At 64.0% G+C, this 57,671-nt stretch carries 37 protein-coding genes and 1 pseudogene; 18 read left to right on the top strand and 20 right to left on the bottom strand.

Translation table 11 applies throughout. The features are described from left to right. The first annotated feature begins 81 nt into the window (after nucleotides 1-81). Nucleotides 82-864, top strand: a complete 783-nt coding sequence (locus tag JHD67_RS22875; RefSeq protein ID WP_199098680.1) for a helix-turn-helix transcriptional regulator — start codon at nucleotides 82-84, stop codon at nucleotides 862-864. Between the two features lie 190 nt (nucleotides 865-1,054). Beyond that, nucleotides 1,055-3,244 carry a polyphosphate kinase 1 gene (gene ppk1 / locus JHD67_RS08165; RefSeq protein WP_199098679.1) on the top strand — a complete coding sequence of 730 codons (2,190 nt, stop codon included), beginning with the start codon at nucleotides 1,055-1,057 and terminating at the stop codon, nucleotides 3,242-3,244. Between the two features lie 49 nt (nucleotides 3,245-3,293). On the opposite strand, the gene JHD67_RS08160 is transcribed toward ppk1, so the two are convergent. Continuing rightward, on the bottom strand, nucleotides 3,294-3,851 hold the full coding sequence (locus JHD67_RS08160) for an NAD(P)H-dependent oxidoreductase (RefSeq protein WP_199098678.1): 558 nt from the start codon (nucleotides 3,849-3,851) through the stop codon (nucleotides 3,294-3,296). Between the two features lie 330 nt (nucleotides 3,852-4,181). On the opposite strand from JHD67_RS08160, the gene JHD67_RS08155 reads away from it, so the two are divergent. The 7 genes from JHD67_RS08155 to JHD67_RS08125 all read left to right on the top strand — a co-directional run bounded on the left by JHD67_RS08155 (nucleotide 4,182) and on the right by JHD67_RS08125 (nucleotide 13,085). Further along, nucleotides 4,182-5,876 (top strand): diguanylate cyclase, encoded by a 1,695-nt coding sequence (locus JHD67_RS08155; protein WP_233171731.1) that lies wholly within the window; start codon nucleotides 4,182-4,184, stop codon nucleotides 5,874-5,876. Between the two features lie 79 nt (nucleotides 5,877-5,955). Continuing rightward, nucleotides 5,956-6,372 (top strand): VOC family protein, encoded by a 417-nt coding sequence (locus JHD67_RS08150; protein WP_199098676.1) that lies wholly within the window; start codon nucleotides 5,956-5,958, stop codon nucleotides 6,370-6,372. Between the two features lie 1,002 nt (nucleotides 6,373-7,374). Further along, complete coding sequence (locus JHD67_RS08145) at nucleotides 7,375-9,300, top strand: CocE/NonD family hydrolase (RefSeq protein WP_199098675.1); 1,926 nt, start codon at nucleotides 7,375-7,377, stop codon at nucleotides 9,298-9,300. A gap of 118 nt (nucleotides 9,301-9,418) precedes the next feature. Then, complete coding sequence (locus JHD67_RS08140) at nucleotides 9,419-10,081, top strand: TetR/AcrR family transcriptional regulator (protein WP_199098674.1); 663 nt, start codon at nucleotides 9,419-9,421, stop codon at nucleotides 10,079-10,081. After that, a complete protein-coding gene (locus tag JHD67_RS08135) occupies nucleotides 10,071-11,060 on the top strand; it encodes an HlyD family efflux transporter periplasmic adaptor subunit (protein ID WP_199098673.1) in 990 nt (329 codons plus the stop codon). Before JHD67_RS08140 ends, JHD67_RS08135 begins: the two co-directional genes overlap by 11 nt. Before the next feature lie 7 nt (nucleotides 11,061-11,067). After that, nucleotides 11,068-11,997, top strand: a complete 930-nt coding sequence (locus JHD67_RS08130) for an ABC transporter ATP-binding protein (protein WP_199098701.1) — start codon at nucleotides 11,068-11,070, stop codon at nucleotides 11,995-11,997. Continuing rightward, nucleotides 11,994-13,085: an ABC transporter permease gene (locus JHD67_RS08125; protein WP_199098672.1), complete on the top strand. Its 1,092-nt coding sequence runs from the start codon at nucleotides 11,994-11,996 to the stop codon at nucleotides 13,083-13,085. Before JHD67_RS08130 ends, JHD67_RS08125 begins: the two co-directional genes overlap by 4 nt. A gap of 71 nt (nucleotides 13,086-13,156) precedes the next feature. Here the strand turns inward: JHD67_RS08125 and JHD67_RS08120 are convergent, their stop codons facing one another. The 4 genes from JHD67_RS08120 to JHD67_RS08105 form a co-directional block, all read right to left on the bottom strand. Next, nucleotides 13,157-13,642: a DUF3761 domain-containing protein gene (locus JHD67_RS08120; protein ID WP_199098671.1), complete on the bottom strand. Its 486-nt coding sequence runs from the start codon at nucleotides 13,640-13,642 to the stop codon at nucleotides 13,157-13,159. A 297-nt stretch (nucleotides 13,643-13,939) separates the two neighbouring features. Further along, nucleotides 13,940-14,341, bottom strand: coding sequence for an RcnB family protein (locus JHD67_RS08115; protein ID WP_199098670.1), 402 nt, complete (start codon nucleotides 14,339-14,341; stop codon nucleotides 13,940-13,942). Nucleotides 14,342-14,560: 219 nt separating this feature from the next. Next, nucleotides 14,561-16,186 (bottom strand): alpha/beta hydrolase-fold protein, encoded by a 1,626-nt coding sequence (locus tag JHD67_RS08110; protein WP_199098669.1) that lies wholly within the window; start codon nucleotides 16,184-16,186, stop codon nucleotides 14,561-14,563. 78 nt (nucleotides 16,187-16,264) lie between these two features. Beyond that, nucleotides 16,265-17,911 carry a serine hydrolase gene (locus JHD67_RS08105; RefSeq protein WP_199098668.1) on the bottom strand — a complete coding sequence of 549 codons (1,647 nt, stop codon included), beginning with the start codon at nucleotides 17,909-17,911 and terminating at the stop codon, nucleotides 16,265-16,267. Nucleotides 17,912-18,114: 203 nt separating this feature from the next. Here JHD67_RS08105 and JHD67_RS08100 point away from each other — a divergent pair, with 203 nt between their 5' ends. After that, nucleotides 18,115-18,903: a phosphatase PAP2 family protein gene (locus JHD67_RS08100; protein WP_199098667.1), complete on the top strand. Its 789-nt coding sequence runs from the start codon at nucleotides 18,115-18,117 to the stop codon at nucleotides 18,901-18,903. Between the two features lie 69 nt (nucleotides 18,904-18,972). On the opposite strand, the gene JHD67_RS08095 is transcribed toward JHD67_RS08100, so the two are convergent. From JHD67_RS08095 to JHD67_RS08050, 10 genes are all read right to left on the bottom strand, one after another. Next, a complete protein-coding gene (locus JHD67_RS08095; RefSeq protein WP_199098666.1) occupies nucleotides 18,973-21,240 on the bottom strand; it encodes a thiamine pyrophosphate-dependent enzyme in 2,268 nt (755 codons plus the stop codon). Between the two features lie 37 nt (nucleotides 21,241-21,277). Next, on the bottom strand, nucleotides 21,278-21,787 hold the full coding sequence (locus tag JHD67_RS08090) for a hypothetical protein (protein WP_199098665.1): 510 nt from the start codon (nucleotides 21,785-21,787) through the stop codon (nucleotides 21,278-21,280). After that, entirely contained in the window at nucleotides 21,784-22,326 is a 543-nt protein-coding gene (locus tag JHD67_RS08085; RefSeq protein WP_199098664.1) for a GNAT family N-acetyltransferase, read from the bottom strand. Before JHD67_RS08085 ends, JHD67_RS08090 begins: the two co-directional genes overlap by 4 nt. A gap of 143 nt (nucleotides 22,327-22,469) precedes the next feature. Further along, nucleotides 22,470-23,639 carry an acyl-CoA dehydrogenase family protein gene (locus JHD67_RS08080; protein WP_199098663.1) on the bottom strand — a complete coding sequence of 390 codons (1,170 nt, stop codon included), beginning with the start codon at nucleotides 23,637-23,639 and terminating at the stop codon, nucleotides 22,470-22,472. A 107-nt stretch (nucleotides 23,640-23,746) separates the two neighbouring features. Further along, the gene (locus tag JHD67_RS08075) at nucleotides 23,747-25,369 is read right to left on the bottom strand and encodes a GMC family oxidoreductase N-terminal domain-containing protein (RefSeq protein WP_199098662.1); all 1,623 of its coding nucleotides are present in this window, start codon (nucleotides 25,367-25,369) and stop codon (nucleotides 23,747-23,749) included. Nucleotides 25,370-25,373: 4 nt separating this feature from the next. Further along, entirely contained in the window at nucleotides 25,374-26,591 is a 1,218-nt protein-coding gene (locus tag JHD67_RS08070) for a mandelate racemase/muconate lactonizing enzyme family protein (protein ID WP_199098661.1), read from the bottom strand. Then, on the bottom strand, nucleotides 26,588-27,886 hold the full coding sequence (locus tag JHD67_RS08065) for an MFS transporter (RefSeq protein ID WP_199098660.1): 1,299 nt from the start codon (nucleotides 27,884-27,886) through the stop codon (nucleotides 26,588-26,590). The genes JHD67_RS08070 and JHD67_RS08065 overlap by 4 nt, the downstream gene beginning before the upstream one ends. A 3-nt stretch (nucleotides 27,887-27,889) precedes the next feature. Further along, nucleotides 27,890-29,317 (bottom strand): aldehyde dehydrogenase, encoded by a 1,428-nt coding sequence (gene aldA, locus JHD67_RS08060; protein WP_199098659.1) that lies wholly within the window; start codon nucleotides 29,315-29,317, stop codon nucleotides 27,890-27,892. 215 nt (nucleotides 29,318-29,532) lie between these two features. After that, the gene (locus JHD67_RS08055; RefSeq protein WP_199098658.1) at nucleotides 29,533-30,429 is read right to left on the bottom strand and encodes a LysR substrate-binding domain-containing protein; all 897 of its coding nucleotides are present in this window, start codon (nucleotides 30,427-30,429) and stop codon (nucleotides 29,533-29,535) included. 68 nt (nucleotides 30,430-30,497) lie between these two features. After that, complete coding sequence (locus JHD67_RS08050) at nucleotides 30,498-31,604, bottom strand: hypothetical protein (RefSeq protein WP_199098657.1); 1,107 nt, start codon at nucleotides 31,602-31,604, stop codon at nucleotides 30,498-30,500. Nucleotides 31,605-31,964: 360 nt separating this feature from the next. On the opposite strand from JHD67_RS08050, the gene JHD67_RS08045 reads away from it, so the two are divergent. The 6 genes from JHD67_RS08045 to JHD67_RS08020 all read left to right on the top strand — a co-directional run bounded on the left by JHD67_RS08045 (nucleotide 31,965) and on the right by JHD67_RS08020 (nucleotide 43,159). Then, on the top strand, nucleotides 31,965-32,840 hold the full coding sequence (locus JHD67_RS08045; RefSeq protein WP_199098656.1) for a DMT family transporter: 876 nt from the start codon (nucleotides 31,965-31,967) through the stop codon (nucleotides 32,838-32,840). Nucleotides 32,841-33,039: 199 nt separating this feature from the next. Further along, nucleotides 33,040-34,272 carry an efflux RND transporter periplasmic adaptor subunit gene (locus JHD67_RS08040; protein ID WP_199098655.1) on the top strand — a complete coding sequence of 411 codons (1,233 nt, stop codon included), beginning with the start codon at nucleotides 33,040-33,042 and terminating at the stop codon, nucleotides 34,270-34,272. Between the two features lie 21 nt (nucleotides 34,273-34,293). Beyond that, the gene (locus JHD67_RS08035) at nucleotides 34,294-37,401 is read left to right on the top strand and encodes an efflux RND transporter permease subunit (RefSeq protein ID WP_199098654.1); all 3,108 of its coding nucleotides are present in this window, start codon (nucleotides 34,294-34,296) and stop codon (nucleotides 37,399-37,401) included. Continuing rightward, nucleotides 37,398-40,694, top strand: a complete 3,297-nt coding sequence (locus JHD67_RS08030; RefSeq protein WP_199098653.1) for an efflux RND transporter permease subunit — start codon at nucleotides 37,398-37,400, stop codon at nucleotides 40,692-40,694. The genes JHD67_RS08035 and JHD67_RS08030 overlap by 4 nt, the downstream gene beginning before the upstream one ends. After that, nucleotides 40,691-42,154, top strand: coding sequence for an efflux transporter outer membrane subunit (locus tag JHD67_RS08025; RefSeq protein ID WP_233171729.1), 1,464 nt, complete (start codon nucleotides 40,691-40,693; stop codon nucleotides 42,152-42,154). Before JHD67_RS08030 ends, JHD67_RS08025 begins: the two co-directional genes overlap by 4 nt. A 126-nt stretch (nucleotides 42,155-42,280) precedes the next feature. Continuing rightward, entirely contained in the window at nucleotides 42,281-43,159 is an 879-nt protein-coding gene (locus JHD67_RS08020; RefSeq protein ID WP_199098651.1) for an aldo/keto reductase, read from the top strand. Nucleotides 43,160-43,200: 41 nt separating this feature from the next. Here JHD67_RS08020 and JHD67_RS08015 read toward each other — a convergent pair whose 3' ends face one another. From JHD67_RS08015 to JHD67_RS08005, 3 genes are all read right to left on the bottom strand, one after another. Beyond that, nucleotides 43,201-44,130 carry a 5'-nucleotidase gene (locus JHD67_RS08015; protein ID WP_199098650.1) on the bottom strand — a complete coding sequence of 310 codons (930 nt, stop codon included), beginning with the start codon at nucleotides 44,128-44,130 and terminating at the stop codon, nucleotides 43,201-43,203. 82 nt (nucleotides 44,131-44,212) lie between these two features. Next, entirely contained in the window at nucleotides 44,213-44,986 is a 774-nt protein-coding gene (locus JHD67_RS08010) for an NAD kinase (RefSeq protein ID WP_199098700.1), read from the bottom strand. 147 nt (nucleotides 44,987-45,133) lie between these two features. After that, nucleotides 45,134-50,068 (bottom strand): NAD-glutamate dehydrogenase domain-containing protein, encoded by a 4,935-nt coding sequence (locus tag JHD67_RS08005; RefSeq protein WP_199098649.1) that lies wholly within the window; start codon nucleotides 50,066-50,068, stop codon nucleotides 45,134-45,136. An 840-nt stretch (nucleotides 50,069-50,908) separates the two neighbouring features. Here JHD67_RS08005 and JHD67_RS08000 point away from each other — a divergent pair. After that, complete coding sequence (locus JHD67_RS08000; RefSeq protein WP_199098648.1) at nucleotides 50,909-52,135, top strand: efflux RND transporter periplasmic adaptor subunit; 1,227 nt, start codon at nucleotides 50,909-50,911, stop codon at nucleotides 52,133-52,135. A gap of 11 nt (nucleotides 52,136-52,146) precedes the next feature. Next, entirely contained in the window at nucleotides 52,147-55,386 is a 3,240-nt protein-coding gene (locus tag JHD67_RS07995) for a multidrug efflux RND transporter permease subunit (RefSeq protein WP_199098647.1), read from the top strand. Nucleotides 55,387-55,715: 329 nt separating this feature from the next. Here the strand turns inward: JHD67_RS07995 and JHD67_RS07990 are convergent, their stop codons facing one another. Both JHD67_RS07990 and JHD67_RS22315 read right to left on the bottom strand, forming a co-directional pair. Beyond that, on the bottom strand, nucleotides 55,716-56,792 hold the full coding sequence (locus JHD67_RS07990) for an Imm71 family immunity protein (RefSeq protein WP_199098646.1): 1,077 nt from the start codon (nucleotides 56,790-56,792) through the stop codon (nucleotides 55,716-55,718). Beyond that, a pseudogene (locus JHD67_RS22315) lies at nucleotides 56,789-57,671 on the bottom strand (hypothetical protein); the annotation flags it as partial. The gene JHD67_RS07990 and the pseudogene JHD67_RS22315, both read right to left, overlap by 4 nt.

Here is a 57,671-nt window from a genome sequence, read left to right as displayed (position 1 = left end):
CGCCAGGTTCGTCACCTTAAAGTGGTCGCCCTCGGCCCGCATGCGTTAACGGGTCAATTTTCATCGAATATGGGCCATCCCGTGCGTAATACCCGCGCCGACGCCTACGAAAACACCCCGCGCGATGTCATCGCGACGGGAAATGACTACCCGTCGCACTACGTGCTGCCGGCGCATTCGCACCGGCGTGGCCAACTGCTATACGCCTCCACCGGCGTGCTCACCACCATCACCAGCGAAGGCAGCTGGGTGGTGCCCCCGCGCCGCGCGCTATGGATACCCGCGGGCGTTTCCCACGAAGTGCATATGGGCGGACCGGTCGCCACGCGCAGTGCCTACGTAAAAGCCGAAACCGCCCTGGCCGTTGGCTTGCCCACGCGCTGCCAGGTCATCGCCGTATCGCCGCTGCTGCATGAACTTCTGCAGGAGGCGATTGACCTGCCGGCCGAGTACGACCTGGACGGGCGCGACGGACGCGTCATGGCGCTGCTGCTCGATGAAATCCGCCGCATGCCGGCCCTGCCCCTGAGCGCGCCGCTGCCCCGCGAAAAGCGCCTGGTGACGCTGTGCCGCGAACTGCTGCAACAGCCGTCGCAGGAGGTGAAGATCGACGATATGGCACAACGGGCCGGCATGAGCCGGCGTCATTTCACGCGCAGCTTCCGCGAAGAGACCGGCATGAGTTTCAGCGCGTGGCGCCAGCAAGCATGCCTGCTCGCCGCGCTCACTCGCCTGGGCAACGGCGAATCCATTACCCAGGTCGCGGTGGATCTGGGTTACGGCAACCCCAGCGCGTTTACCGCCGCCTTTCGCCGCGTGCTGGGCGCGCCGCCAAGCCGCTACCTGGCAGCGCCGACACCCTGAACGGCGTCACAGCCGGCTAACGCAGCGGCAGGCAATGTCATGGAGATGTCAGGCAGGTTCGGCAATATGTCTGACGCGTGACAGTGCGAAGACGTGCTGCGCTGCCATGGCCCGGTCTTGATCGGCGCCGTACTATGCAACTTCGCGGATCGGCGCGACATCGCGCCCCCGTATTGATAACGGTGAGTCGATGAGTAACGACGTGGTTCGTCCCAGCGCAGTTCGCGACACCCACCCAGTCGAGGTGACGCATAAGTCCCCCACCGCCACGGCACCACCGGCGGCTGCGCCGACGCCACCGGACTTGAGCGACCCCAGCCTGTACATCCATCGCGAACTGTCGCAGTTGCAGTTCAACATTCGCGTGCTGGACCAGGCGCTGGACGAGAGCAAACCCATCCTGGAGCGCCTCAAGTTCCTGCTGATTTTCTCCAGCAACCTGGACGAGTTCTTCGAAATCCGCGTGGCGGGACTCAAGAGCCAGATCGCTTTCGACCATGAGATCGTCGGCTCGGACGGTATTCCTCCGCGCAAGGCACTCGCCGAGATCAGCGACATCACGCACAAGCAGATCGAGCGGCAATACAGCATTCTCAACGACCGCATCCTGCCCGAACTGGCGCGTAATGGCATACGCATCGTGCGCCGCAACGAGTGGTCGGCCAAGCAGAAGCAATGGGTGCGTCGTTATTTCCGCCATGAAGTGGCGCCCCTGGTGACCCCCATCGGGCTGGATCCCACTCATCCGTTCCCGTTGCTGGTCAACAAAAGCCTCAACTTCATCGTGCAACTGGAAGGCACCGACGCGTTCGGTCGCGACTCGGGCCTGGCCATCGTACCGGCGCCACGCGTGCTGCCGCGCCTGATTCGCCTGCCCGACGAGGTGAGCGAAGGCGGCGAGAACTTCGTGCTGCTCTCTTCCATCATCCACGCGCATGCCGAGGAATTGTTCCCCGGCATGTCCGTGCGCGGCTGCTACCAGTTCCGCCTGACGCGCAACGCCGACCTCACCATCGACCCGGAAGATGTGGAAGATCTCGCGCGTGCGTTGCGCGGCGAGCTGTACTCGCGCCGCTTCGGCGATGCCGTGCGCCTGGAAGTGGCCGACAATTGCCCGCCCGAGCTCACCGATTACCTGCTGCGCCAGTTCGGCCTCAACGCCGCCGAAATGTACGAAGTGAACGGCCCGGTGAACCTGGCCCGTTTGTTCGGCCTGATCACCAAGACGCTGCGCCCGGAGCTGCAATACCCCTCGTTCACGCCGTCCATTCCCAAGGCGCTGAAAAAGGCCGAAGACCTGTTCCAAGTCATCGGCCGCCAGGACGTATTGCTGCTACATCCCTACGAATCGTTCGCGCCCGTGGTCGACCTGTTGCACCAGGCGGCCAAGGACCCCACCGTGCTGGCGATCAAGCAAACGCTATATCGCAGTGGCGCCAATTCCGAAATCGTGGACGCGCTGGTGGACGCGGCGCGCGCGGGCAAGGAAGTCACCGTGGTGATCGAGCTGCGCGCGCGCTTCGATGAGGAATCCAACCTCACCCTCGCCTCGCGCCTGCAGCAGGCCGGCGCCATGGTGATCTACGGCGTGGTGGGCGTGAAAACGCATGCCAAGCTCATGCTCATCCAGCGCCGCGAGGGCGATGAGCTGGTGCGTTATGCGCATTTGGGTACAGGCAACTACCACACCGGCAACGCACGCCTGTACACCGACTACAGCTTGCTCACCTCCGATCAAGCGCTGTGCGAAGACGTGCACAAGCTGTTCAGCCAGCTCACCGGCATGGGCAAGCTGCTGCAGATGAAGAAGCTGCTGCATGCGCCGTTCACGCTGAAGAAAACCCTGCTGGAGCTGATCGCGCGCGAAACCGCGCATGCGGTCGCGGGAAGGCCCGCGCAGATCATCCTCAAGGTCAATGCCATCACCGACGCCAAGATGATTCGGGCGCTGTACAAGGCCAGCATCGCGGGCGTAAAGATCGACCTGATCGTGCGCGGCATGTGTTGTCTGCGGCCGGGCGTACCGGGCGTGTCGCACAACATCCGCGTACGTTCCATCGTGGGGCGTTTTCTGGAACACAGCCGCGTGTACTGGTTCCTCAACAACGGCGAAGAGCTGTTCTACCTGGCCAGCGCCGACTTGATGGAGCGCAACCTGGACCGCCGCGTGGAAACGGGTTTCCCGGTCGAAGGCAAGAAGCTGCAGGGTCGCCTGAAGAAAGAACTGGACCTGTACCTCAGCGATAACGCCAGCGCCTGGGTGCTGCAGCCCGATGGGCGTTACCTGCGCACCCGCACCACGGGCGGCCAGCCCATACGCAATGTGCAAGTGCAACTACTGGAAAAGCTCTGCGGCTTCAGCGTCGCCAAGGACGCGTGATGCTTTGCCGGAACATTCCGGCCACGGGCCGGAATGTTCCTCAGCGATCTTATTTGTGCGTGTGCCGCTTCACCCACGCCACGTAGCGATCGACGAAACCCTGCAGGAATTTCTGCGTGCCCTCGCTGCCGATGTGCCCCTCGGCATCGAACAGGCCCTCTTTGTTCTGGATGAATACTTCCGGCTGCCCCAGCGTGGGAATGTCCAGGTAGGCCATCACATTGCGCAGGTGCTGCTGGGCCAGCGCCGTGCCGGTGGCGCCCACGGAAACGCCGATCACCGCACCCGGCTTGCCCGCGAAGGAATTGGTGCCCCAGGGGCGGGAGGCGATGTCGATGGCGTTCTTCAGCACGCCGGGAATGGAGCGGTTGTACTCGGGCGTGACGAACAACAGCGCGTCGGCCGCCTCGATCTCCTTTTTCAGCGCCTGGCACTCGGCCGGATACGCGCCATCGACATCCTGGCTGTAGAGCGGCAGGTGATCGATACGCACGTGGTCAAACTGGAAATCGTCCGGCGCCAGACGCTCCACGGCGCGAGCCAGGTGACGGTTGAACGACTCCTTGCGCAGGCTGCCGACCAATACGGCGACTCGGATCTTGCTCATGCGCTATCTGCTCCATGGTGGGGAAAGAGGCGATACCACGGAAAGCATGGCAGGCCGGGCGGTTAAACCTTCGTGAGCATTCCGGCACCGGCGCTATGCCTTTCCTATGCCTTTCGGGGTAAAGCCATCCAGCCGTCCATACCCGATGATGGCGGGCTATGGCAGGGAGGTATCCGCAGGGGCGACTCTCGAGGAGGCAGGACGGCTTCCCCGCGAATGACTGGAAACGCCCAGGAAATACGCATCTCCCTATAGGGGTCGCGTACCGGTACAGGGGATCGGGGAATGGGCTGGAGGGGGCTGTCGACAGCGCTGCATGGCTTGGGACGGATGCTTTGCATCGCCGCCTTGGGCGTGGCTGCGCTACCGGCGCATGCCAACACCCAGCTCACCGGCGCCGCGCGGGAAGTGCGCCCCGGCGATACGCCGCGCGCCGTGCTCGAGGACTACCGCCACGGTGCCTGGCACGCCTTCGATCCGCACCTGCTGCAACGTGTTCCCACCGGTGGCCTGGGCACCTGGGTAGTGTTGCAACCGCAGCCGCCGCTGGTGTCGGAAGAACGGGTGCTTTCCATCTACCCGCCGCCGGCCGGCTCGGTCACGCTGTTCCGCGCCGATGGCAGCACACTGACCCAATCGCTGGAGGACTTCACCGCCAGCGCGCACGGCAACGGGCGCCTCGCCTATCGCATGACCGATGACGAACCGGCATCCCACGCGATCCTGCTGCGCTTCGGACCCGGCACGGCGCGCGCGGTGCCGGTGAGCTTCCAACTGCAGGCCTGGACGGAATACCTGCAACAGGATGCGCACTGGCTGGTGTTCGCCAGCGCCTGCTTTGCCGTGATGCTGGCCATGGCACTGATGGCGCTGTGTCTGGCGATCATGCTGCACGACGCGACGTTTGCCTGGTACGCCGGATACATCGTCTGCTACGCGCTGATCCAAGGCGTGCAGACCGGCTATGTGTTCCATCCACTGGAACTGACCTGGCTGAACGGCTCGGCGAGCCTGCTGTGCGCCTCGGCCACAGCGCTGTCGCTGGCGTTCGCGGCCATGTTCGTGGCGCGCTTTTGCGAGCTGCCCCGCTACGCGCCGTGGCTGCATACGCCCACGCAAGCCCTTGCCGTAGGCATGCCTCTTATCGTGCTCTTGCGCAGCAGCCCCATTCCCGTGCTGCAGGACACGGCACTGGCCTTGATCGGGCCGCTGCTGGTGATCGGCACCCTGCTCCTGCTGGTGGCCGCCACCGTGGCGGCGGTGCGCGGCGCGCGTCCTGCCTGGTTCTTCCTGGCCGGCTGGACGCCCTTGCTGGCCTTGATGGCGCTATCCAATCGCCAGGGCTCTGGCAGCTTCGCCGATGTGCCCTGGCTCAGCGACGCCTGCCTGGCCGCGGGCGCGTTCCAAGCCATCGTGCTGTCGCTGGGCCTGGCCGATCGCGCGCTGATCATGCGACGCGACCACAGCCTGGTGCAGGAGCTGGCCGACACCGACGCCCTCACCAACGTGCTCAACCGCCGGGCCTGGAGCGAAAGCGTATCCAAGGTGCTGGCCAGCAGCGGCATGCAGCCGGTTGCGCTGCTGTTCCTGGACCTGGACCACTTCAAGATGCTCAACGACCGCCAGAGCCATGCGGCCGGCGATCGCGCCCTGATCGCCGTGGCCGATGCGCTGCGCCACGAACTGCGCCCGCACGACCTGCTGGGCCGTTACGGCGGCGAAGAGTTCGTGGCCATGCTGTACGGCGTGGACCCGGCCCAGGCCATGCAGGTAGCGACGCGCCTGTGCCGTCGCGTGCATCGGTTGGAGATTCCGGTAAACAACGACGGGCTGTTGCTCACCGTCAGCATCGGCATCGCCATGCGTCTGCCCGACGATACCGTCAGCAGTCTGGTCGACCGTTCCGACCAGGCCATGTACCGCGCCAAGCTGGCCGGCCGCAATCGCGCCCGGCTGGAAGAAAGCCTGGAGCCGGCCACGCGGCCCTCCTGGCCCCGCGCGGTGGATGGCGTGCGGCGCCGCTGACCCGCCACTCGGATTTTCTACAAGACGACGTCATCGGCCTGGCTAAGCTTGAGCCACCCTCACCTTCGGAGCCGCCACCATGAGCCTCACCACTGGCAGTACCGTCATCCCCGGCATGCGCTATCGCCACGCCCACGCCGCCATCGACTGGCTATGCAAAACCTTCGGCTTTACCGCGCACGCCGTCTACGACGACGACCAGGGCGGCGTGGCCCATGCCCAACTTACGTACGGCAGCGGCATGATCATGCTGGGTTCGGTACGCGACGACGCCCACAGCAAGCGCATGGCGCAACCGGATGAAACCGGCGGGCGCAGTACGCAGAGCGTCTATGTGGTGGTGAAGGATTGCCGCGCGCACTACGAGCAGGCGAAGGCGGCGGGGGCGGTGATCGAGGACGATTATTCGGAGAAGGATTATGGCGGCGCGGGGTATAGCTGCCGCGACCTGGAGGGTCATCTGTGGTCGTTTGGGAGTTACGACCCGTGGGCGTAAGGGGACTCGGCTTGCGCGTTCGCGCGTTTCATTTGCGCGGGCGCGAGACTGGCGAGTGCTCGCCGTCCCCGCCTTCTTCGTCCTGACTTACAACGTCGTCCCTGCGAAAGCAGGAGGCTTTTCGACCGCCGAAGGGCTGGTCAGCTGGTGTCTTTCGCTCTTGTGATGCCGAGCGGCGATCGGGCTCACCGGCGGCGGGCTTCCGCTGTCCTGCCGGCCAGCGGGTGACTTTTCTCCGAGTGGCCAGAGAAAAGTCACCCAAAGAGAGGCCACCCCCGATGTCGCGCCCAAGGGGAGGGGAGATCAAGAGCTACGGCGGCGCGTTGCGCGCCCGAAGCGGAGCCAAGGCCAGAGCCAAAGCAAACCCAAGCCAAACTTGCACAAGTCAAACGTGGCATTCATCGCGCGATGCAACGAACGCCCACCGCTCTGCTTACACGCTCCGCCAAGGGCGATGTGCCGCTTCGCGGCACGAGCCTGGCGGGTGGTGGGCCCCCTGTGTGGTGGTGAGGGGTGGACGGAAAGGCCCGCAGGGGGATCGGCACGGAGGCCGATCCCTTTTCGCCCGGGCAGGAGCCCGGTCGAAAAGCCCGGCCACCCCTCACGCGCTTGCCGAGCGAATAGCTCGGCAAGCGCCATACCGGGGGTGCCCTTCTCTTTGGTTACTTTCTCTTGGGCACGCAAGAGAACGTGACCCGGCCTCCGGCAGGAGGACGGAAGCCCGCCGCAGGCGAGCCCCATGACCGCAAGGCATCACAAGAGCGAAGAACACAGGCTGACCAGCCCTTCGGCGGTTGAAAAGCTACCCCGCTCTCGCAGGCACGACGATGAAGGCAAGGCGGAAACAGACACAGCACACACGCGCAGCCACCTTCCCCATCCCTAGGCAAAAAGTCATGGTGGGCGCTTTGTGACAGCTCGCTTAAAGTCGGTAACGCCACTCGTCACCGCCTACCCATCAACCCAGCCGCCCGCCTGGCGCCTGGCCCCCCTGGAGCACTCATGCGCATTCGCCTCACCCAGCTCGCTGCCGCCACGCTCATCGCGCTCTCTGCCGGGCTCGCCCAGGCGCAAACCGCGCCGCTGACGCCCGACATTCCCAAGACCGAGTTCGCCCCGGCCACCGCCGCCAGCGACTACGTCAAGCGCGAGGTGATGATTCCCATGCGCGATGGCGTGAAGCTGCATACGGTGATCGTGATACCCAAGGGTGCCAAGCATGCGCCGATCCTGCTGACGCGCACGCCGTACAACGCCAGCGGTCGCGCCGCCCGTTTCGAATCACCGCATATGGATGCCACCTTGCCGCAGGGCGACGAAGTGTTCGTGCGGGGCGGCTATATCCGCGTATTTCAGGACGTGCGCGGCAAATACGGCTCGGAAGGCGACTACGTGATGACTCGCCCGCTGCGCGGCCCGCTCAATAGCAGTGAGGTCGATCACTCCACCGATGCTTACGACACCATCGACTGGCTGGTGAAGAACATCAGCGAATCCAACGGCAAGGTCGGCATGCTCGGCTCCTCCTACGAGGGTTTCACCGTAGTGATGGCGCTGATCCACCCGCATCCCGCACTTAAGGTGGCCGCGCCGGAAAGCCCCATGGTGGATGGCTGGATGGGCGACGACTGGTTCCACTACGGCGCCTTCCGGCAGACCAACTTCGACTACATCTACGGCCAGACCGCGCAGAAGGGCAAAGGCGGCGGCGTGCCGCGCGTGGGCTACGACGACTACAGCAACTTCCTCGATGCCGGCTCGGCCGGCGACTACGCGCGCGCCCATGGCTTCGACCAGCTGCCCTTCTGGCGCAAGCTGGAGGAACACCCCGCTTACGACGCCTTCTGGCAGAACCAGGCGCTGGACAAGATCATGGCCGAGCAACCGCTGAGTGTGCCGACCATGTGGCTGCAAGGCCTGTGGGATCAGGAAGACATGTGGGGCGCCATCCACAGCTACGCGGCCACCGAACCCAAGGACAAGGGCAACGACAAGAATTTCCTGGTGATGGGCCCGTGGCGCCACAGCCAGGTGAACTACGACGGCCGCTCGCTCGGCCCGCTCCAGTGGGAAGGCGACACCGCGCTGCAGTTCCGCCGCGACGTGCTCAAGCCATTCTTCGACCAATACCTCGTAGATGGCGCCCCCAAGGCGAATACGCCGCCGGTGCTGATCTACAACACCGGCGAAAACCACTGGGATCGCTACAAGTCCTGGCCGCTGAGTTGCGACAAGGGCTGCGCGCACCAGCCCAAGGCGCTGTACCTGGGCCAGAACGGCAGCCTCTCGTTCAACGCGCCAGGCGCGGAGGCCGCCGCGTTCGACGAATACGTGTCCGATCCCGCCAAGCCGGTGCCTTACCAGCCGCGCCCGGTGCATTTCGCCGATCACGATGCCTGGACGCGCTGGTTGCTCAACGACCAACGCTTTGCGGATGGACGTCCAGACGTGCTCACCTACGTGAGCCAGCCGCTCACCGCGCCGCTGCACATCGGTGGCGCGCCGCAAGTGAACCTGTATGCCTCCACCAGCGGCAGCGATAGCGACTGGGTGGTAAAGCTGATCGATGTGTATCCGGACACCGTGCCGTCCAGCCCCGACATGGGCGGCTATGAACTGGCGGTATCGCTGGATATCTTCCGCGGTCGCTATCGCACCAGCTTCGAACACCCTGCGGCGATCACGCCCAACCAGCCGTTGCTCTACCGCTTCGGCCTGCCCACCACCAATCACGTGTTCCTGCCTGGCCACCGCATCATGGTGCAGGTGCAATCCAGCCTGTTCCCACTGTACGACCGCAACCCGCAGACCTTTGTGCCGAACATCTTCGACGCCAAGCCGGCGGATTATCAAAAGGCCACCCAGCGTGTGTGGCATACCCCGGGCACGGCCAGCTCTATCAGCTTGCCGGTGGTGCCCAACGGCTAACGCGGGGCACGTTCTCCCACGTCCCAAGGCCGGCAACCATGCCGGCCTTTTTTTGCTGCGACAAAAGGCCGCCCAACCGTCACTTGCGCAAAATTATACACAGGATTAATTTTGCGCCATGACCGCCACCAAGCCACGCGCCCCGCGTCGTCGCGCCCCCGGCCGCCCCGGCCCGGACAGTCCGGAACTGCGCCCTCACCTGATCGATGCCGCGCTTACCTGTTTCGTGCGCGATGGCATTGCCGCCACATCGCTGCGCGGCATCGCGGCCTGCGCGGGGGTGACGCCCGCCCTGCTCAACTATTACTTCGGCAGCAAGCTGGCCTTGCGCGATGCGATCTTCGAGGAGCGCCTGATGCCGGCGATGTTCTCGTTGCGCGAGCACGTGATCGCCGCCGGGGACGACCCCAACGGCGTGGCACGCAGCTTCGTACAGGGTGTGTTTTCCGTGGTGGAGCGCGCGCCCTGGCTGCCTTCGCTATGGGTTCGCGAGGTGTTGTGCGAAGGCGGCGCCTTCCGCGAACTGCTGCTGACACGCATCGCCCCGGAGTTACCGCAGCTGCTCGCGGGCCGCTTCGCTCAGGCGCAGCACCAAGGCACGCTCAATCCCGGGCTGGACCCGCGCCTGCTGGTGGTGTCGATGATCGGCCTCACGCTTTTTCCCGCCGCCAGCGCACCCATCTGGCGACAGATCTTTCAGGCGGACCTTGGCACCGAGGTGCTCGCCCACCACGCGCTCGCCCTGCTCGCACACGGTATGGAGCCCCCTCATGCGCTTTGATCGCCACGCTGTCGCGCACCTCCTGCGCTGTGTCGCGCTGCTGGCCAGCGCCTCATGGCTCACGGCGTGCCAGCCTGCACCGCCGCAGGTGCTGGGCACCATCGAGTTCGATCGCATCACCCTGCCCGCGCCGGCCGCCGAACACATCGTGAAAATGGATGTGCGTGAAGGCGAATTCGTGCCGATGGGCAAACGCATCATGCAGCTGGAAACCATCCGCACGCAGGCCGCGCTCGATACCGCGCGCGCGGATGTACGCCAGCAACAGCAAGCGCTGCTGGAACTGGAAAACGGCCCGCGCGTGGAACAGATCCGTCAGGCACGGGCCAACCTGGTGGGCGCGCAGGCGCAGGCGCGTGACGCCACCGCCTACTACCAGCGCCTTTCCGCGCTGGCACGGCAGCAATTCGTGTCCGCGGCGGATCTCGATCGCGCCAAGGCCGCCGCCGGCAATGCCGAGGCCACCGTCGTCGCCGATCGCGCCGCGCTCGACCTGTTGCTCAACGGCTCGCGTGCCGAAGACATCGCCCAGGCGCGCGCCACCCTCGCCGCGGCCGAAGCCACCGCCGCATCGCGCGCGGTGGACCTGGAAAAGCTCGACCTCACCGCGCCGCGCGATGTGCGTGTGGATAGCCTGCCCTACAAACTGGGCGACCAGGCGCAACCGGGCACTCCGCTGGTGATCCTGCTGGCGAGCGACACGCCTTACGCCCGCGTGTATGTGCCCTCGGCACTGCGTACCTCCGTCAAGGTGGGCGACGAGGCCGACGTGGTATTGCAGGATGGCAAGCGCCACTTCCACGGCGTGGTGCGCATGATCCGCAGCGAACCCACCTTTACGCCCTACTACGCGCTGACGGGCGACGATGCCACGCGGCTGAGCTATCTCGCCGAAATCGCGCTGGGCCAGGATGCGCGCGATCTTCCCCAGGGATTCCCGGTCAGCGCCAACTTTACGGTGGCGCACGGCCATGACTGACATCGCCATCCAGGCGCGCGGCCTCACCAAGCGCTTCGGCACGCTGGTGGCGGTGAATGCGGTGGACCTTACCGTGCCACGCGCCCATGTGTACGGCTTCCTCGGCCCCAATGGCTCGGGCAAATCCACCACCATTCGCATGCTATGCGGCCTGCTTACACCCAGTGCAGGCACGATCGAGGTATTGGGCTTGTCGATTCCACGCCAGGCCGAACAGCTCAAGCGTCGCATCGGCTACATGACGCAGAAATTCTCGCTGTTCGATGACCTTTCGGTGCGACAGAACCTGGAGTTTCTCGCCACCGTGCAAGGGCTCTCGCGCCACGACACGCGCACCCGCGTGGACGAACTGCTGCTGCGCTATCACCTGGACGATCGCCAGCCGCAGCTGGCCGGCACGCTCAGCGGTGGACAGAAGCAACGCCTTGCGTTGGCGGGCGCGGTGGTCCATCGTCCTGAATTGTTGTTCCTGGACGAGCCCACCAGCGCGGTGGACCCGGAGTCGCGCCGCGACTTTTGGGAAAAACTCTTCGAACTCGCCGACGAGGGCACCACCATCTTGGTCTCCTCGCACTACATGGACGAAGCGGAGCGCTGCCATCGACTGGCGATCCTTGACAATGGCAACCTGGTCGCCGATGGCACACCACGCGATCTCACCGCCAAGCTGCAAGGACGCACCTTTCTCGTACGCACCGACTCGCCGCGCCGGGCCAAACAGGTGCTGGATACGCAACCGGGCGTGCTCAGCGTGGCGCAGATCGGCAACGAACTGCGTGTGTTGATGACGGACACGCATCCCAATGCCGACCTGCTGCGCGGCAAGCTCGCCGGGGTGGGTGCCGACGTGGACGTGCAGCCCGTGGAACCCAACCTGGAAGATGTTTTCGTGGTGGCGACGCGCCGCCACGCCAGCCAGCAGGAGCAACCCGCGTGAACCTGCGCCGCCTGTGGGCCATCATGGTGAAGGAACTGCGCCAGTTGCGCCGCGATCGCGTAACGCTGGCGATGATCATGGGCATGCCCATCCTGCAGTTGCTGTTGTTCGGCTACGCCATCAACCTCAACCTGCGACACCTGCCGGCGGCCGTGGCCGATCAGGCACAAACCAGCGGGTCGCGCGCAGCCATCCAGGATCTGTTCGCCAGCGGCGTGATCGAACTGGATGCCCAGGTGCAAACGCCCCAACAGTTGCTCGACCTATTGCGGCAGGGGCGCATCAGCGTGGGCATCGTCGTGCCGCCGGACTTTGAACGGCGCAGGCTGGACGGACGCGAAGCGCTGCAAGTGTTGGTGGATGGCAGCGACAACGTGGTGCAATCCGCCGCGGGGCAATTGGCGCAGTACCCGCTCAACCAGCCGGACAATTTCCACGCGCGGGCCATCACGCCGATCAGTGTGGTGAGCTTCTACAACCCCGAGCGCCGCTCGCCTGTAAACATCGTGCCGGGCCTGGTTGGCGTCATTCTCACCATGACGATGGTGCTGTTCACCGCCGTGGCCATCGTGCGCGAAACCGAGCGCGGCAACCTGGAATTGCTGATTACCACGCCGGTGAGCCGCACCGAGTTGATGATCGGCAAGGTGCTGCCCTATGCCGGCATCGGCCTGCTGCAGACAACGGTGATTCTGGCCTTGGGCGTGTGGCTGTTTCGCGTGCCGGTGCGCGGCAGCCTGGGGGACATCTACATGGCGGCGAGCCTGTTGATTCTCGCCAACCTGTCGCTGGGACTGCTCATCTCCACACGTGCCAAATCGCAGTTCCAGGCGATGCAGATGACGTTCTTTGTATTTCTGCCCTCCATCCTGCTTTCCGGCTTCATGTTTCCCTATGCCGGGATGCCCGTGGTGGCTCAATGGATTTCCGAGCTATTGCCACTCACGCATTTCCTGCGGCTGGTGCGCGGCATCATGCTGCGCGGCGCGGACTTTGGCGATCTATGGCACGACGCGGTGGCCTTGCTGGCTTTTATCGCCGTCATGCTCACGCTGGCGATCCGGCTATTCCACAAGCGGCTGGATTGAGCCGGCCGGCCCGCCTCTCAACGAAAAAGGCCGGCATGCGCCGGCCTTTTTCGCGATGCACGCGGCGGCGTTTACGGTGTACACGCCTTGCCGTGATCGGCATGGAAGCCCTTGGCCTTGGCATCCGCTTCGCTCATGTAGGAGCCGGCCTTGGTCTTGCCGTACCACTTGTCGCTCGGGCAGTGATAAACCTTGCTGCTGGAGTTGACCCAGACCATGCCCGGACCACCGCCCGGTGCGGCCGCGGCCGGCGGCTCATTGGCGGCCTTGCTACCGGGAATCGGCGCGGAGGTCTTGGGCGTCATGCTGGGCGTGGCCGGCGCGGCGGCGGGAGCCGCGGCAGCAGCCGGTGCGGCAGCGGCCGTGGTCGCCGCGCTGTACCACTCCTTCACGCCCTTATGGCCGGCGCATGCCCCTTTCTTGGTGGCGTTGCTGGTGTAGCTGCCATCCTTGCATTGACCGGTGGAGCCTGAGGGGGCGGATGCCTCCTGCGCGTAAACCGCGGGGCCAATCAAAAGACCTGCGAGCACGACTGCGATCAAACCATACGATTTCATCTTTCATCCCTCCGGCGCGAACTCGTCTATTCCATGGAGACGCCGACGTGCATGGCGGACGTACTCCCTCTTTTGCTGCACCCCGCAACCCATATCTGCCGGGCACAACGCCCACAAGCGCTCAGCGCCTGTGCTGATGACTATGCATCAAGAACATGAATGTCCATCAGGGGGTATGACGCCGCATTTATCTGCCGTGCGGCAGAAACGCAAGTACTTGCGCACACCAGTGACGTCCACCGCTGCAACGCCCTGAAAGATCGCCGCATCGCAAGCTCATGCGATGCGGCGCCTGGCTCAATGGCCGCCCAGCGCGATGTTCACGATGATGCCGGTGGAAATCGCCACCAGCAGGAACTCGCCATTGTCACTGCGCACCCATTGGTGACCCGGCGGCGGCGGCGCGAGACGGTAGGCGCGCCAATCGTCCACCACGTAACGGCGATCGCGATACTCCACCGGCACATAACCGCCACGGTGGTACCAGCCTTCGTGCATGCCGCGGTCATGAACGATCACGTTGTCGCGGCGGTCGTGATCGCGGTCGTGGTCGGCGTCACGGCGATCGTGATCCTGGTCGTGGCCGTGATCCCGATCGGCATGATCGTAGCGTTCGTCCTGCTGAAACGGCGCGGCCGTAGCCACGGCGCCGTAGCTCATGGCAAGCCCGAGGGCCAGCGCGAACAGTGATTTCTTCATCGTGCTCTCTCCGCATAGTCAGATCGTCCAAATCGCCAAGGTGCAGGCGTTTGGACCACGCCATGATGTGGCGTGCGGTGGAGTGTGAAGGTGACGGAGATGGCAAGAAAGCCGAAAAATCCGACGCAAATAATTGCGTTGAACCCCGGTTAGGTTTTGCAGCGATGCGTGCCCGTTGGCGGGGCACGCGCGACAGGCCGACGCTGAGGGAACCAGCCGCTACGGTGCGGCCACCCTGGGCTTGAGCGCCGACTGCGGGCGCGCCACCCCATACATTTCCCAAGCGATCTGCTTGAGCAGCGCGGTCCGGTCGCCACCGCTGGCATAGAGGTCGAAATGCGTTTTGCCCGGCAGGAAACGGACGTCCGATTGCGCATGCAGATCATCGAGCGTCGCCTTCAGGCGGTGCGCGGCGCCGTCCAAGTAGAAGGTATCGGCCGTACCAACGATAAGATGGATCTTGCCATCGAGATCCGGCTTGAGCGCGGGCCAGTTCGTGCGCAAGCGCTGGGCAATGTCGTAGTGATCGCGCCAATAGGTCACCACCGCGGGATCGACCTTGCCGGTATCGCGATCGAACATCGGCTGCGGCTGGCCATCCTCGCCACGCGGCGAGAACACCCAATCGAACGACGCCATTTGTCCGCCGTAACTGCCCAGTACGCGCTCCTGTCGCGCGAACTCCTCCAAGCTCGCCAGCACCTTGCCCTTATCGCGCACCAAGGGATAGGCCGAGCCATCCGACTTGCGATACACATTGGCGTTAGCCGCATACAGGTCCACGCCTACGAAGTCGTGGAAATCGCTGGGATCGGGCGAGGTCGACCAAGTGCCACCGAATACCTTGGGATAGCGTGTCTGCAGCCACAGCGTGGCCCAACCGCCGGACGAATGCCCATTGAGGAAACGTCCCGAGGCGGTCGCATCCATGCGATAGCCCGACTCCAGCGAGGGAATCAGCTCCTCGGTGAGCGCCTGTCCCCAGGGGCCGTTGTTCACCGAGTCAGCGAATTCGTGCGTGCCGGTGGCACTGGACTCATCCAGGTACACCCAGATCATCGGCGGCATGTCGCCCTTGGACATAGCCAGCCAGGTATTGGCGATACCCCCCGCGAAATGATGCAGGCCGCCGCCGAAACCATGCGTCTGGTACACCACCGGATAGGTGTCGCGGCCCTTGGGGTCGTAGCCCGGCGGCGTCAACACGAAACCGCGCATATGGATGGGGCGACCCCAGAACGCCGACAACACGGGGCTGACGAAGTCCAGGTCGGTGGTGTGCTGGCGCGCCTGGGGCAAGGCATCGCGCGTCGCCTGCGGCGCCGATGGCGGCAACTGCCACGCGTCCTCCGTCGGCAGCACCTGGGAAAGCGTAAGCACGGGCGTGTTGCTGGCCGGCAAGTGCATGCGGATCACCGTGCTGAGCACATCGCCAGCGCCGCGACCGCTGTAGTTGTAGCTGTGATGGGTATCCAACACTGCCTGCACGTAGTAGTCGCCAGGCGGCAGTTGCGAGAACGCCACGGGGAAAGCGGCCATGTCCGCGTCCAGGTCCACCGCGTGTCCGGGCTCGATGCGCGAGACGTCGCGCCCGGCCACGCTGACCGCACTCGGCGCGAGCGGATCGGCGTCCACTTCACTTACCGTGCCGTCCTTGTGGGCGGCCTCGGCCTTGGCGGCTGGCTCGGCAAATACCAACAGACGGCCCGATGAAGGCGCCGACGCGCTACGGGCAAGTTCGACATAAAAGCGCGTGGGCGCGGCCGCCTCTTGCGACGAACACCCCGCCAGCGCGGCGGCACCGAAACAGCACAGAACCGCCAGCTTCAGTCGTTGCGATGACATGGTGTTCTCCTCTTGGCGTGCTCCCGACACGGCGGGAGCACGCGTGGTCAGCGAGTGCGGCGCGCATCAACGCATAAATCAATTCGCCTTGGCGTTCTTCACGGGCGCCAGGCGCAGGTCCTGGAAGTCGAAGCTGAAATCGGTCAGCGGTGAAATCGGCTCCATGCGTACCTCGCGCACCTTGCCATCGGCATCCAGCGTGTAGCTGACGAAGGCATCGGCATTGAGCGCGCGATCGTCCCAGCGCACGATGAAGGTATCGTGCTGCCACGGCGCCATGGTGCCCTGCAACTGGGCGGTCTTGGAGAAACTCAGACGCAGCTTGCCGCCCTGCTGGCTCACCGTGACATCACCGTACCAAGGATCACGGAAGGTGCCGGCGTAACCGGCCAGCGGCAGCGAGGGCTTGCTGCTCTTGTCGCGCGCGGCCTCATGCTGCTTCCAGCTATCGTCCGCGTTGCCTTCGGATTTCTTCACGGCGGTGGCATAGGCGGCCACCCAGTCCTTCTTGTTCTTGCCAAGGTAGGCATCGAGTACGCGCAAGGTCACCGCGTTGAAGGCCGCCCCCGATTCCTGGTTGGTAAGCACCACCACGCCCAGCTTGAGCTCAGGCACCAGCGTGAGGCGCGACACCATGCCCGGCCAGCCACCGGTGTGCCATACCAAGCGCTGTCCCTGGTAGTCGGAGAGATTCCAGCCCTCGCCATAGCCGGCAAAGTTGGGGCGGATTTCGCGTAGTTCCGGCACCGGCGGCTCGCCAATCTTCATCGGCGTAAGCATGGACCACATCTGTTTCTGGCTACGCTCGGTGAACAGCACCTTGCCATCCGGCAGCTTGCCGCCAGCCAGTTGCACATTCATCCACTTGGCCAGATCGTGCACGCTTGCATAGATGCCGCCCGCGCCCGGGTTGTTGGTCCAGGCCATTGGCGGCACCGGCTTGAGTTCGGTGAAGTTGAACTTGGCATGGCCCATTGCCACATCCATGCCCGGCTTGAGCGCCGTCATGTCCACCAGTGCCTCGTCCATGCCCACCGGCTGGAAGATGCGCGTGCGCAGGAAATCGGCGTAGCTCTGGCCAGACACCTGTTCGATCACCAGGGTGGCGACCGCATACAAGATGTTGTCGTAGGCATAGGCGCTGCGGAAGCTGGTCGCCAGCGGCACGTTGCGTAGACGCTGCACCACCTCCTTGGTGGAATAGGTGGTGGGCGGCCAGTACAGCAAGTCGCCAGCGCCCAGGCCCAGGCCGCTGCGATGAGCGAGCAGGTCACGCACGCGCATTTCGCGCGTTATGTACGGATCGGACATCTGGAACCACGGCAAGTAATCGATCACCCGCGCGTCCATGTCCAGCTTGCCCTCTTCCGCCAACATCTGCAGCGAGGCTGCGGTAAAGGCTTTGGTATTGGAGGCGATTGCGAACAGCGTGCGCGCATCCACCGCGTCGGGCTTGCCCTGCTCGCGCTGGCCGTAGCCTTGCTCCAACACTACCTGGCCATCCTTGACGATGGCGACGGCAATGCCCGGTACGTCGAACTGCTTGCGCACGCTATCCACATAGGCCGTAAAGTCCGCCAGTTGCGCAGGCAAGGCTGCCGCCGGGGCGCGGTGTTCGGCGGCGGCGACCGGCGTCGACACGGTGTCCTGCGCCCAGATGGGCGCAGCCAGGGCCATAAGCACGCCATAGGTGATCAGGCGCAGGGACAAGGGACGCAGGGACATCAAGCAGCTCCACGGTTTCAAGGAGCCCCAACTATCGGGCCATTTGCGCCGTGAGGCCAGCACTGAAAGTCACAGGCGCCCCTTGCCAAGCGGGCCCCGAAGGGCTGGACGGCGTGCACGCAAAGCACGCCGCCATTGCCCGCCCCTCGACGCGCGCCACCAAGCCGGAGATCATCGGAAGCTCGCACAGGAGCCCGTACGTAATGAATGCCATGAGTGATTGGGTCGCCGCACATGCGCTACCCGTATGGAGCGGCTTGCTGGTGCTCGCCTTGCTGAGCGGTGATCTCGCCTGGCAATGGAATCGCCGCCATTACGACGCGGCGATCGCGCGCGGTCACACCCCCGTTGTGCTGCGCAGCCGCACCGCTGCATGGCTGCTGGTGAGTGGTTGCTTCCTCTTTATGGCCATCGCACTGGCCATTGGTGAGCAGACGCGGAGCTGGCTGAGCGGCTTTGACGTCGGCCTCGCCGAGGACCTGCGCGCGCACATGCAGCCGGGTGTACTTTCGGTGGTGGCCATGGCGTCCCACCTCGGCGACCTGGCAACCGTGGCGGCCATCTCAGCGGCCGTGCTGGGCATACTGATATGGCGCCGACATCTGCGCGCGGCCACCGTATGGACCATCGCCGTGGCAGGCATCGTGCCGCTCAACAGTGCGCTCAAGGCGTGGTTTCAGCGCCCCCGCCCCCTGTACGACCACGGTTTTATCGTGGAGCACGGCTGGAGTTTTCCCAGCGGGCATGCGTTCGGCGCCATGGTGTTCTACGGCATGCTTGCCTATGTGCTGCTGCGCCTCACGCCGCGACGCTGGCACCGATGGGTGATTGCGCTGGCGGTTGCCATGGTGACCATCATCGGGCTAAGCCGCATCGTGTTGCAGGTGCACTATTTCAGCGACGTCATGGCCGGATATATCAGCGGTGCCGTGTGGTTGTTGCTGTGCATCGCGGGCGCGGAATGGTGGCGCTCACGCAGCGTGGATGACTGATTCACCCGGGGCTCGCACCGAGGACCTTCATCCCGGTGCGCACGCCCCTTGCCCAATACGGCGACGGCATCAAGCCAGCATGTGTGCCGCCGCCACCACCTCCGCCTCGCCCGGCAACACCAGCAGGGCCGCACCGGCCAGCGGGGTGTACGTATCGGCGCCCACCACGCGTTGCAACGGCGTGGCGCCGCTGCCGCCCTCCACGATGGCGGTGATGATGCCCTCGCCCACGCCGGCGCTGCGGCGGCCTTCGTCCAGCACCAGGATGCGCTTGGCGGTCTTGGCCTGCGCGGCGATGAACGCATCGTTGAGCGGTGCCAGCCAGCGCAGATCCACCACGCGCACCTTCCAGCCAAGCTCCGCCTCGATGGTGCGAGCGGCGCGCAACGCCATCGGCACACCATTGCCGAAGGTGAACACCACCAGGTCGCTGGCCTCTTCGTGGTAGACGCGGCCCTCGCCCAGCACCATGGCTTCGCCCGGTGCGGGGTAGTTGAACTGCCACTGGCCGTCGCCCGCGTCGTACAGGTCCTTGGTCATGTACAGGGCAATCGGTTCGAGGAAGGCGCATACGCGGCCGTCCACCTTGGCCAGCGCGGTGAGCGTGCGCAGCATGGTGGCGGCGTCATCGCCACGACTGGGGCAGCCCACCACCAGCCCGGGGATATCGCGCAGCGCCGCAATGGAGTTGTCGTTGTGGAAGTGGCCGCCAAAGCCTTTCTGATAGCCCAGGCTCGCCACGCGCATCACCATGGGGTTGCGGTATTGGTCGTTGGAGAAGAACTGCAGCGACGCCGCTTCGCCACGAATCTGGTCGCAGGCGTTGTGGAAGTACGCCAGGTACTGGATTTCCGGCATGGGCAGCATGCCCATGTTGGCGTACCCCTGGGCCAGGCCCAGGATGACGGTTTCATCCAGCAACGTGTTGAACACGCGGCTGCCCTTGAAGGTCTTGAACAAACCCTTGGTGACGGTGTACACGCCGCCTTTCTGCGCCACGTCCTCGCCGAACAGCAGCGACTCGGGGTACTTGGCCATGATGTCGTGCAAGGCCTGGCCGATCTGGATGGCCAAATGGCGCGGCGGCTGGTTCTCCGGCAGCTTGTCTTCGCTACCGAAGGCCGCCAGGCGACGCTGCGCGTAATCGGTGCGTTCGGCTTCAGCTTTCACCGCCGCCGGGGTGTATGGCGCCAACGGCCTCATGACCTCTTGCAGCGTGGTCAGGCGCGGACGGCGATCGGCATCCTCGGCGGCTTCGAAACAACGCTTGCGCGTGGCTTCGTACAAGGCCAGCAACGATTCCTTGGTGTAGAGGCCCGAGGACAGTGCGATCTCGGCCGAACGCAGCAGCGGATCGCTGGCTTCTACCTGGAACAACTCCTCGACGCTGCGCCACTCGATTTCGAAATCGGTGCCGGCGTGGCCCATCACGCGCGTGGTGCGCAGATGCAGGAAGGTTGGACGGCGCGTGTGGCGGCAATGCTCCACCGCCTCCTGCACCTGGGCGTAGCCGTTGGCCAGGTCCAGGCCATCGGCGTAGTAGTAATCCAGATCCGCGCGGTGACGGAAATTGTTGGCGACCCAACCGTTGGGGGTCTTCACCGAGATGCCGATGCCGTTGTCTTCGCAGACGAACAGCACGGGAGCCGGCAGCTTCTGGTACGCCGTCCAGGCCGCCGCGTTGAACGCGGTCTGCGCCGTAGCGTGATTGGACGACGCATCGCCAAACGAACAGACGCTGATGCTGTCATCCGGAATCGGCAACTTGTGGCCGATACGACGCGCCTGCTCGATGGCAATGGCGGTACCCAGCGCCTTGGGCAAATGCGAGGCAATGGTGGACGTCTGCGGCAAGACCCAGAGCGGCTTGCTGCCCCACACCTTGTGGCGACCACCGGAGGCGGGGTCTTCCATGCTGGCGGCAAAGGACAGCGCCGAATCCATCACCGGGTCCATGCCCGACAGCTTGCGGAAGCGCTCAGCCATGAAGCCGCCGGAGCGGTAATGCAGGAAGGCCGGATCGGTATGACGCGTGAGCCGCGCCACCATCGCATTACCTTCGTGGCCGCTGGAGCCGATGGTGTAGAACACCTTGTTCTGCACGCGCAGCACGCGCGCCATCAGGTCCAGGTGACGGCTGATGAGTTGCGATTGAAGCAACTCGCGAAAGCCGCGCGCATCGAGCTTGCTGCCCGGCAGCACTGGCGAGTGATCGCCGTGCGGGCTATGCACATCGCCCTGCCACAGTTGCACGAACTCGATGAAGTTCTGATCGACGATCTCGGCACGATTGAAACCCTTGTGGCGTGCCGTGAGGGAATACGGGATGGCAGTCATGGTGTCTCGTCAACGAACGGCCGCGGCAGCGGCGAGCTCAGGGAAAGGGAGAAAATGGTTTGGCTTGCGTCGCGGGCGTGACTAGCAAGCGAAGTGCGTAAGCGCGGGCGTGGTCCTTCTCGCGGCCAAAGCTGTCGAGGATGCGAATCTGGTCTTGCAGCGACGGCACGGGCACGGCCAGGCCATTCAGGCCCATCAAGGTGAGCCGGCCCGCGGAAACCGGCGTCCAGCCATTGCCCTGGTTGAGTTCCAGCCCGCCCATCACTTCCACCGGCAAGCCAGGGAAACGGAAGCGCGCGAAATGCGAGCGGAAACGGTCCGCGCCCACGGGCTCATGGGTGGCTTCGCGTCGGTCCGCCCACAGCACGCGCAATCGCTCGGCATCGTCACGCGAGGTGAGCACGTCCACATCCGCCACGCTCACATCAGCGCCCATCAGCAGCGCGGCGGCGCTGCCGATGACGCACCAGGGGTCCAGGCAATGCACGTGCAGCTCCGGCACGATCTCCGCCAGCGTGGCGTACAAGGCAGGCGTGACGTGGCTCATGGGCGACGCCTCCGCCATTGCTCGCGGGTCTGTCCCCACAGTTCGACGGCTACGTTTTCGAACGGCTCGGGCAGCCGCCCCATGCCGCGCAGGTCCGAGCCGAGCCTGCGCGCCAGCGCTTGCGAGGGCGCGTTGGCCGGGTCGATGTTATGGATCACATCGTCCCAACCCAGGCGATCGAAGGCGAAATCCATGCAGGCAGTGGCGCCTTCCAGCGCATAGCCTTTGCCCCAGGCCGCGCGCGCCAAGCCCCAGCCGACTTCGCGACCGGGCCAGCCTTCGGGAAACCACGGGCCCATGCGGCCGATCCACTGCCCGCTCTGCTTCTCGATCACCGAGAACATGCCAAAGCCCTGCACCGCCCACGCACCGGCCATGGTGAGAAAGCCCCGCCAGGCCACCGCGCGCGGCTGCATTCCGCCAATAAAGCGGGCCGATTCGGCATCGGCCATGTTCGCTGCCCAGGGGTCGAAGTCCTCCGCCTGCGGCGGGCGCAGCAGAAGACGTTCGGTTTCGATGCGGATGTCTTGCCCGTTCATCTCGTCGCTTGCCCTTGCGTTACGGCCGGCTCAACGCAACGTTGCTCCGATTCGGAAGCCACGTTTCCAGCGAAAGAAACGTCACTGGATCCCGGCTTTCGCCGGGATGACGCTCACTGGGTACGGAGAGCATCAAGCGCCCTTCAGAACGCGTTGATGCCCGTCAACTCACGACCGACCACCAACTGGTGCACCGTCTCGGTGCCTTCGTAGGTAATGACCGATTCCAGGTTGAGCGCGTGACGAATGGCCACATGCTCGGTGGTGATGCCGGCCCCGCCGAGGATATCGCGGCACTCGCGCGCAATGTCGATCGCCATGCGGCAGTTGTTCCACTTGGCCAGCGACACCTGCGTGGGCTGCATGTTGCCGGCATCCTTGAGACGGCCAAGCTGCAGCGACAGCAGCTGCGCCATGGTGATGCGACGGGCCATTTCGGCCAGCTTGATCTGGATGGCCTGGTTGGACGCCAGCGGGCGGCCGAACAGCACGCGATCATGGGTGTAGTCGAGCACTTCCTTAAGGCACGCCTGCGCGGCACCGATCGGGCCCCAGGTGATGCCGTAACGGGCCTGCGTGAGGCAGCCCAACGGGCCCTTCAGGCCTTTGACGTTGGGCAGGCGGTTGGCTTCGGGCACGCGCACGTTGTCGAAGAACAACGCGCTGGTCACCGAGGCGCGCAGGCTCATCTTCTTGTGCACTTCCTGGGCGGTGAAGCCGGGCGTGCTGGTCGGCACGATGAAACCCTGGATGCCGTCCTCGGTCTGCGCCCATACGATGGCGATGTGCGCGAGATTGCCATTGGTGATCCACATCTTGGCGCCGTTGATCACCCAGTCGCCGCCATCCTTCTTGGCATGCGTCTTCATGTTGGCCGGGTCGGAGCCGCCATGCGGCTCGGTAAGGCCGAAGCAACCGATCACCTCGCCTGCCGCCATCTTGGGCAGGTAGTGCATCTTCTGCTCTTCCGTGCCGTAAGCGTAGATGGGATACATGCACAGCGAGCTTTGCACCGAAGCGAAGCTGCGCAGGCCCGAATCGCCGCGCTCCAGCTCCTGGCAGATCAGGCCGTAGCTCACGCCGTTCATCCCGGCGCAGCCGTACTTCTCGGGAATGGTGGCGCCGAGCAGGCCAAGGTTGGCGATCTCGGAAACCAGCTCCTTGGGAAAGCGCCCCTGATCGAACGCGTCGCCGATGATGGGCAACACTTTCTCGTCGACAAAACGGCCGACGGAGTCTTGCACCATGCGCTCTTCGTCGGAAAGCAGCGAACGGACGTCGTACAGATCGAGGGGATTCAGGCGAGCGGACATGCGTGAGTTCCGTGACGGGGCAAAACGCCATTCTAACGCGCCCGTCACGGTTGGTCACACTGCACCGCAACCGCGAAAATCCTGCAAATTCAATGGAAAAGCCCCGGCTACGATGCCAGGATCAACTCTGCGGCCTTTTCCGCCACCATCATCGTCGCTGCGTTGATGTTGCCCGATGTCACATTGGGGAAAACCGAGGCGTCAACTACGCGCAAGCCACGCAGGCCATGAACCCGCAACTGGGCGTCGACCACGGAGGTGACCGGGTCGACGCCCATGGCGCACGAACCACACAGGTGGTAGATCGAGCCGCAGTTTTCGCGGAAATACCGCACCATGTCCTCGTCACTGTGCACCTGCGGACCCGGTATCGTTTCCTCGACGGTAACCCCGCGCAGTGCGGCCGTGCCCATGATGCGACGCACAAGACGACTCCCCTGCACCACGTCGTCGATGTCGTGCGCCGTGGCCAGGTAATTGGGATCGATCAGCGGCGCCTCCTCCACCCGGGCAGAGGCGATGCGCACCGAACCCCGACTGCTTGGGCGGCAAGGACTGAAGCAAAGCAGGAAGCCCGAATACGGCTCGGGCTGGATGCTCGCCTTGCTGCTCTTGGGTATCTGGTAAGACAGCGGATTGAAATAGAGCTGCAGATTGGGTTGCTCTTGCGTCGCGTCGCCGCGGAAAAAGCCCCCGGACTGGTTGACGCTCATCGCCAACGGGCCGCTGCGGCGCAAGAAATACTGCAAGCCCACCTTCCACTGCCCCATGCGCGAACGCAGCACATCGTTGAGCGTGGGTATCCTGGACTTGTAGTAATAGCTGACGCACAGGTGATCCTGCATGTTCGAGCCAACCGCGGGAAGGTGGTGCAGGGTCTCGATGCCGCACTCACTCAGCAACGCGTGATCGCCCACGCCGGACCGTTGCAGCAGCGTGGGTGAGCCGACCGCCCCGGCACTGAGAATGACCTCTCGGCCCGCCATGAAAGTTTCCACGCGGTCGCCTCGACGCACGCGCACACCCACCGCGCGGCGTTCGGCATCGAACACTACGCGCTCCACCTGCGCCTGCGTTTCCACACGCACGTTCGGCCGCTTCATGGCAGGGTGCAGGTACGCGAAACTGCTGGAGCTGCGCACGCCATGACGTGCGTTGAGGTCGTAGATGCCGGCTCCTTCGAACTGCGCACCGTTGAAATCGGACGTCAGCGGAAGCCCCAGCTCATCACAACCAGCCAGGAACGCATCGCAAATCGGATGCGTCTTGCCGCGCATGGAGCTGATGTGGATGGGGCCGCTCCCGCCATGGTGCGCGCTCTCGCCATCCGCGTGCGTCTCCAGCTTTCGGAAGTACGGCAGCACATCGCGCCAACCCCAGCCGGTATTGCCGGCGGCAGCCCAGTCGTCGAAATCCTTGGGCTGACCACGCACGTAGATCATCGCGTTGATCGACCCCGAACCACCCAGGCCCTTGCCGCGCGGCGCGTACAAGGTGCGCCCGCCCAATTGGGCTTGTGGCTGGCTGTAGTACATGTAGTTGTACTGGGGGTTGTAGTAGAGCTTCACGAAGCCGCCGGGCATCTTGATCCACGGCGAGTCATCGCGCCCGCCCGCCTCCAGCACCAGTACCGAGTATCGCCCCGAGGCGCTCAACCGCTCCGCCAGAATGCAGCCGGCCGAGCCCGCCCCCACAATGATGTAGTCGTAAGTCACTGGATTACCCTGCATTCGCTCAACCCTTGGCGGGCGAGCTGTCCTTCACGTCATAGGGCGAAGTCGCCATTTGGAGATGCAAGCGCTCTCCTTCGTACGAGGAGTGACGGCGCACCACGTCCATATCCAGTTCCACGCCCAGCCCAGGCTCGCGAGAGGGGATGAGGTAACCGTCCTCCCACTGCAGCGGCTGCTTGAGAATCTCGGCATGGAAGCCGTCCCAGGTGCCGATGCTTTCCTGGATCAGGAAGTTGGGCGTACACGCCGCGAGCTGGAAGCTCGCCGCCGCACCGACCGGCCCGTTGTACAAATGCGGCGCAATCTGCGCGTAGTGCACTTCGGCCAGGCTCGCGATCTTCTTGGCCTCCAGCAAACCGCCACAGCGACCGACATTCATCTGGAGAATCGACGCGCCGCCGGCTTGCAACAGCTTGAAGAACTCGTACTTGGTCGTGAGCCGCTCGCCTGCGGCGATGGGAATGCTCGTTTTGCGGGCAACCTCGGCCATGGCCTCCTCCTGCCCCGGAGGCACCGGCTCCTCGAACCACAGCGGGTCGTACTTCTCCAATCGCCTGGCAAGACGAATCGCCGACGAGGGCACCATTTGCCCATGCGTGCCGAACAGCAGGTCGCAATGGCTGCCCACCGCCTCGCGAATGCGGCGACAGAACAGCTCGGAACGGTCCAGCACGTCCAGCGACACCTGATGACCGGAGTAGGCGGTATACGGACCGGCCGGGTCGAACTTCACCGCCGTGAACCCCTGCTCCTTGGCGCGCACGGCGTATTCCGCCGCGAGGTCGGGGTCGCCGTAGTCGTACTCACCCTGGGCATTGCGCGGGTAGAGATAGGTGTAGGAGCGAAGACGCTCATGCACCTTGCCGCCGAGCAATTCATACACCGGTTTTCCGGCCGCCTTGCCCACGATGTCCCAGCAGGCCATTTCCAGGCCGCTGACGATGCCCATCATGCTGAGGTCCGGACGTTGGGTGAACCCGCTGGAATAGGCCTGCCGGAAGAAGCGCTCGACGTGGTGCGGATCATGGTCGAGCAGATATCGCGTAAAGACATCCTCGATCATGGGCACCATGGCCTTGGGGTGGAAGGTCGCCGAATAGATCTCGCCGACACCTTCGATGCCGTTGTCCGTGCGCAGCCGCACGAACAACCAGTACATGCCACCGATATGCGGCGGCGGAACCGCCACCACATGGGTTTCCAGTTCAACCACTTTCATGAAGCCTTCCTTCTGGCCACGCGGCGCTGCAAAGCCACGGCCGCCAGCGCGCCCAGCGAGCCCATCACCGCGATATAGACAAAGTACAGTTGGTAGCCGAGCGGGCCGGGAAACGCTTGCGTCACCTTGCCGTTGATCAAGGGAAGCAACACGTCCGGCGAATATCCGACCACGGAAATGACGCCGATCGCCAAACCGGTCATGCGCTCGGGTATCCGGCATTGGTCGAGCACCGCCCAATACAGTCCGCGAATGCTATAGGTAAGCAAGCCAATGGCGATCACCAGCACCACCACCAGGGCTACGCTATGGGCGAGCGGCGCCACCAGCAGCCCCAGCATGCCAAGGCCCGTCAGGGACAAAGCCCAGATCAGCACCCCCACATTGGTGAAGCGATCGCCCAACCAGCCACCGCCAGCGCCACCCAGGGGCCGCATCCACAACTTGATGGTGGTGATGACCCCGGCAGCCGTGGCGCTCAGCCCAAGCCCGCTTTCCTCCAGATAGGCCGAGAAGCTGTAAGTGGCCCAGAAGAAGTGATAGCCACAGAACACGATGGCGGTGACCAGCCACAGCTCGGGCAGCGTGGCGAGATACGAGAGGTCTGCCAGCGTGCTGCGTGGCGCAGCCACACTGAGCTCGGCCGGCTGCGCGGGCGACGGCGGGTCACGCAAGAGCGCGAGAAGCACGCCCAAGACCAGGCAGCACGCGGCATAGAGCTTGATGACATAACCAAGGCCTATCGCCGCACCCGTGTCCCGTGAACCGCTGAAGTAAGCGAACATGGCAATGGCGGCCGTGGCCAGCAGGGCCTCCACTAAGCCACGACCACCATCCAGTACGCCAAAGAAACGCCCTTGCTCGCCCGCACCCGCCAGCACCTTCACACGCTTGAGCAAGGCTGCCCAGAACGTCAGACCCGTGGTTACGCCGAAGCCGCAGAAGATGACCAGCAGCGACGTATAAGCCGGCAGCGTGGCGTACCACCAAGCCAGTGCGCTGGTGCCGAGCAACGACACACTGATAAGGATGCGTGGTGCGATCCGGTCGGCCAGCCAGCCGCTTGGGAGATAGCTGAGCATGAACGCCAGGCCCAGCATGGAGTACAGGTACCCCAACTGCTCGTTGTCGATCCCCAGCGCGACCAGCATGATGCTCTGGTACACCTGACGCAGGTAGAGCACCGGATAGATGGCGCCCGCGGCAAGCACCAGCAGAAACAACTGCCCGTAGCGATAGAACCTGCTACCCGCCGCTGAAGAGGCAGGCATCTCCATGGTTTCCTTCATCGTCATGATTCAGTACCTCATGACGACCAGGCGAGTCTGCGTGAACTCCAGCATGCCGTGCTTGCCGTCGTCGCCGCCAAGGCCCGAGCGCTTCCAGCCCGCGTGAAAGCCCTGATAGGGATCGGCGGGCGTCCTGTTGATGTACAGCTCGCCCGCCTCGATGCGGTTGGCGACCTTGAGCGCGCTGCGGTATTGCTCCGTGTACAGCACCGACGCCAGACCAAACTGGTGATCGTTGGCAAGCGCAATGGCTTCATCCAGCGTGTCATAGACCAGCACGGGAAGCACCGGACCAAAGATCTCCTCCCGAACGATCTCCATGTCTTGGCGACACCCGCTCAGCAAGGTCGCGGGATAGAAGTAGCCCGCGCCGTCCGGCAACGTACCGCCGCATTCCAGTGCCGCCCCTTCCGCCAGCGCTCGCTCGACCTTCGCATGCACGGCATCGCGTGCCTCACGGCTGATCATCGGCCCCAAAAGGCTGGCGTCCCGGGCGCGATCGCCAGAACGCACCCGAGAAAGACGATCGCGCAGCAAGGCCAGGAAGCGGTCGTGCACGCTGCGATGCACATAGACGCGCTCGATGGCGGTACAGAGCTGGCCGCAATGGGTGGTCTTGGACGCCACGATGGCCTGGGCCGCCGCCTCCAAGTCGGCATCGGGCTCGATGATGGCGGGCGTCTTGCCCCCGAGCTCCAACGAGGGCTTGGCGATATGCGCCTTGCAGTATTCCAGCACCGCCCGACCGGCACCCACACTGCCGGTCAAGGTGATCATGCCCACGCCAGGCTGCGTACACAGCACGCGGGCCTCTTCATGCGACATCACCAGAATGTTGATCAAGCCTGCCGGCAAACCCGACTGGTCGATCACCTTTGCGATCGCCAGCGCGCTCAACGGCGTGTGGTTGCTCGGGCGAACCACCACGGCATTACCCGCAATGAGCGCGGGCGCCACTTTCCGCAGCAAGGTGTAGACCGGGTAGTTGAAGGGAATAAGGCAGGCAACCACGCCGATCGGTTCGCGTTGCAACAGGATGGTTTCGTCCGCGCTATCGCTGGGAATGACCTCGCCCTCGATGCGACGTGCCCACTCCGCGTGGTAGCGCGTGATCTCCGCCGCGTAGATCACTTCATGGCGCGCGTCATCCAGGCTTTTGCCCGATTCGCGGGCCAGCACCTCACCCACCGTCGACGCTTGGGCTTGCAGCGCATCGGCAAGTCGCCGCAGGTGCGCCCCGCGCTCGGCGGAGGGAAGGCGCGCCCACGCGCGCTGGGCATGTGCAGCCGCCGCGCAGGCCTGTTCAATCTGCTCAGGCGTGGCCCCGACGATGTCCCCGACGAGCGCCCCGGAAGCGGGGTTGTCCACGGAAATCACCGGACCCGCTCCGGGTGCGACGAAGCCGCCATTCACATAATTCCATGCGCTTTTCGCCACTGTTTCTCGCTCCGGCAATGCATCGGCATGCCCTTGCGCGACAACGAACACCCCGTGCACGTCAGCGCCCCAAGAGCTCTCCGCCGCAGGATCGGCGACGCACGGCAGCGATCACAAACGATTAAATCTTTGGGCAACCATGAAAAAATGTATGGCTACGCGCGCCGTCGGTGACCTGCGAGCAGACAGCGCCGTTGGCGTCGTTCAGCGCATTGCTAGGAACGTTCGGCTTCGTTCTGCATCCATGCGCGAAAGTGATCGACGACGGGCGACGGTGGCTGCCCTGCCCGCGTCACGAGCCAATACGACTGGTGTCCCTCGATCTCGACATCGCGAAAAGGCACCAAGGTGCCATCGGCAAGTTCGGGCGACACCATGTGACGGTCCGCGATGGTGATGCCCAGCCCGTCCGCTGCGGCACGGATGGCCATATCCAGAAGATCGAACTCATAGCCCCCCTGGACTTCCACGTGCTTCAGCCCTGCCGCCTGCAGCCAGTGCTGCCAGGTCATGTACCGGCGATCCGGCGCGGCAAGCACATGGATCAACGCGTGTTCGGAAAGCTCGACCTCTTCGGGACGTCGATTGGCCAGCAAGCCTGGCGAACATACGGCCATGTGGCGCTCGTGAAAGATGAGAGAGCTTTCGAGATGATTCCACTCGCCATCGCCAAAGCGAATGGCGCAATCGAGCTGGCCCATTTCCACCAGGTTGTCCCGGGTCTGGCTGGTCAAGCTGATTTCCAGTTCGGGATGGGCTGCACGCAAGCGCCCAAGGCGCGGCAGTAGCCATCGCAGGGCAAACGTGGGAGGCGCATTGATATGCAGTCGGCTTCTATCCTGCTGCTGTTGCACCGCACGCACGGTCAGTTCGATGCCATCGAAGGCGCGACGCAGCCCGCGCAGAAGCGTGCGTCCCGCTGCGGTCAGCTCAAGCCGATGATGCCGGCGCGCCAGCAAGACCTCGCCCAGTTGGTCTTCGAGCTGGCGAACCTGCCTGCTTACCGCACCCTGCGTAACGTGGAGTACATGGGCCGCTCGCGTGAAACTGCCCTGAGCGGCGGCGACTTCAAAAACCTTCAGGGCGTTGAGCGTGGGCATTCGGCGTTTCATGGCAGTAACCTGGCGTTCGTTCGACGACAGGCCACGCGCTCAAGCCGTGTTCAGGCCAGAAGCTGGGGCTAGAAGTAATAGCCCACGTTCATGAACAACTGACCTGTCCACACGTTCCTGCCACCTGCCGCGGCGCTTTGCGCGTAGCCGCTTCCCCCAAGATAGGGGTCGTTACGTCCGGCGAGCCATTCCAAGGACAGCCACACGGGTCGCAATGTGAACGATGTTCCCAGAATCATGCGCTGAGAGTTCCTGAAATTCCTGACGGATTTTTCGTACAAGCTATAGTTGGCGTAGAAAGACACCTCTTTAAGACGATCCCCCAGGTAGCTCGTCGGCAAGGTGTAACTCACATCGCCGCTGTAGAAATTGCCGCGTGTCGCTACGTTGAATGTACCGTCGAAGCCGCCAAAGCTGACCGTGCGTCGATCGCCCGGATTCTGCGGCAATATTTGCTGACGCGTGTATTGCAGCTTGGTGCCCCAAGCCCCGTGTTTACCGGCGTAGTGCACCGCGTAGGCCATGCGCCGCCCGTCCGCGTGCGTGTCGCGATTGTGCAACGTAGAGATCAGCGCCGAGGCGCCCACTTCGCCCTCCCACGCGCCGAGCGAGGCATTGCGTACGACGCGCGCGGTGGCGAGCCCCCGTTCATCGTTGCGGCTCCCTCCCTCCAAACCCGGGTCCGCTGGTGTCACCACGATAGAGAACGTGGCGCCATGGCTGGTGCCATGCCCTGCCCATGCCCGACGCGCGTAATAACCCCATTGCAGGTTCCACTCGCCCATGGCCTGGGCGTACTTGATGCCCAACATGGATACGTCCTCCAGACCGACCACATTGCCAAGGCTCTGGAAGAACGTGCTGCTGAGATAGGGCGTCAACCCAAAGGGCAGGCGATCCAGGCCTGCGGTCACCTTGCCACCGTCACCCCAGGCATACCCCAGCCAGGCGTATTCGGCGAACTGCACGTCACCGAAGTGGCTTACATATTGGTACGGGTATTCCTTGCCGTAGTAGCGGTAACTGGCGCCCGCGCTCCAGCGCGTGTCGTCGTAGTTGGCCCGGAGAATGACCGTATCCAGGCCCACCTCATGAATGCCGCGTCGTTCATCGTTGTCGGCCCGCAGGCGAATCGCCCCGCCCACATCGAGCACATCATTGAGCTTTACCGCCATCGCGGACGGTGTTGCTGCACCCAGTACGCCAAGGACAAGGGAACAGCGAAGGACACATCGTGCAGAGGACAAAGGACATACCCGTGGATCAGCAAGCCATGCAATTCCACGAAGTCGACCGCGATCCGGCCTGACATATACGTCGTGGGGCGAAGGCCCTAGCTAGCCAGGGCACCGCTCGCCACACAAACGACAAAAACACATGCATATTCGTAGAAAAACGCATACCCTTCCGGCCACGCTCCGCGTCCTTGAATAGCCGACCACGGCAGCGGCCTCACGTCGCTTTCACCGCGCCGCCGTCTCAGCACGGGCCCACGCACGCCCGTTTCGCATGTCGACTGGAATCTGTACTCAACGATGGTCAAAGGTATCCTGCTTGGTTTCGCCTGCTACGCCGCCTATGCGATCAGCGATGCCTTCGTAAAGTCGCTGCATGGCAGCCTGCCGGCGTATGAAGCGGTGTTTTTCGGTGCGCTGCTGATGCTTAGCGCCCTGCCCTTCATCCGTAAGCCGCAAGATCGCTACCGGGATGTGTTCCACGCGCGCAAGCCACACCTGTGGTGGATTCGCGCGATTACCGGCGCCATCTGCAACATCTCGGCGGTGATCGCGTTCACCGCGCTGCCCATGGCCGAGGCGTTCGCGCTGATCTTTCTGCTGCCGATCTTCGTGACACTGCTGTCGGTGCTGTTTCTCAAGGAACACGTGGGTTGGCGGCGCTGGTCCGCGGTGATCGTGGGCTTTGTCGGGGTGCTGGTGGTGCTGCGGCCTGGCTTTCGCGTATTGGGCGCCGGTCACCTGGCCGCCATGAGCTGCGGCCTGTCTGGCGCGGTTTCGGTGGTGGCCCTGCGCATGGCCGGCCCGCACGAGAAGCGCGTCAGCTTGTATGGCGCGGGCGTGATCGGCCCGCTGGTCAGCGGAGGGCTGCTGATGCTGCCCGCTTTCGTTTGGCCCAACCTGCACCAGTGGTTGCTGCTCGCCGGCTACGGACTGCTCGCCGGGCTGGCCGGCGTGTTGCTGATGCTCGCCACCCATCACGCTCCTGCCAACCGCGTGGCGCCCACCCAGTACAGCCAGATGCTATGGGCGATCTTCTTCGGCTACTGGCTATTTGGTGACCACCTGGATTGGGCCATGCTGATCGGCATTGTGCTGATCCTTGGTTCGGGTCTGTTCACGCTGGTGCGCGAGGAAAAAGTCACCGGCTGGTGGAAGCGCGCGCGCATCGTGTAGAGCGCGATCACCACGCTATGACGGCATATGTGCCATCAGTCTGCGCCAACACGCCGCCGCCCGCGGGGTCAACCGGCGGCGCACAGGATCGTTAAAGATGTCTTGACAGCTTTCCCGCGCCGCGACGGTGGTCGCCTGCGGGAGGGCGGAAGCGTCCTTTGACCGGCCATGCGGACGGTGAAACTGCTGGAGGTGGTGCATGAGTGCCAACACCCTGAATGCGGCCGATCACCCGCACAAGCATCGCGGCGTGCTGATCGCCGCGATCATTGGCGTGGCCCTGCTCGCGCTGATCGTGATTCACCTGCTCACCGGTCAGAAGGCCAAGCCCGGCGTGCAGGCCCAGGTCGTGAGCGTTGCCAGCGCCACCCTGGGCGATATGCCGGTGCAACTGAGTGCCTTGGGCACCGTTACCCCCGTCGCCACTGTCAACGTGCTGCCGCAACTGAGCGGCTACCTCACCGCGGTTGGCTACCAGGAAGGCCAGGACGTGGTGAAGGGCCAGTTTCTGGCCCAGATTGACCCACGCCAGTACGACATCGACAAGCAGCAGGCGCAAGCACAATTGGCCAAGGACCAGGCCAGCCTGGCTCAGGCCCGCGCGGATCTGGCGCGCTACACCCAGCTTCACCAGCAGAACTCCATTGCCGAGCAGACGTTCGCCGATCAGAAGTTCACCGTGCAGCAGCAAGAAGCCGCGGTGAAGGCGGATCAAGCCGCCATTGCGCAGTACGAACTGGACCTGGCGTACTGCCACATCACCGCGCCGGTATCCGGGCGCGTGGGCCTGCGACTGGTGGACCCGGGCAACTACGTCACGCAATCCACCGCGCCAGGCATCGTCACCATCACCACCATGAAGCCCACCACGGTGCAGTTCACCGTGCCGCAGAACTCGCTGGCGCAAGTGCTGCATCAGGTCAACGGCGGCACCAAGCTGCCGGTCACCGTATTCAGCAGCGACAACAGCACGAAGCTGGCAACGGGCACGCTGTATGCGCTCAGCAACCAGATGGCGACCAGCACGGGCACGGTGACGCTGCGCGCCACCGTACCCAACGATGACGAAGCCTTGTTTCCCAATGAATTCGTCAATGTGCAGCTACTGGTGAATACCTTGCACAGCGCCGTGCTGGTGCCCACGCCCGCCGTGCAGAGTGGCGCGCCGGGGGACTATGTCTACCTGGTCAATGCCAATCACACGGTGTCCGTGCACAAGGTCACGCCCGGCCCCAGCGATGGCAAGTTCACCGTGATCACCGCCGGCCTGTCCGCAGGCCAGCAAGTGGTGACCGATGGCATGGACCGCCTCAGCGATGGTGCGAGCATCCGTGCCGCGCAGGCCACGCCGGCCGCTGCCGGCAGTTCGTCGACACCCGCGCAGCAAACGCCCCAACACGGCGGCAAGCGCGCTCCCGCCACCCACGCCTGATCGCCACGGACGCGCGTACCGATGAACATCTCCCGCCTGTTCATCCTCAGGCCGGTAGCGACCTCGCTGCTGATGATCGCGCTGGTGTTGGTAGGCCTGGTGGCGATGCGCTTTCTACCGGTGTCGTCGCTGCCCAACGTGGACTACCCCACCATCCAGGTGCAGACCTTCTACCCCGGCGCCAGCCCCACGGTGATGGCGACCACGGTAACCGCGCCACTCGAAGTGCAACTGGGACAGATTCCGGGCCTGCAGCAGATGACGTCGAACAGTTCGGCGGGCGCGTCCATCATCACCCTGCAGTTCGATCTGGCGCTCAACCTCGATGTGGCCGAACAGAATGTGCAGGAGGCCATCAACGCGGCCAATAGCCTGCTGCCATCGGGCCTGCCGGCGCCCCCCACCTATGCCAAGGTGAATCCGGCGGACCGCCCCATTCTGACCCTGGCGGTGAGTTCGCGCTCGATGTCGCTGCCGCAGTTGCAGGACGTCGCCAACAATCGCCTGGGCGCCAAGATTTCCCAAGTCTCCGGCGTAGGCCTGGTGACGCCCGCCGGCGGCAACGTACCGGCCATCCGTATCGAAGCCGACCCGAAAAAACTGGCCGGCTATGGCCTCAATCTGGATGACCTGCGCTCGTTGATCGCCAACGTCAACGTGAGCCAGCCCAAGGGCAACATCGATGGCCCGGATCTGGATTACACCATCAACGGCAACGACCAGATCCAGAACCCGCAGGATTACCTGGATACGGTCATTTCGTACCAGAACGGCGCGCCGGTCTATCTGCGCGATGTCGCGCGCGTCACCCAGGCCGCGCAAAATACCGAACAAGGCGCCTGGTACAACCAGACCCAGGCCATCGTGCTCAACGTGCAGCGCCAGCCCGGCGCCAACGTGATCGCCACGGTGGACCAGATCATGAAGGTGCTGCCGCAGCTCGAATCCACCCTGCCCGCCGGCATGCACGTGGAAGTGGTGTCCGACAGCACCGGTATCATTCGCTCCTCCGTCTCCGATGCCGCCTTCGAGTTGATTCTCGCGGTGGTGCTGGTGGTGCTGGTGATCTTCGTGTTCCTGCGCAACCTGCCCGCCACCATCATCCCGAGCATCTCCGTGCCGGTGTCGCTGGTCGGCACGCTGGCCCTGATGTATGAGCTCAACTACTCCATCGACAACCTTTCGTTGATGGCGTTGATCATCGCCACCGGTTTCGTGGTGGATGACTCGATCGTGATGATCGAGAACATCGTGCGCTATCTGGAGGAAGGCAAATCACCGCTGGACGCCGCCCTGATCGGCGCCGGACAGATCGGCTTCACCATCGTGTCGCTCACCGTCTCGTTGATTGCCGTACTGATCCCGCTGCTTTTCATGGGCGGCGTGATCGGACGCCTGTTCAGCGAATTCGCGGTGACGCTGGCGGTGACCATCATGCTGTCCGCCGTGGTCTCGCTGACCCTGGTGCCCATGCTGTGCGCGCGCTTGCTGCGCGCCAAATCCGAGCGCCATCCCAGCCGCTTCGAGCGCATCAGCGAAGGCCTGTTCGATCGCACGCTGGCGGCCTACAAGCGTGGCCTGGGCGTGGTCATGGCTCACCAGACCGCGACCTTGCTGGTGTTCGTGGCTACGCTGGCGCTTACCATCGTGCTGTACGTAATCATTCCCAAGGGCCTGTTCCCGGTGCAGGACGTGGGGGTGATCCAAGGCATCAGCGTGGCCGACAATTCGGTGTCCTACGGCGCCATGGTCGACCGCCAGGCACAGCTGGCCAAGGTCATACTGAACGATCCCGACGTCGCCAGCCTCACCTCCTACGTGGGCATCGACGGCACCAACAACACGCTCAACAACGGGCGCTTCCTCATCAACCTCAAGCCGCGTGGCGACCGTTCGGGCACCGCCGCGGATGTGTCGCGCCGATTGCAGCAATCCGCGGCCGAGGTCGCCGGCATCAAGCTGTTCCTGCAACCGGAGCAGGACCTCACCCTCGACACCACCATTTCGCCCAACCAATACCAGTTCGTGCTGCGTGGCCCCAATCAGCAGGCTTTCATGCACTACGTGCCCGAGCTGATGGATCGCATGAAGCAGATCCATTCGATCACCGATGTGACCAGCGACCTCAACAACGACGGCATGAGCGTCAACATCGAGGTCAATCGCCCGCTTGCCGCGCGCTATGGCATCACCGCCGCCACCATCGACAACGCGCTGTACGACGCACTGGGCCAGCGCATTGTCTCCACCATCTTCGAGCAGGCCAGCCAGTACCGCGTGATCCTGGTTGCCAAGCCGGAGAGCCTGCCCACGGTGGAGTCGCTGGGCGATCTCTATCTGCCCAGCCAGACCAGCAGCAGCGGCCAGGTACCGCTCAAGGGCATCGCGACCATCAGGATCACCAAGTCGCCACTGGTGATCAGTCATCTTGCACAGTTTCCCGCCGTCACGGTGTCATTCAATCTTGCCAAGGATGCCTCGCTCAGCAAGGCGGTAAGCGAGATCGAACAAGTGGAACAGGCGGTGCATCTGCCTTCGTCCATCACCTCCTCGTTCCAGGGCGCGGCGCAAGCCTTTCAGGATTCGCTGTCCAGCGAGGTCTACCTGCTGATCGCCGCCCTGGTCGCCGTCTACATCGTGCTGGGTGTGCTCTATGAGAGTTTCATCCACCCGGTGACCATTCTCTCCACGCTGCCTTCCGCCGGCATCGGCGCCCTGCTCTCGTTGATGATCGCCGGCAGCGACCTGGATGTGATCGGCATCATCGGCATCGTGCTGCTGATCGGCATCGTCAAAAAGAACGCGATCATGATCGTGGACTTCGCCCTGGAAGCCGAACGCGAGCATGGCAAGCCGCCGGAGGAGGCCATCTTCGAGGCGTCGTTGCTGCGTTTCCGCCCGATCCTGATGACTACGCTGGCCGCCATGCTGGGCGCCCTGCCGATGCTGCTGGGCAGCGGCACGGGCTCGGAACTGCGTCGACCGCTGGGTCTGGCCATCATCGGCGGCCTGGCACTGAGCCAGGTGCTGACCTTGTTCACCACGCCGGTGATCTATCTGTTCTTTGATCGACTCGCCCAGCGCACGGGACGCCGGGCGTCCGGTGCAACCGCCGAGCCCGCGCCATGAGTATCCCCGGCCTGTTCATCCAACGGCCGGTCGCCACCACGTTGCTGGCGGTGGCGATCCTGCTGTCGGGTCTGCTGGCCTATTTCCACCTGCCGGTGGCGCCGCTGCCCAACATCACCTTCCCGGTAATCGTGGTGCAGGCGAGCATGGCGGGCGGCAGTCCGGAGATCATGGCCTCCACCGTGGCCGAGCCGCTGGAGCGCCGATTGGGCACGATCGCCGATGTCACCGAGCTTACCTCGCAGAGCACGGTGGGTACCTCGATGATCGTGGTGCAGTTTGGGCTCAACCGCGATATCAACGGCGCCGCGCGCGACGTGCAGGCCGCTATCCAGGCCGCCCGCGCCGACCTGCCGACGACGCTGCGCAACAACCCGACCTATCGCGAATACAACCCGGCCGATTCGCCGATCATGGTGCTGGCACTGACCTCGCACACCTTGACCCGCGCGCAGCTGTACGACTCGGCCAACTCCGTCATACAGCAGCAATTATCGCAGGTGGACGGCGTCGGCCAGATCACCCTGGGCGGCAGCGCGCTGCCTTCCGTGCGCGTGGAGCTGGAGCCGGATCGGCTCAATAGCTACGGTATTGGCCTGGAGGACGTGCGTGCCGCCATCAGCGCGGCCAATGCCGACAGCGTGAAAGGCCATATCGATGAAAACGGCCAGCGCTACGAAGTGCTCTCCAACGATCAGATCAACAAAGCCGCGCCGTATCGCGACCTGGTGGTGGCCTATCGCAACAATGCGCCGGTCATGCTGCGCGACGTCGCCGATGTGCAGGATTCGGCGGAGAACATCCGCAATGCCGGCCTGTACAACAGCCAGGATGCGGTGCTGGTCATCGTGTATCCGCTACCGGGCAGCAATATCGTCAAGACGGTAGCGCAGATCCGCACGGTGCTTCCGGATATCGAGGCGACGCTGCCGCACAATGTACATGTAGGCATTGCGGTGGACCGCTCGCAATCGGTGAATGCGGCGGTGAACGACACCGAGCGCACCCTGGTCATGGCGATCCTTCTGGTGATCGGCGTGGTGTACATTTTCCTGCAATCGCCGCGCGCCATCCTGGTGCCCGCCGTGGCGCTGCCCTTGTCCATCATCGGCACGTTCGGGCCGATGTACCTGATGGGCTACAGCATCGACAACCTTTCGTTGATGGCGCTGACCATCGGCACCGGTTTCGTGGTGGACGACGCCGTGGTGGTGCTGGAAAACATCGTGCGCCATGTGGAAGCCGGCATGGAGGTGCACGAAGCCGCCATGGTCGGCAGCGCCGAGGTGAGCTTCACCGTGATCTCCATGAGCCTGTCCTTGATCGCGGTGTTTCTGCCTATCCTGTTGATGCCTGGTGTGGTCGGCTTGCTGTTCCACGAATTCGCGGTGACCTTGTCCACCGCCATCCTGCTCTCGCTGGTGATTTCGCTGACGGTGACGCCGTGCATGGCCGCGCATGTGCTGAGTCGCCGCGCCTTGCACTCACGCGCGCGCTGGGCCGTCTGGTACGAAGAGCGCTTTGAGCGCTTCAAGCAAGGCTATGCGCGCACGCTCACCGCCGTGCTCGACCACGCCCTGCTGGTGGTATTGCTGCTGATGGGCCTGGTGGTGGCCAATGTATTCCTGGTGCGCCTGCTGCCCTCCACTTTTTTCCCCGAGCAGGACAACGGCATCCTGATGGGCCAGATCATCGCCGACCAAAGCATCTCCTTCCAGGCGATGGAGAAGAAGCTTGCCCAGCTGCAGGACATCGTCAAACGCGATCCGGCGGTCGCGTCCGTTGCCGGCTTCACCGGTGGACGGGCACTCAACACCGCCAACGTATTCGTGGAACTCAAGCCCCTCGCCGAGCGCAAGTTGTCGGCCGCGCAAGTGGTGGAGCGCCTGCGTCCCAAGCTCAATGCCGTGTCGGGCGCCAAGCTGTTCATGCAGGCCGCGCAGGACCTGCATATCGGCGGCCGCCAATCCGCCTCCGAATACCAGTACACGCTGACCAGCGACGATCCGGACGCGCTCTACACCTGGGTACCGCGGCTGGTCACCGCCCTGGGCGACCACCGCAACCAGCTCACCGATGTGAACTCCGACCTGCAGCAGAACGGCCTGCAGATCTACGTGGATGTGGATCGCCCCACCGCTGCCCGCTACGGCTTTGCGCCCAACCAGATCGACAACGTGCTCTATGACGCCTTCGGCCAGCGCACCGTGTCGACCATCTACAACGAGCTCAACCAGTACTACGTAGTGATGGAAGTAGCACCCAAGTATTGGCAATACCCGCAGACCATCGAGCATATTCGATTCAGCACCGCCGCCGGCAATGCTTCCGGCACACAGCAGACGCAGATGTCCAAGGCGATCGTCAGCGGCGTAACCAGCGCCAGCACAGCTACCGGCGTCAGCACCGGCACCAACGCGCTCAATGCCGACGCGGAGGCCAACCAGCTCACCAACGCCATCTCCAACGCGCGTGGCGGCAGCTCCAGCGGCAGCGCGGACAGTACCGCCTCCGAAACGATGGTGCCGTTCCCTGCGCTGGCCGCCTATGTGAGCAATCACACCGCCACCCAGGTCAACCATCAGGGCGGGCTGGTCGCGGGCACCGTCTCTTTCAACTTGCCGCCGGGCGGCTCGCTGAGCAATGCACTGGCGACGATTGCCCAGACCTCGCGAGACATCGGCATGCCGGCGTCGATCCATGGCGGCGGCGCGGGTGCAGCCCAGGTCTATGCGCAATCGATGTCGACCATGCCGCTGTTGATACTCGCGGCGCTGGCCGCCGTGTACATCGTGCTGGGCATCCTCTACGAGAACACGGTGCACCCCATCACCATCCTTTCCACGCTGCCTTCGGCAGGCATTGGCGCCACGCTCGCCTTGCTGATCTTCGGGACACCATTCTCGGTGATTGCCCTGATCGGCATCATCCTGCTCATCGGCATCGTCAAGAAGAACGCCATCATGATGATCGACGTGGCCATTCACTTGCAGCGCGACGAAGGTCGCGAGCCACGCCAGGCCATTCACGAGGCCGCCGTGCTGCGCTTGCGACCGATCATGATGACCACCGCCGCCGCCGTGCTGGGTGCGGTGCCGCTGGCGGTGGGTATCGGCCAGGGCGCCTCGTTGCGCCAGCCGCTGGGCATCACGGTGATGGGTGGCCTGATTCTCAGCCAGGTATTCACGCTCTACACCACGCCGGTGATCTATCTCTATCTCGACCGTCTGCGCAGCCGTCTGGCGCGGTGGTCGGCTCACCTGCCCTGGAATCGTTCGGAGGCCAGCGCATGAAGACATCACTCGTTCGCACCGCACTCGCGGCCAGCATCGCTTGTCTGCTGGGAGGCTGCATGGTCGGCCCTGACTATCACCGCCCCGATGTCGCCGTGCCCGCGCAATACAAGGAATTGCCCGGGTGGACATCCGCCGCACCCGCCGCGGATGCACCCAAGGGGGAATGGTGGAAGGACTTCCATGATCCCTTGCTCGACGAACTGGAACCGCAAGTGGTGGTGTCCAACCAGACCGTGTTGCAAGCGGAGGCCAACTACCGCGCGGCGCTGGCCGAGGTGCAGGTGGCGCGTAGCGCGCTGTTTCCCACTGTCGGCATAACCGGCGCTGCCAGCAAACAACGCAGCGCCGCTGGCAACGCCGGCAGCGGCCTTGAACATTTCCGACCGGTAAGCACGGCAGGTTCACTCGAAGGCAGCATCAGCTGGGCACCGGATCTATGGGGCAAGGCGCGCCGCGCCACGGAAGAAAGCAAGGCCAGTGCGCAGGCCAGCCAGGCCACGCTCGCCAACGCTACCTTGGCCGAACAGGTGGCGCTGGCGACCGCGGTGATCGATCTGCGCGCCACCGATGCGGATATCGATCTGCTGCAGAAGACCGTGAGCGCGTACGAAGGCTATCTGCGTGTGGTCGCCAACCAGGACAAGGCGGGCACGGTGCCGCCCTCCGATGTCATTGCCGCACGCACCCAATGGGAGAATGCCCGCTCCAGCCTGCTCGCCCTTGGCGTGTCGCGGGCGCAGTACGCACACGCCATCGCTGTGCTGGTGGGCAAGCCGCCCGAGCAGCTGGATATCCCGCACAACGGGCGCCTGCCCGACGTGCCGAACGTGCCCGGCGGCATTCCCTCCACCCTGTTGCAACGCCGCCCGGACATCGCCGTGGCCGAGCGCGACATGGCCGCACAAAACGCCGCCATTGGCGTGGCCGTAGCCGCCTACTATCCGTCGCTGTCCTTGTCGGGTGCGGATGGCTTTTCACAGTCCCCGCTGGCCGGATTGCTGCATGTCGCCAACCATGTGTGGTCCCTGGGCGCCGACGTTAGCGAAACCGTGTTCGATGCCGGGGCCCGGCACGGACAAGTGGCGGCAGCGCGCGCCAACTATGAAGCGGCCGTGGCCAACTACCGCGGCACCGTGCTCGGCGCCTTCAAGAACGTGGAGGACGATCTTTCCGGCCTGCGCATCCTCTCGCAGCAATCGCAGGTGTTGGACGCAGCGGTAAGCGATGCCAGCCGTGGCGCGGCCATAGCCTTCAACGAGTACCAGGCCGGCACCGTGGACTACACCACCGCCGCCACCGCCCAGGTCACCCAGTTGAGCACCGAGCAAAGCGCGCTCAATGTCCGTCAGCAACGGCTACTGGACACGGTGTCGCTGATCGGCGATCTGGGCGGCGGCTGGTCCAGCGACCAACTGGGCGACGGCAAGCCGCTCGCTGTGGCCCCCACATCGCCCTGAGCGCTTGTCTCCGCTCGTTCCGCAGTGCACGCATGCCGCGGAACGGGCGACCCGGCCCGGCGGCTTGGCTGGCGCGGCGGCACCAGGCTTGGCACACTGCCTGCCCCGTTTACTCCGTACGCTGCCATGTCGCCTTCTGCTTTTACGTTGTCCCCCATCGTCGCCGGACTCTGGCGCGTCAAGGACTGGAATCTCAGCGTGGACGAACGCGTGCGCTGGATCGAACAAGCGCTGGAGTTGGGCATCACCTCGTTCGACCATGCGGATATCTACGGCGACTATCAGGCCGAAGCGCTGTTTGGCGAAGCGCTCAAAGCCGCCCCCGCCCTGCGCCAACGCATGCAGCTGATCACCAAGTGCGGCATCCGCTTGCGCTCGGCCAACCGGCCCTATCGCATCAACTACTACGACACTTCGGCAGCCTACGTACGCGCCCAGGTGGAACAGTCGCTGCGCAACCTGCATACCGAACAGCTCGACCTGGTGCTGATTCACCGCCCCGATTACCTGATGGATGCCGCAGCGCTGGCCGACACCTTCGCCACACTCACCCGCGAGGGCAAGGTGGCGCATTGGGGCGTGTCCAACCATTCGGCCAGCCAGTTCGCCTTGCTGAACCAGCATCACCCGCTGCTCACCAACCAGCTCGAACTCTCGCCGCTGCACCTGGCCGCGCTGGATGACGGCACGCTCGATCAGGCGCAGCAGCTAGGCGCACGCCCGATGATCTGGTCGCCGCTGGGCGGCGGCCGCCTGTTCAGCGCTGACGACGAACAGGCCACGCGCCTGCGCGCCGAGATGACACGCATCGCCGAACGCTACAACATCAACCTCGCCACGCTCGCTTTTGCCTGGGTGCTGCGTCACCCCTCGCGCCCGCACCCGATCACCGGCACCGGCCGCATCGAGGGTCTGCGCGACGCAGTGGCCGCCCTCGCTGTCACCCTGGATGCCGAAGACTGGTACGCCATCTGGACCGCCAGCAAGGGCCACTCGGTGCCCTGAGGCCTGCCGCTGCGTTGCCGGAAGCCGGTGCAGCGGACGACTCAGCGATTACTTACGCCATGTGGCACATGTCCCGTAGCTACGTGCTTGCGCGCCGACTCCACGTTGGCCGGTGAATCGTCGAAGAAGATGTCCGCGCCAAAGGCTTCCAGGAACGGTCCCTTGTCGCGGCCACCGAGAAACAGCGCCTCGTCGATACGCACACCCCAGCGACGCAGGGTAAGGATCACGCGCTTATGGGCGGGCGCCGAACGCGCGGTGACCAAGGCGGTGCGGATGGGGGAATCCTCCGCCGGGAACGCCGCCTGCAGGCGATGCACTGCCGACAGAAACCCACGGAAGGGCCCCACCGAGAGCGGCTCGTCCGCTCGCTCGCGCTCACTGCGATGAAAGGCTTCCAAGCCTTCCTCGCGCGACACGCGCTCACCCTCATCCCCAAAAATCACCGCATCGCCGTCAAAGGCGATGCGCAACTGCTCGGTGGCGCGCGGCGGCGCGGTGGACGGCAGGATGGTGGCAGCGGCAACACCCGCGGCCAGCGCGCGGCCCACGTCTTCCGCATTGGCGGAAAGAAACAGGTCGGCTTTGAAGGGCGCGATGTAGTCGGAGGTGGGTGCCCCACTGGTGAATGCGGCACGGCTGATCTCCAGCCCGTAATGCTGGATGGCATTGAAAATGCGCAACCCGGTATCGCCCGAGTTGCGCGACAGCAAGATAACTTCCACCGGCGGCACATCGCCGGCCAGCTTGTTGAGGTCGAGCAGTTTCTGTACCAGCGGAAAGGCCACGCCCGGCTTGAGAATCTCGTTCTCGTGATCGATCTGGAACTCGCGATACGCATCCAGCCCATCGCGCTCGAACAAGGCATGGCTATCGCCAAGATCGAACAGAGCACGCGAGGAAATGGCGACGACCAAGCGGTTGTCGCCGGCAGCGGAGCGATCGTGAGCGTCGGGTGCGGGAGTTTTCATGCCGTCAATCTAGCAAAAGACGCGTCCGTCAGACGGAAACGGCTCCAGGCCTTTACAGGCCACGGCACAGGATGACCAGCCCTCAATCCTGCGCGAATTGCTCATCCAGGATGCGCTGCTCGAGGTTGTGCTCCGGATCGAACAGCAGCTTCACGCCCTGCCCGGCCGATTGGCGAATGTCGACTTCCCGGATATCGCGTACTTCGTGGAAGTCCGCCGTGGCACTGACCGGGCGCTTGCCTGGATCGAGCACGCGCAACGTGACCAAGGTGCGATGCGGCAGGATCGCGCCGCGCCAGCGGCGTGGACGGAAGGGGCTGATGGGGGTAAGCGCCAGCACGTTCGCATCCAGCGGCAGAATGGGACCATGCGCGGAGAGGTTATAGGCGGTGGAACCGGCTGGCGTGGAGACCAGGATGCCATCGCACACCAGGGTGGCGAGCTTCACCGTGTCGTTGAGCTTTACCTCCAGGTGCGCGGCCTGGTTGCTCTGGCGCAGCAGCGAGACTTCGTTGAAGGCCAGCGCATGATGCACTTCGCCCGCGATATCCACCGTGCGCATTTCCAGTGGATACAGCACGGCCGCGTGTGCGCGTGCAATGCGATCTTCCAGCTCATCCAGGCGGTGCTTGTTCATCAGAAAGCCCACGCGCCCCAGCTTCATGCCATAGACCGGCGCCGGCAACGCGCGGTAGGCGTGCAGGGTGCGCAGCATGAAGCCGTCGCCGCCCAGGGCCACGATGACGTCGGCCTGTTCCGGCGGCGCGTCGCTGTAGCGTTCGACGAGCTTGCGGCGGGCCTGTTGGGCAACATTGGTGTCGCTGGCGACGAAAGCGAAGCGCATGGGGCCTGACAGCGGTCGGGAAACGAGGCCACCAGTTGAACGTAGATACACGAAGGGCGCAAGACCGTTGTCGGCCTGCGCCCTTCGGGGTTACTGCCAAGTGAGCTGTGGGTCATCCCCGCGGCCCCTATTCAGGCGCCGCGGGAACAACGCATCGGCTTACTGGTTCACCGGCACCTGTGCCAGCTGCGCCAGGCGGCGGACCGCGACCGAGGCGATCGGGTAGTCCGCGTTCTGGGTGAGGATTTCCGCCAGCATGTTGCGGGTGTACTTCAGCGTGGCGTCGTCACGCTGCAGCCATGCTTGCACCGGCGAAATGCCCTTGGCATCGGCGGTCATCGACAGCACTTGCAAGGCCAGCGCACGATGCTGGTGGTTCAACTCGTCCAGCAGCGAACCGCGGGCCTGGGCATGCCAGGCGCCTTCCACCGGCAGGGCCTCGATCTGGCTGCGCAGCCATTCCAGGTCCAACGACTCGCCCAGTTCGTAGAACACGCCGGCCACCTGGGTGATCGGCTGGCCGCTCTGCTGAGCGACTTCCACGATGTCGAGCATGGCGCGCAATTCGGGGATTCGCGCCAGGCGCAGCGACAGTTCGGCGGGCAGACCCAGGCCTTCCCACTTTTCCTGACTGGTGGAGAAATCCGCCTTGCCGGTTTCGGTGAGCGCGTTCGGCAGCGCCGCCCACAGCTCCATCACGCCTGCCTGGTAGCGTTCCACGTTGGCGTTGATGTCCAGCGTGCCGCCCGGACGGTTGAGCAACCAACGGGTGAGATGACGCAGCAGCGACCAGATCTGCAGGATCGCATCGATCTGCGTGCCCTCGGCCACCTTGCTGTCCAGTGCCTCGATCTCGGACCACAGTTCGCGCGCGCCGAGGATCTCACGCGCCGCCGTATAGGCCTTGGCGATGGCCGCCGGTCCCTGTCCGGTATCTTCCTGCATGCGCATCATGAAGGTGGCGCCCATGCGGTTGATGGTGGAGTTGGTCACGGCCGTGGCGATGATTTCGCGCTTGAGGCGGTGACGCTGCATATGATCGGCATACTTGGTATGCAGCGGCTCGGGGAAGTAGCGCACCAGTTCCTTGGACAGGTAGGCGTCTTCCGGCACATCCGATTCGAGCAACTGCTGGTACAGCTTGATCTTGTCGTAGGACAGCAGCACCGACAGTTCCGGACGGGTCATGCCGATGCCGCGCGTCTTGCGCTCGGTCAACTCCGCTTCGCCCGGCAGGTTCTCGACCTGACGATCCAGCAAGCCTTCGCTTTCCAGCATGCGGATGAAGTGCGCCATCGAGCCGATACGGTGCACCGACTGGTGCTCCATCAAGGTAATGGCCTGGTTCTGGCGGTAGTTGTCCCACAGCACCAGCTGACCCACTTCGTCGGTCATGCTGGCCAGCAGCGTATTGCGCTGCTCGAGCGTGAGCTCATTGCGCTGCACGGCATCACCGAGCAGGATCTTGATGTTCACCTCGTGATCGGAGGTGTCCACGCCGGCCGAGTTGTCGATGAAATCGGTGTTGAGCAACACGCCATGCTGGGCGGCTTCGATGCGGCCCTTCTGGGTAAAGCCCAGGTTGCCGCCCTCGCCCACCACCTTGCAACGCAGCTCGCCACCATTGATGCGCAGCGCATTGTTGGCGCGGTCACCCACGTCGGCGTGCGTTTCGCTGCTGGCCTTCACGTAGGTGCCGATGCCGCCGTTCCACAGCAGATCCACCGGCGCCTTGAGGATGGCGCTGAGCAGGTCCGACGGCGCCAGCTGCGTCACGCCGGCCTGCAGGCCGAGCACGGCGCGCACTTCCGGCGAGATCGGAATGGATTTGAGCGTGCGCGCATACACGCCGCCACCGGCCGAGATCAACGACTTGTCGTAGTCCTCCCAGCTCGAACGCGGAAGCTTGAACAGGCGCTCGCGTTCCACGTACGAACGCGCCGCATCCGGATTCGGGTCGAGGAAAATATGGCGATGATCGAACGCGGCCAGAAGGCGGATGTGCTTGGACAGCAGCATGCCGTTGCCGAACACGTCGCCCGACATGTCGCCCACGCCCACGCAGGTGAAATCCTGGCTCTGGCTGTCGCGACCCAGCGCGCGGAAGTGGCGCTTGACCGACTCCCATGCACCCTTGGCGGTGATGCCCATGCCCTTGTGGTCGTAGCCGTTGGAGCCGCCGGAGGCGAACGCGTCGCCCAGCCAGAAGCCGTGTTCCACCGAGATGGCATTGGCAATGTCGGAGAACGTGGCGGTGCCCTTGTCGGCGGCCACCACCAGGTACGGATCGTCCTGGTCGTGGCGCACCACGTCGTGCGGCGCGACGACCTTCCCTTCCACCAGGTTGTCGGTGATATCCAGCAGGCCGCTTATGAACATGCGGTAGCAGGCGATACCTTCGGCCAGCTGCGTATCGCGGTCGCCGTTCACCGGCGGACGCTTGACGAAGAAGCCACCCTTGGAGCCCACCGGCACGATCACGGTGTTCTTCACCATCTGCGCCTTCACCAGACCCAGCACTTCGGTGCGGAAGTCTTCGCGGCGATCGGACCAGCGCAGGCCACCGCGGGCCACCGGGCCAAAGCGCAGGTGGATGCCCTCCACGCGCGGGGCACACACGAAAATTTCGCGGTACGGCACCGGCTTGGGCAGTTCGGGCACGCGATGCGAGTCGAACTTGTAGCTGATGTAGCTGCGGTACTGGCCGCCCCACTGCTGGAAGAAGCTGGTGCGCAGGGTGCTGCGGATCAGCGACATGAAGCTGCGCAGGATGCGATCGTCGTCCAGGCTGGAGACGGTTTCCAGCAGGGTGCCGATGGTTTCTTCCACCACGGCGATCTGCTCGGCGCGCGGCTTGGAGAGCGCACCCACCAGGCCATCGATGAGGCCCGGATGCGCACTGCGCACCGCCTCGGGGATCAACGCCTGCATCTCGCCGCGCAGCAGCTCGCCGGCACGCTTGAGTTCGTCAGCGCTCAGCGTTTCGCGGCGCGGATCGAACTTGGCCAGGAACAGTTCCACCAGCAGGCCGGCAATGGCCGGATAGCGGTTGAAGGCGTCTTCCATGTAGTTCTGCGAGAAGGTCACGCCGGTCTGCAACAGGTACTTGCAGTAGCCGCGCAGCATGGCGATCTGGCGCCAGCTCAGCTTGGCGCCGAGCACGAGGCGGTTGAAGCCGTCGTTCTCCGCGTTGCCGCGCCAGATCTGCTCGAAGGCGTCCTCGAACAACGAGCCGACCTGCTCCACGCCAAAGGCGAGGCTGCCCGCGGTCTGCACTTCGAAGTCCTGAATATGCAGCTGAGCACCGTCCACGTGTACGTCGTACAGGTGCTCGGTCAGCACGCGCAGACCCAGGTTCTCCAACTGCGGCAGCACTTCGGACAGGGCAATGTCACCGCCACTGCGGTAGATCTTGAAGCGCAGTTCTTCCGGGCGCGCTTCCGGGTGATAGAACGACATGCGCACGGCATCGTCGCCCTTCAGCAGGGACAGTTGGCGTACGTCCTCGGCGGCCGCCGTGGGCGACACGTCTTCCACGTAGCCGGCCGGCATCGCCTTGGCGAAGCGGTTGGCCAGCACCACGCCATCGTGATCCCCCAGCTTGGCGACCAGCGCATCGCGCAGGTCGTCCTGCCAGTTGCGCACGATGGCGGCCACGCCCTTCTCCAGCTCGGCGATGTCGTACTGCACCTGATCGCCGATCTTCGGACGCACCACCACATACAGACGAACCAGGGCGGCTTCGCCCATCAGCACGGACGAATCGATATTCTCGCCACGCATGGCGTTGCGCAGCAGCGCTTCAATGCGCTCGCGCACCGTGGTGTTGAAGCGATCGCGCGGCACATAGACCAGGCAGCTCACGAAGCGGCCGTAGCGGTCGCGGCGCACGAACAGGCGGGTGCGTGCGCGCTGGCGCAGCTCCAGCGTGCCCATGGCGTTGGCGTAGAGTTCTTCGTCGCTACTCTGGAACAGCTCGTCGCGCGGCAGCGTTTCCAGGATGTGGCGCAGCGCCTTGCCCGAATGCGAATCGCGCTTGAGGCCCGAGTGGTCCATCACGTATTCGTACTTCTGACGCACCAGCGGCACATCCTGCGGACGCGCCATATAGGCGTTGGAGGTAAACAGGCCCAGGAAGCGCTGCTCGGCCACCGGCTTGCCGTTGGCGTCGAACTTGAGCACGCCCACGTAATCCATGTAACCCGAACGATGCGCATGCGAGCGCGCATTGGTCTTGGTCAGGATGATGGCGTCGGTGGAGCCGGACTGCGGCAGGTCATGCGCGACCAGCGTGCGCAGCGAACGCGGCGCCAGCGAGCGCTCACTCTTGTGCAAGATGCCCATGCCCGAGGTTTCCACCGCGCGCAGCACTTCTTCGCCGTCAGCTTCGGTGACTTCGTATTCGCGATAACCCAGGAAGGTGAAGTTGTCGTCCGCCAGCCAGCGGAGGAACTCTGCCGCCTCCTTCACCGCTGCCGCATCGAGCGGAAGCTGGCGGGATGGCAGGTCGGCGGCGATGGCCAGCGCCTTGTCGCGCATCTTCGGCCAGTCGTTGACGGCGGTGCGTACGTCGTCGAGCGCGTTCTCCAGTTGCTCCTTGAGCTTGGCCTGCGCGTCGGCATCGGCCACGCGATCCACTTCGAAATGCATCACCGATTCCGGCTGTGCATCTTCAGCGCCCAGCTTGATCAGCTTGCCGGAAGCATCGCGCGAGGCGTTCACCACCGGATGGATCACCGCGTGGATCTGCAAATGCTCCGACGCCACCATGGTGACGGTATCGACCAGGAAGGGCATGTCGTCGGTGACGACCTGGATGTAGCTGCGGCCGGCATGACCGGTCGTCGGATTGACCACGCGCACCGACGCGCGGCCGGCCTGGCGCTGCTGCATGAAGTTAAGCAGGTCGGCCACCAGCGCGGCCCACTCGGCCGTGGTGTGCAGTGCAAGGTCACCATCGGCCATGCGCGCAAAGAAGGCGCTGATAAAAAATTGCGCCTCATCAAGGCGCTGGGTGGGGAATCCGCTCTGCTTCAATTCTTCGAAAACAACAGTGGGGAAGGAGCTGTTGCTAGCCGCACGAATCGCGTTCATGGCATCTACTGTTTTGGGGAAACGGAATAGGGCAAAAAAGCTCTAGAAGGATACGCTCCGCGTCATGCCTATTCCACCTTCTTTCCAAGGCCATTTCAGCGAGCGGTCGGCTATGACGCCGTTGCAGCAAATGCCCTTCCCATGGCTTGCCTTTGCCAGCGATGCGCGTAACACGTAACGCTTTCGGCGGAAAAAGGTGAAGGCCTCATGACGTTGGCGTCATCCGCGGCGCTTGGCGCGCGCGCGGCCCCAGGCAATACCCGTGCGTATGTCGGGCACGCGCGTCAGCACAGACGCTGCATCGCAACACGGCATTCGCCCTCGGCGCAGAGGGTGATTCGGCGCATGCGAAACATGCCCACCGACGGCGCCACCCGCGGGACTTGCGGTGGCTTTGTGCCGCCCCGTCGCCCGAGCGCAAGCGAACCATCGGCACAGGCCAATCGCCTGGGGCGCTGGCACTATGCCGGTTTGGCATCCCCATCCCTGCCGACCCGCTCTACCGACACCCTTCCTTCACGGTTATGCGCCAAAATTGGTAGCACTGGATCTGCCCAGGGGTACGGCTTTTTTGCGCGTGACGACGGGAGCGGCTGTTTTGCTCAGCTTTTTCCGGGCCAGTCAACGGCTCTACAAATTGTAAACTGTACGGTATAGTCCACGCTCGGCTGCTTTTGTATCGAGCCACGGCTACGTCCCTGCCCGCCTCTCGCTCACTCCAAGGGCTTGATGGCAAGCGGGGTTGTCGTGTGCTTGGTGCCTAACGATCTTCGGTCGTCGCCCGGAGCGGCGACGACAAGCTGCATCCCCGACCACATTAAAAAAGAGAATGGAGCCCACATGAAGTCCACGTCACTGCGCACACCCCTGTTGTGCCTTGGCTTGCTCTCACTGGCCGCCTGCGGCAAAGGCAAGGAGCAAGGCCCGCCGCAGATGCCCCCGCCGGAAGTGGGTGTGGTCAAGGTCCAGCCGCAGAGCGAGCCGCTGCGCAAAAGCCTGGTGGGTCGCCTTTCTCCCTATCGCAGCGCCGACGTGCGCGCCCGTGTCTCGGGCGTGGTGCTTAAGCGCGTCTATAAGGAAGGCACCGACGTCAAGGCTGGCCAGTTGCTGTTCCAGATCGACCCGGCGCCGTACCAGGCCGCGCTGAACTCGGCACAGGCCGCCCTGGCTTCGGCCAAGGCCACCTATACCAATGCTCACGTCGTGGCCGAACGCGACCGCTCGCTGGTGCCGAAGGGTTACATCTCCCGCGCCCAGCTGGACGCCGACGAAGCCGCCGAGCGCTCGGCCGCTGCCGGCGTGCAGCAGGCCCAGGCAGCAGTGGTCACGGCCAAGGTGAACTTGAGCTACACCAACGTCACCGCGCCGATCGACGGCCGCGCAGGCCAGCAGCAGGTGACCGAGGGCGCTATCGTCGGCAACAGCACCGCCGACACCGGCTCCAACGCCACGCTGCTGACCACGGTCGACCAACTCGACCCGCTCTACGTGAACTTCACCATGAGCGTGTCCGACCTGGACCAGCTGCGCCGCGCGCAGGCGTCCGGCAACGTGACGCTGCAGCAGCAGAACAAGGCCACGGTGGAAGTGACCCTGCCCGATGGCTCCGTGTACGGCCAACAGGGCACGCTCGATTTCTCCGACACCACGGTGAACCCGGCTACCGGCGCGGTGAACCTGCGCGCGCTGCTGCCCAACGCCGACCGGACGCTGCTGCCGGGCCAGTACGTGACCATCAGCGCCAACTTGGGTGAACAGCACAACGTGTTCCTGGTGCCCCAGGCCGCCCTGCTGCGCGATACCGCCGGTGCGTACACCATGGTGGTGGGCGCCGATGGCAAGGTCGTGCGCAAGAACGTCACCGCCAACGACACCACCGGCAGCAACTGGATCGTGACCAAGGGCCTGCAGGCAGGCGACCAGGTTGTGGTGTCCGGCCTGCAGCGCGTCAAGGAAGGCGCACCGGCCAAGGCTTCGCCGTGGCAGCCCGACCAGCAGGCCGCGCCGGGAGGCGCCGGCATGCCGGGCGCGCCGCAGGCGGGTGCCAAGCCGGCCGGCGGCAAGTAAGGGAGTAGACCATGCCCAGTTTCTTTATCGACCGCCCCATTTTTGCGTGGGTGGTGGCGATTCTGATCTCCTTGTGCGGCACCATCGCGGTGCTCAACATGGGTATCGAGTCGTACCCGAACATCGCTCCGCCGCAGGTGACGGTCAACGCCACCTATCCCGGCGCCAGCGCTGACACCACCGAAAAAACCGTTACCCAGGTGATCGAGCAGCAGCTCACCGGTATCGACCACCTGCTCTACTTCAGCTCCTCGTCCAGCTCCAGCGGCTCGGCGACCATCACGCTCACCTTCGAAACCGGCACCGATCCTGACATTGCCCAGGTGCAGGTGCAGAACAAGGTGTCGCTGGCCACCCCGCGTCTGCCGACCGAGGTGACCCAACAGGGCGTAGTGGTTGCCAAGAGCAACCCGGACTTCCTGATGTTCGTGGCGCTGACTTCCAGCAACCCGGATATCGACGGCGACAAGCTCACCGATATCGTGTCCTCGCAGGTGCTCGACCAGATCGCCCGTATCCCGGGCGTGGGCAGCACGCGCCAGCTGGGTGCCGAGTACGCCATGCGCGTTTGGCTCAACCCGGACAAGCTGCAGGGTTATGGCTTGTCGGCAACCCAGGTACTGAACGCACTGCAGACGCAGAACGTGCAGTTCGCCGCGGGCTCGCTGGGCTCGGACCCGGCCGTCAACGGCCAGGGTTTCAGCGTGACGGTGTCGGCCGAGGGTCGCTTTGCCAACCCCGGTGAGTTCAACAACATCATCCTGCGCGCCAATGCAGACGGCACGGTGGTGAAGCTCAGCGACGTGGCGCGTATTGATTTCGGTCCGCAGAGCTATGGCTTTGCCGCGACCTGGAACGGTATCTCCACCGGTTCGTTCGGTGTGCAGTTGCTGCCCGGCGCCAATGCGCTGGACGTGGCCACGGCCGTGCGCGCCAAGATGACCGACCTCGCCAAGAGCTTCCCGGAGGGCGTGACCTGGTTCGCCCCGTATGACTCCACCACCTTCGTGAAGATCTCGATCGAAGAAGTGGTGCATACGCTGATCGAAGCCGTGGTGCTCGTGTTCCTGGTGATGCTGCTGTTCCTGCAGAACTTCCGGGCCACCATCATCCCCACCCTGGTCATTCCGGTGGCACTGCTGGGCACCTTCCTGGGTCTGCTGCCGCTGGGCTTCACCGTCAACCAGCTCACCCTGTTCGGCATGGTGCTGGCCATTGGTATCGTGGTGGACGACGCGATCGTGGTGATCGAGAACGTCGAGCGCATCATGACCGAGGAGCACCTGTCTCCGAAGGAAGCGACGCGCAAGGCCATGGGCCAGATCACCGGCGCGGTGGTGGCCATCACCGTCGTGCTGGCGGCGGTGTTCGTGCCGTCCGCGCTGCAACCGGGCGCCTCGGGCGTGATCTACAAGCAGTTCGCGCTGACCATCGCCGTATCGATGGGCTTCTCTGCGTTCCTTGCACTGTCGTTCACCCCGGCACTGTGCGCCACCATCCTCAAGCCCACGCACACCGAAAAGAAGAACATCGTCTACCGCAAGTTCAACGACATGTTCGACTGGGTGACGCACACCTATACCGGCCACATCGGCAGTGCCATCAAGCACGCGCCGCGCTGGATGGTGGTGTTCGTACTGGTGTCGCTGCTGTGCGGTTTCCTGTTCACCAAGCTGCCCACCAGCTTCGTGCCCGACGAGGACCAGGGTTACGCGCTGGCCATCGTCTCGCTGCCCCCGGGCGCCAGCCTGCAGCGCACACAGCACGTAATGGAGGAAATCCGCGACGTGCTGAAGAAGGACCCGGCCGTCGATGGCGTGTTCCAGATCTCCGGCTTCAGCTTTGTGGGCCAGGGCGAGAACACCGGCATGAACTTCATCCGCCTGAAGGACTGGAGTGCGCGCGATGTCACCGCGACGCAGTTCATCCAGCAGGCCAACATGAAGCTGCACGGCATCCGCGATGCGCAGATCTTCGTGGTCAACCTGCCCACCATCCGCGGCCTCAGTCAGTTCGGCGGCATCGACATGTACCTGCAGGCACGTGCCGGCCAGTCGCGTGACGAACTCACCGATGCCCGCAACATCCTGCTGGGTAAGGCTGCGCAAAGTCCGGCCCTGGTCGGCGTGCGTCCGAATACGCTGGAAAGCGCCCCGCAGCTCAATCTGAGCGTGGACCGCGTGCAGGCGCAGGCCATGGGTCTGTCGGTGAGCGATGTGTACAACGCGATCCAGCTCATGCTGGCCCCGGTGTACGTCAACGACTTCTCCTATGGCGGCCGCGTGAAGCGCGTGATGGTGCAGGCCGACGCCCCCTACCGCATGGGTCCGGAAGCACTGCAGCACATCTACACGCCCAGCTCGCTGGCCACCGCCAGCAGCTCGCCCACCACCAACAACATGATCCCGTTGGCCAGCGTGGTGAAGGCTGACTGGAGCATGGCGGCCCCCGCACTCACCCGCTACAACGGCTACTCGGCGGTGGAAATCGTGGGTAACGAAGGCCCCGGCTACTCCACCGGCCAGGCCATGGGTGTGCTCGAAGGCATCATCAACGACAACCTGCCCAAGGGCTTTGGCTATGACTGGACCGGCCAGTCGTACCAGGAAATCCTGGCCGGCAACGCCGCCACCTTGCTGATGGTGCTGTCCATCTTCATCGTGTTCCTGTGCCTTGCCGCACTGTACGAAAGCTGGTCCATCCCGGTGTCGGTACTGCTGGTAGTGCCGCTGGGCGTGCTGGGCGCGGTGGTTTTCACCATGCTGCGCGGCCTGCCCAACGACATCTACTTCAAGATCGGCATGATCACGGTGATCGGCCTGGCCGCGAAGAACGCGATCCTGATCGTGGAGTTCGCGGTGGAGCAGCAGCAGGAAGGCAAGACGCTGCGCGAAGGTGTGGTCCAGGCGGCCCGCCTGCGTCTGCGCCCCATCCTGATGACCTCGATGGCGTTCATCCTCGGCGTGCTTCCGCTGTTCATCTCCACCGGTGCCGGCGCCAATGCGCGTCACGCCATCGGTACGGGCGTGATCGGCGGCATGCTGTTCGCCACCATCCTGGGTCTGCTGCTGATCCCGGTGTTCTACGTGGTGGTGCGCCGCATGCTGGGCGACAAGATGGACGAAGCTTCGCACTCCATCCGCCAGGGTCACGGCGGTGCTGCAAGCGAAGGCAACGCGCTGCCGCCCAGTGGCAACACCCCGCCGAGCGGCATGCAGCCCTTCGATTCGGATCCGCGCCGCGGCGCCTGATCGAACCACGCTTGCCTCGCAAAAGAAAAAGCCCCGGTCGCAAGACCGGGGCTTTTTACTAAGAGCACCATTTTTCACACAGACGCGACCGAATGCCTACGACAACACGTTTAGACCGTACGCAAACGGATCAGCGCGCACACGCTATGACAACTGCATGGAGATCGCGTGTCGAATGAGCGGTGCCGACCGCCTTGTATTCGCGGCCATGTTTTCTGCAGGCTCTCAGCCATGACGAAGCTCTGGGCACCTTAAAGCTGAGCCAGTAGAAGATTCGCCGGTGTTCGCGCGCGTTGGGCAGCATTACGCCAGGCGGATAGTTGCCCAAGCTACACCGCCTTCATCAAGCGCCACATCACCCGCCGGCCCTGCAGGCGCGGCATGGGAATGCCAAACGCCACCGTCTGCGGACTAAGCGTCAGATCGTCCAGGCATTTCCATACTCCGGGGTAAGGGCACGGTTCGTCGGACCATACGCGCATGCCGCCGCGCAGCTCTTCGGGCTCGGGCGCCAGGCGTGCAGGGTCCGGTTGCTGGAATACATAGCCGCGCTCTTCCTCCGGAATAGTGCCGTCTTCATAGCGGTCGTCGCGCCACAGGAGGCGCCATACGGCGGGAATCCTCTCCCCTTTGCCATTGTTCACCCTTCGTAACAGCGGGGCCTTCGAACCGCCATGCAGATAGTTCATGGTGCCGGCTACAGAGATCTCGCGCGCGGAGGGTATTTGGTCGCCATGGAGTGGGTGCAGGTCAGATTTAGTCAGATCAACCGGCTCCCAAATGCCAGAAAAAGGAATGATGCCGTCCGTTGTGACAAGCGTATGTTTCTCAGGATCGGGAATCTCCATCATGTCCGCTGGAAAGCACATGTCACGTAGCGCTCCACGCATGATTGGGTTGTACGAATTGGGCGCGGGATCATCGATATATTGAGACTCAATGATTTTCTGTGAGCATTCACCCCAAGCCTCACTGAGCTGAGTTCGCGCGAAATCGAATTCCTGCCAATAGGGCGTACTATTCTCATCAATGCGGATATCTCCGACAGAGGCCCGATACATGGTTGTTCCCCAAGCGGACAACGCGCAGCCCGCCATCACAAACTCGCCTTCCGCGTTGTACTGGAACACGCGCTTGTCGCCTCGCCTGAGTCGACGCACGCCTTCTTCGCAGTGAGCAAGACCTTTAAGCGTGCGCACCAGATCCGATTCAGGCACGTCGGTTTTTGCGGATAAACCACGCTCGCTGGCGGCCTGCACGCTTTTCTCGCTTACTGCGGCCCACGCACGGTAATAGTCGAGGATGCGATTCCATGCGGAATACGAACTGATGCGCTTGAGCCAGTAGAAGATTTGCTGGCGTTCGTGGTCATCGGGCAGCATGACACCCTGAGGGTAAGTACTCATGGGCTGGTTTCCTCGATCTTTGTGGTTTGCTCGCGTGGCTGGAGCTTCTTGGTTTGCACGGTGCCTGGGATCGATGTCTCATCAAAGCCGTGCACACCATTGGCATCCTTCCAGCCGGTAGGACGTATTTCAAAGGCAATGCCCGATTCGGGGTCTACCCACCGAGCGGGCTTGCCGCTGGCGACCACGCCACCTTTTCCATCAACGCCGTACGCTAACCGCTGAAGCTCTCCCTTTGCGTTGCTCGAAAGGTCAAGGAACGCCTGTTGCGCACCGCCGGGCAGATACTGCCCCGGCAACTTGCTGCTGAGCTGCTCCGCGATGGTGCCCGTTACAACCTTGGGGCCGGCGTCTTGAGTCATATGCCCGATGACAACAAAGCCGTCGCGGTTCCACTCATCCAAAACGGCCCCCTGCTCCCGCCATTGCTTCGCATTGACAGGTGCCTCGCCTAGCCACCACCAGAACCCCCCAGGGTTGGTATCTTTGATCGTCACGTTACCTATCGTTTCGCCGGGGCCGAAAAAGCGAGCGATTTGATCGTTCTTGACTAACTCTCGATTAATCATGCGGCCACTATTGGCAGCAATGTTCGGACGAGTCCCGGCCTCCAGATCCACCCATGCGCTCAAATCCGGGTACCCATCCTCGGGTTGGTAGTAGGCCTTCCAGGATTTGGAATCGTCCGCCACCGCCAGGTTTTGCTTGCACCCGCCCCGCGCCGACCTCACCGGCAGCGGCCCCTCTTCCAGCAACCTCGCCTCATCCGTATACGTATGCGCCGTCTCACCCGTCGCCACTTCAAAGCGGACCGTGCGGCTGGTGGTTTCACCGCCGCTGCGGATATAGGACTGCACTTCGCGCAGCTTTTGGTCCAGC

Origin of the sequence: Dyella sp. ASV21 (genome assembly GCF_016428975.1) — a bacterium.
Classification (GTDB): domain Bacteria; phylum Pseudomonadota; class Gammaproteobacteria; order Xanthomonadales; family Rhodanobacteraceae; genus Dyella.
Note: the sequence above shows the minus strand (reverse complement) of the source record. Positions and strands in the feature narration are given on the sequence as shown.

Excerpts from the sequence above, each read along its gene's own strand:
- ppk1 (WP_199098679.1), top strand. The coding sequence starts at position 1,055 with ATGAGTAACGACGTGGTTCGTCCCAGCGCAGTTCGCGACACCCACCCA.
- JHD67_RS08160 (WP_199098678.1), bottom strand. The coding sequence starts at position 3,851 with ATGAGCAAGATCCGAGTCGCCGTATTGGTCGGCAGCCTGCGCAAGGAG.
- JHD67_RS08155 (WP_233171731.1), top strand. The coding sequence starts at position 4,182 with ATGCTTTGCATCGCCGCCTTGGGCGTGGCTGCGCTACCGGCGCATGCC.
- JHD67_RS08150 (WP_199098676.1), top strand. The coding sequence starts at position 5,956 with ATGAGCCTCACCACTGGCAGTACCGTCATCCCCGGCATGCGCTATCGC.
- JHD67_RS08145 (WP_199098675.1), top strand. The coding sequence starts at position 7,375 with ATGCGCATTCGCCTCACCCAGCTCGCTGCCGCCACGCTCATCGCGCTC.
- JHD67_RS08140 (WP_199098674.1), top strand. The coding sequence starts at position 9,419 with ATGACCGCCACCAAGCCACGCGCCCCGCGTCGTCGCGCCCCCGGCCGC.
- JHD67_RS08135 (WP_199098673.1), top strand. The coding sequence starts at position 10,071 with ATGCGCTTTGATCGCCACGCTGTCGCGCACCTCCTGCGCTGTGTCGCG.
- JHD67_RS08120 (WP_199098671.1), bottom strand. The coding sequence starts at position 13,642 with ATGAAATCGTATGGTTTGATCGCAGTCGTGCTCGCAGGTCTTTTGATT.
- JHD67_RS08115 (WP_199098670.1), bottom strand. The coding sequence starts at position 14,341 with ATGAAGAAATCACTGTTCGCGCTGGCCCTCGGGCTTGCCATGAGCTAC.
- JHD67_RS08110 (WP_199098669.1), bottom strand. The coding sequence starts at position 16,186 with ATGTCATCGCAACGACTGAAGCTGGCGGTTCTGTGCTGTTTCGGTGCC.
- JHD67_RS08105 (WP_199098668.1), bottom strand. The coding sequence starts at position 17,911 with ATGTCCCTGCGTCCCTTGTCCCTGCGCCTGATCACCTATGGCGTGCTT.
- JHD67_RS08100 (WP_199098667.1), top strand. The coding sequence starts at position 18,115 with ATGAATGCCATGAGTGATTGGGTCGCCGCACATGCGCTACCCGTATGG.
- JHD67_RS08095 (WP_199098666.1), bottom strand. The coding sequence starts at position 21,240 with ATGACTGCCATCCCGTATTCCCTCACGGCACGCCACAAGGGTTTCAAT.
- JHD67_RS08090 (WP_199098665.1), bottom strand. The coding sequence starts at position 21,787 with ATGAGCCACGTCACGCCTGCCTTGTACGCCACGCTGGCGGAGATCGTG.
- JHD67_RS08085 (WP_199098664.1), bottom strand. The coding sequence starts at position 22,326 with ATGAACGGGCAAGACATCCGCATCGAAACCGAACGTCTTCTGCTGCGC.
- JHD67_RS08080 (WP_199098663.1), bottom strand. The coding sequence starts at position 23,639 with ATGTCCGCTCGCCTGAATCCCCTCGATCTGTACGACGTCCGTTCGCTG.
- JHD67_RS08075 (WP_199098662.1), bottom strand. The coding sequence starts at position 25,369 with ATGCAGGGTAATCCAGTGACTTACGACTACATCATTGTGGGGGCGGGC.
- JHD67_RS08070 (WP_199098661.1), bottom strand. The coding sequence starts at position 26,591 with ATGAAAGTGGTTGAACTGGAAACCCATGTGGTGGCGGTTCCGCCGCCG.
- JHD67_RS08065 (WP_199098660.1), bottom strand. The coding sequence starts at position 27,886 with ATGACGATGAAGGAAACCATGGAGATGCCTGCCTCTTCAGCGGCGGGT.
- JHD67_RS08055 (WP_199098658.1), bottom strand. The coding sequence starts at position 30,429 with ATGAAACGCCGAATGCCCACGCTCAACGCCCTGAAGGTTTTTGAAGTC.
- JHD67_RS08050 (WP_199098657.1), bottom strand. The coding sequence starts at position 31,604 with ATGGCGGTAAAGCTCAATGATGTGCTCGATGTGGGCGGGGCGATTCGC.
- JHD67_RS08045 (WP_199098656.1), top strand. The coding sequence starts at position 31,965 with ATGGTCAAAGGTATCCTGCTTGGTTTCGCCTGCTACGCCGCCTATGCG.
- JHD67_RS08040 (WP_199098655.1), top strand. The coding sequence starts at position 33,040 with ATGAGTGCCAACACCCTGAATGCGGCCGATCACCCGCACAAGCATCGC.
- JHD67_RS08035 (WP_199098654.1), top strand. The coding sequence starts at position 34,294 with ATGAACATCTCCCGCCTGTTCATCCTCAGGCCGGTAGCGACCTCGCTG.
- JHD67_RS08030 (WP_199098653.1), top strand. The coding sequence starts at position 37,398 with ATGAGTATCCCCGGCCTGTTCATCCAACGGCCGGTCGCCACCACGTTG.
- JHD67_RS08025 (WP_233171729.1), top strand. The coding sequence starts at position 40,691 with ATGAAGACATCACTCGTTCGCACCGCACTCGCGGCCAGCATCGCTTGT.
- JHD67_RS08020 (WP_199098651.1), top strand. The coding sequence starts at position 42,281 with ATGTCGCCTTCTGCTTTTACGTTGTCCCCCATCGTCGCCGGACTCTGG.
- JHD67_RS08015 (WP_199098650.1), bottom strand. The coding sequence starts at position 44,130 with ATGAAAACTCCCGCACCCGACGCTCACGATCGCTCCGCTGCCGGCGAC.
- JHD67_RS08005 (WP_199098649.1), bottom strand. The coding sequence starts at position 50,068 with ATGAACGCGATTCGTGCGGCTAGCAACAGCTCCTTCCCCACTGTTGTT.
- JHD67_RS08000 (WP_199098648.1), top strand. The coding sequence starts at position 50,909 with ATGAAGTCCACGTCACTGCGCACACCCCTGTTGTGCCTTGGCTTGCTC.
- JHD67_RS07995 (WP_199098647.1), top strand. The coding sequence starts at position 52,147 with ATGCCCAGTTTCTTTATCGACCGCCCCATTTTTGCGTGGGTGGTGGCG.
- JHD67_RS07990 (WP_199098646.1), bottom strand. The coding sequence starts at position 56,792 with ATGAGTACTTACCCTCAGGGTGTCATGCTGCCCGATGACCACGAACGC.